The following is a 57,250-nucleotide window of genomic DNA, read 5'->3' as shown; positions in this document are numbered from 1 at the left end:
GAAGGCCTGGGCTGCAAGGCGATCCGCGTCAAGCGCGTCGAGGACATCCAGCCGGCCATTGCGCAGGCCCGCGCGTGGATCGCGGAATTTTCCGTGCCGGTCGTGATCGAGTTCATCCTCGAACGCATCACGAACATCTCCATGGGCAACGAGATCAATGCGATCAACGAGTTCGAGGAGTTGGCCGCGCACGGAGCCGACGCCCCCACCGCCATGACCCTGCTGGATTGAATGATTTGACTGAACGAAAGACACTGGAGCCGCATATGCCGAAATTCGCCGCCAACCTGTCGATGCTCTTCACCGAGATCGATTTCCTCGACCGCTTCCAGGCCGCCGCCCAGGCCGGTTTCAAGGGCGTGGAATACCTGTTCCCCTACGCCTACGACAAGCGCGAGCTGGCCGCCCGCCTGCGGGACAACGGCCTGGTCCAGGTGCTGCACAACCTGCCTGCGGGCGACTGGGGCGGCGGCGAGCGCGGCATCGCCTGTCACCCGGGGCGCGGCAAGGCATTCCAGGAGGGCGTGGACCACGCCATCGAATACGCCACGGCGCTGGGCTGCCCCCAGGTCAACTGCCTGGCAGGCAAGGTTCCCGAGGGCGTGAGCGCCGAGCAGGCGCGCCAGACCTTCGTCGAGAACCTGCGCTACGCCGCGCCGCGCCTGGCCGACGCCGGCATCCGCCTGCTGATCGAACCCATCAACACCTATGACATCCCAGGATTTTTCCTCAACCGCACCGACCAGGCCCTGGCGATCCTCGACGAGGTGGGGTCGCCCAACCTGAAGGTGCAGTACGACATCTACCACGCCCAGCGCATGGAAGGCGAGCTGGCGTCCACCATCAGCCGCAACCTTGCGCGCATCGGCCACATCCAGTTGGCCGACAACCCCGGACGCAACGAGCCAGGCACCGGCGAGATCCACTACCCCTGGCTGTTGCGCCACATCGACCGCGCGGGCTATGAAGGCTGGATCGGCTGCGAATACAAACCCGCCGGCGCCACCCGGGACGGCCTGGGCTGGATCCAGGCCATGGGCGCCTGAAGACCGGGCCCCGATCACGCGACCCTCACCCTCGCAACTCTCACAGGAGCATTTCACATGGCCAAGATCGGCTTCATCGGACTGGGCATCATGGGCACCCCCATGGCCGCCAACCTCATCGGGGGCGGTCATGCCCTCACCGTCCACACCCGCCGCAAGGCGCCGCAAGGCCTGCTGGACGCGGGCGCCCGCGTCGCGGCGAGCGCCGCCGAGGTGGCCAAGGCCTCGGACATCATCATCGTGATGGTGCCCGATACGCCCGACGTCGAGGCCGTGCTGTTTCACGAGCACGGCGTCGCGGCCGGCCTGTCCAAAGGCAAGATCGTCGTCGACATGAGCTCGATCTCGCCGATGGCCACCAAGGAGTTCGCCGCCCGCATCAATGCGCTGGGCTGCGAATACCTGGACGCGCCGGTCTCGGGCGGCGAGGTGGGCGCCAAGGCCGCCAGCCTGACCATCATGGTCGGCGGCAGCCAGGCGGCCTTCGACACCGTCAAGCCGCTGTTCGATCTGATGGGCAAGAACGTGACCCTGGTCGGCGGCAACGGCGACGGCCAGACCACCAAGGTCGCCAACCAGATCATCGTGGCCCTCACGATCGAGGCCGTGGGCGAGGCCCTGCTGCTGGCATCCAAGGCGGGCGCGGATCCGGCCAAGGTCCGCCAGGCGCTGATGGGCGGCTTCGCCAGCTCGCGCATCCTCGAGGTCCATGGCGAGCGCATGATCAAGCGCAGTTTTGACCCGGGCTTCCGTATCGAGCTGCACCAAAAGGATCTGAACCTGGCGCTCTCGACCGCGCGCCAGCTCGGCCTGTCGCTGCCCAGCACCGCCGTCGCCCAGGAGCTGTTCAACGCCTGCGCGGCCCATGACGGCGCCGCCTGGGATCACTCGGGTATGGTCCGCGCGCTGGAAATCATGGCGAACTTCGAGATTGGACAGTAAGCTGTCCCCGGCGGGCATGCCCGCCAGGTATCCTCGAAACGGCCAGACGCACACCATGACCTCGACGCCCCGCGACCTCCTGACCCGCATGTTCACCGCCGCCGTGCAGGCGGCCCAGCCCGAGCACTGCATCGCTCGTTTCCTGCCCGCGCCACCCAAGGGCCGCACACTCGTCATCGGCGCCGGCAAGGCTTCGGCCGCCATGGCGCAAGCCCTCGAGCGCCACTGGCCCGGTCCCCTCGAGGGGCTGGTGGTCACGCGCTACGGCTACGCGGTGCCCTGCGAGCACATCGAGATCATCGAAGCGGCCCATCCGGTGCCCGACGAGGCGGGTTCGATCGCCGCGCTCCGGCTCCTCGAGCGGGTTGCCGGCCTATCGGCCGACGATCTGGTGATCTGCCTGATCTCGGGCGGCGGCTCGTCGTTATTGCCCATGCCCGCCGAGGGCGTCACCCTGCGGGACAAGCAGGACATCAACCGGGCGCTGCTGAAATCCGGCGCCACGATCTCCGAGATGAACTGCGTGCGTCGGCACCTCTCGGCCATCAAGGGCGGTCGCCTGGCCGCGGCCTGTGCCCCCGCGCGGGTGGTCAACCTGCTGATCTCGGACGTGCCCGGCGACCAGGCGGCCGACATCGCCTCGGGGCCGACCGTCGCCGATCCCAGCACCTGCGCCGACGCCCTGGACATCGTCCGGCGCTACGGCATCACCCTGCCCCCCGCCGCGCGGACCCTGCTGGAATCGGGCGCCGGGGAAACCATCAAGCCCGGCGATCCCCGCCTGGCCAAGGTCGACACACATTTCATCGCTACCCCACAGATGGCCCTCGAGGCCGCCGCCGCGGTCGCCCGCGACGCCGGTGTGGCCCCGGTGCTGCTGGGCGACCGCATCGAAGGCGAGGCACGCGACGTGGGCAAGGTCCTGGGCGGCATCGCCCTCCAGGTCCGCGATCACGACCAGCCGGTGCCCGCGCCCTGCGTCCTGCTGTCGGGCGGCGAAACCACGGTCACCGTGCGTGGCCAGGGGCGCGGCGGCCGCAATGTCGAATTCCTGCTGTCCCTGGCCATCACCCTGGATGGCGCCCGGGACGTCCATGCGTTGGCGGGCGACACCGACGGTGTCGACGGCGTCGAGGAAATCGCCGGTGCCCTGATTGAACCCGACTCCCTGGCGCGCGCCTGGGCGCTGGGCATGCCGCCGCGCGCCCACTTGGACGACAACGACGGACATGGATTCTTCGAGCAGCTCGGCGACTCGCTGGTCACCGGGCCCACCCTGACGAACGTGAACGATTTCCGGGCCATCCTGGTCCTTTGACAAGCGCACTGTCGCCCACAGGAGACTTTCCGATGAAGACGCTTCGAGTCCCGCCCATTAGAGACGCACGGCACACGACCAGCAGGGCGCGGGCATGAGCGGGCCGCGCCGCGCCCGCATCCTGGCGACACTCGGCCCGGCCAGTTCCTCGCCCGAGCGGATCCGCGCCCTGGCCCAGGCCGGCGCCGACGTCTTCCGCCTGAACTTCAGCCACGGCAGCCATGAGGATCACGCCGCCCGCCACCGGGCGATCCGCGAGCTCGAGCAGGCGCTCGGCCGCCCGATCGGCATCCTCATGGACCTGCAAGGGCCAAAGCTGCGCATCGGCCGCATCGACGGCGGCAAGACCACCCTGCAGGCCGGCCAGCCCTTTCGCCTGGACTTGAACCCGGAGCAGGGCGGCCCCGATCGCGCCAACCTGCCGCACCCCGAAATCTTCGCCGCCCTGGAAACGGGCACCGACTTGCTGCTGGACGACGGCAAGCTGCGCCTGCGCGTCGAGCGCCACGGCCCGGACTTCGCCGAAACCACCGTGCTGGTGGGCGGCCCGCTCTCGGATCGCAAGGGCGTCAACGTGCCCGGCGTCATTTTGCCGATCTCACCCCTGACGCCCAAAGACCGCGACGACCTGGCCTTCGGCCTGTCGCTGGGCGTGGACTGGGTCGCCCTGTCGTTCGTGCAGCGACCCGAGGACATCGCCGAGGCGCGCGCCCTCATCGGCGATCAGGCCTGGATCATGGCCAAGCTCGAAAAACCCGCGGCCATCGAGCACCTGGACGCCATCATCGAGCAGGCCGATGGCCTCATGGTCGCGCGCGGGGATCTCGGCGTGGAGCTGCCCGCCCAGCGGGTCCCGATTCTGCAGCAGCGCATCGTGCGGCACGCGCGCGCCGCCGGCAAGCCCGTGGTGGTCGCCACCCAGATGCTGGAATCCATGACCAGCGCGCCGGTGCCCACCCGCGCCGAGGCCTCGGACGTCGCCACCGCGATCTACAGCGGGGCCGACGCGGTGATGCTGTCCGCCGAATCGGCATCGGGGCAATATCCGGTCGAGGCTGTCACCATCATGGAGCACATCATCCACGAGGTCGAGCAGGACCCGTCCTGGCGCGCCGGCCTGGACGCCAGCCACAGTCCCGCCCGGCCCAACACGCCCGACGCCATCTGCCGCGCCCTGCGGCAGGTGGCCGAGCTGCTGGCCCCGGCCGCGACCGTCGCCTACACGACCTCGGGTTTCAGCGCGCTGCGCGCCAGCCGTGAACGTCCATCCACGCCGATTCTGGCCCTGACTCCGGCCGTGGGCACCGCCCGCCGTCTCGCCTTGGCCTGGGGTGTGCACCCCATGCACTTTCCGGAGCAGCTCGCCGAACCCAGCGAAATGATCGCCCGCGCGACGGCGGCCGTGCGGCAATCCGGACTCGCGGCGGCCAAGGACACGATCATCGTGATCGCCGGTCTGCCGTTCGGGCACAGCGGCAGCACGAACCTGCTGCACATCGCGCAGGTGCCGGACGCTTGATTCTCCGGACATTCCATGGGGGCGGATGGCCATATTGAATTTTGAATTCAAAATACTTCACTAAATGATCCCGTTCAGGTAACATAGTGGTAGTCGGCCAAGGCTTTTTATTTATGTATGCAAAATATCACAGAAACACCTGAGACCTCATCACCCGGCCAGTTGCCCAGGGTGGCGCGCTTGCGGCTGCACGACACCGTCGTGGAGCACCTGCGCAACTACATCGTCGAAGGGGTCCTGCCTCCGGGCACCAAACTCAACGAACGCGAGCTGTGCGACACCTTGGGCATTTCCCGCACGCCGCTGCGCGAGGCGCTCAAGGTGCTGGCCGCCGAAGGGCTCGTGGACATCACGCCCAACCGGGGCGCCTCCGTGTTCCGCATGTCCGAGGCCGAGATCCGCGAGATGTTCGAACTCATGGGCGGCCTGGAGGCGTTTTCGGGCCTGCTGGCCTGCGAACGCATCACCCCGGCCGAACTCGCCGAGCTCAAGGCCCTGCACTACACCATGCTGGCCTGCCACGCGCAGAAAGACCTGCCGGGCTATTACGCCAAAAACCACGAGATCCACGACAGGATCAACCTGGCGGCGCGCAACACCGCGCTGCGCCAAATCTACGTCGCGACCAACCGCCGCCTCCAGGCCTTGCGCTTTCGCTCCAACCTTCAGCAGGCCAAATGGGACAAGGCGGTAGAGGAACACAGCGGCATGATCAAGGCCCTGGAGGCGCGCGACGGCGAAGGCCTGGCCTCGATCCTGCGCGAGCATCTGTTGAAAAAACGCGATGCCGTCCTGCGGATGTTGGCCGCCGAAGACCGCCTATAATCTTATATAAGACCTTGTACAATCCTTCAAGGCCCTAAATGCTTTAACTCTCTAGGATTATCATGACTGACCGCATCACCTGCCACGGGCTCCAGGTTGCAGCCGTGCTGCACCGTTTCGTCGAACAAGAGGCCATCCCCGGCACCGGCCTGCAAGCCGATGCCTTCTGGAAGGGGTTCGCCGGGATCATCAATGATTTGACGCCCAGGAATCACGCCTTGCTCGCCGAGCGCGGCCGCCTGCAAGCCGCACTCGACGACTGGTATGGACAGCATCCGGGCGCCATCGCCGATCCGGCCGCCTACCGCGCTTTCCTCAAGGATATCGGCTACCTCAAGGACGCGCCCGCAAAGGTCACCGTCACCACCGCGAACGTCGATACGGAAATCACCGAGCAGGCGGGCCCCCAGTTGGTCGTGCCCGTCATGAACGCCCGCTACGCCCTGAACGCCGCCAACGCGCGCTGGGGCAGCCTCTACGACGCCCTGTACGGCACCGACGCCATCTCGGATGACGGCGGCGCGGCCCGTTCGGGCAGCTACAACCCGGTGCGCGGTGCCAAGGTCATCGCCTTTGCGCGGCAGTTCCTGGACGACAGCATCCCCCTCGCCCAAGGCTCGCACCGCAACGCCACCAACTACACCGTGGCCGAGGGTGCCCTGCGCGTGACCCTGGCCGATGGCCGGACCACCGGCCTGGCCGACACCCGGGCGCTGCTCGGATACCGCGGCGATGCGGCCCGGCCCGAGGCGCTGGTGCTGTCTCACAACGGCCTGCGCTTCGAGGTGCTGTTCGACGCCACCCACCCCATCGGCAAGACCGATGCCGCCCACATCAAGGATGTCATTGTCGAGGCGGCCCTGACGACCATCATGGACTGCGAGGACTCGGTGGCGGCTGTCGATGCCGAGGACAAGGTTCTGGCCTACTACAACTGGCTGGGCCTGATGAAGGGCACGCTCACCGAGGACCTGACCAAGGACGGCAAGACCTTCACTCGCCGCCTCAACGACGATCGGCAGTACACCGCCCTGGACGGCAGCGCCGCAACCCTGCACGGTCGCTCGCTGATGTTCGTGCGCAATGTCGGCCACCTGATGACCAACCCCGCCATCCTCGATGCGCAGGGCCAGGAAATCCCCGAGGGCATCCTCGACGCCGTCATGACCTCGCTCGCCGCGATCCATGACCTCAAGGCGCGCAAGAACTCCCGCAGCGGCTCGATCTACGTGGTCAAGCCCAAAATGCACGGCCCCGACGAGGTGGCCTTCGCCAGCGAGATCTTCGCCCGCACCGAGGCCCTGCTGGGCCTGGAGCCCAACACGATCAAGATGGGCATCATGGACGAAGAGCGCCGCACCAGCATCAACCTCAAGGCCTGCATCGCCGCGGCCACCGAGCGCGTCGTGTTCATCAACACGGGCTTCCTGGACCGCACCGGCGACGAAATCCATACCTCCATGCGCGCCGGCGCCATGGTGCGCAAGGGCGACATGAAGACCCGCGAATGGATCGATGCCTACGAGCGGAACAACGTCCAGACCGGCCTCGAATGCGGCCTGCGTGGCCATGCCCAGATCGGCAAGGGCATGTGGGCCATGCCCGATCTGATGGCCGCGATGCTCGAACAAAAGATCGCGCACGTCCAGGCCGGCGGCAACACGGCCTGGGTGCCTTCGCCCACCGCCGCCGCTCTGCACGCGCTGCATTACCACCAGGTCGACGTGGTCGAGGTCCAAAAATCCCTGGAAAGCCGCCACGAGGACTTTCTCGACCGCATCCTGACGGTGCCCGTGGCCCTCCAGCCGGACTGGACGCCCGAGCAAATCCAGCAAGAACTCGACAACAACGCCCAAGGCATCCTGGGCTATGTCGTGCGCTGGATCGACCAGGGCGTGGGTTGCTCCAAAGTGCCCGACATCCATGATGTCGGCCTGATGGAGGACCGCGCCACCTTGCGAATCTCGAGCCAGCACATCGCCAACTGGCTGCTGCACGGGATCGCCACGCGCGAGCAAGTCGAGCAGACCATGCGCCGCATGGCCACGGTGGTCGACAAACAAAACGCCGGCGACCCGCTCTACGAGCCCATGGGCGGTCATTTCGACACCTCGTGCGCCTTCAAGGCGGCCTGCGATCTGGTCTTCAAGGGACTGGAGCAGCCCAACGGCTACACCGAGCCCCTGCTGCACCACTGGCGCCAAACCAAAAAGGCCGAACAGGCCGCCAAGGCTTAAGGCCCACCCCCGTCCCGGCGATGCCGGGACGGGACTCCGCATGCGGCCCACCATCCACAGCCTGTATAGCTATCCGGTCAAGTCTTGCGCCGGGATTCCCCACACGCGACTTCGCATTTCAGAGGCGGGCCCGGCCTACGATCGCCACTGGGTCGTCGTCGACGACCAGGGGATCTTCATCACTCAACGCCAATACCCGCGCATGGTCCTGATCCAGCCGGAGCCGCAGGCGGACGGCCTGTCCCTGCGCGCCCCCGGTCAGGCGGACTGTTTGGTGCCGGCATCCGCGGCCGATGCCCCGGCCGTACCCGTGGTCATCTGGGGCGCGGCCACATGGGGCGTGGACCAGGGCGAGGACGCCGCCCGGTGGCTTGGTGGTTTTCTAGGCGTGCCTTGCCGTCTGCTCCACCTGCATCCCCAGGCGCGACGGCCGGCCAGTCCACCGCATGTGGCGCACTGGATTCAGTCCCACCAGGACTGGCCGCAGCGCTTCTCGCCGGCCGGCGGGCACCAGTTCGCCTTTGCCGACGGCTTCCCCTTCCTGGTCGCCAATCGGCACTCGCTCGATGAATTGAATGGGCAATTGGCGGCCCAGGGCGCCTCGCCCGTGGACATGATCCGCTTTCGTCCGAATATCGTGCTGCAGGGACTGGAGCCCTACGACGAGGATCATCTGGCGGGATTTCAGGTCGGCGACATCGGATTCGCCTTCGTCAAGGCCTGCGCTCGCTGTCCCATCCCCAATGTCGATCCCCGGACCGGGCAAACTGCGCCCGAGCCGGGCCGCACGCTGGCGCGGCACCGCGAGTTCGAACAGGGCGTGCTGTTCGGCATGAATGCCATTGCCGCCCTGCCCGACGGCGAGGCCTGCTTGCAGGTCGGCGATGCCGTCGAGCCGATGTTCGATTTCTAGGCTGGGCGCCGACCCAGCCCCCGATCAGGCGGCGACTACGGTTTGGCGCTGTTCGCCAAGCCCCTCGATGCCCAGCGCCATGGTGTCGCCCACATTCAAGTACAGCGGCGGCTTCATGCCCATGCCCACGCCCGGCGGCGTGCCGGTGGTGATGATGTCACCGGGATTGAGCGTCATCATCCCGGACACATAGGCAATGAGCTTGGGCACATCGAAGATCATCGTCGCGGTGGAGCCGGTCTGGCGGCGCTGGCCATTGACCTCCAGCCACATCGCAAGATTGCGCGGGTCCTGCACCTCGTCGGCACTCACCAGCCAGGGCCCCAGAGGGCCAAACGTGTCATGGCTCTTGCCCTTGGTCCATTGACCAAGCCGCTCGATCTGGAAATGGCGCTCGGACACATCGTTGCACACGGCATACCCGGCGACATGCCCGAGGGCGTCCTGCTCGCTGACATACTTCGCGCGCGTCCCGATGATCACCGCCAGCTCGACCTCCCAGTCAAGCTTGGTGGAACCCCGCGGCTTTTCAACCGCATCGTAGGCACCGCACAGGCTGCTCGTCGCCTTCAGGAACACAATGGGCTCGCCCGGAATCTGCATCCCCGATTCCTTGGCGTGATCCGCATAGTTCAAGCCAATGGCGATGAACTTCGGAGCCCCCCCGACCGGCGCGCCCAGGCGCGGCGTGCCCGCCACGAGCGGCAGCGACTGGACATCCAATTGCCGAACCTTGGCAAGGCTCGCGGGGCTGAACGCCTCGCCCGCCCAATCCGCAAGGTGCGCGGACAAATCCCGAATGCCGTCCTGGGCATCCAGAATCCCGGGCCTTTCCTGCCCCGCTTCGCCGTATCTAACCAGTTTCATGAATCAACACCTCCTCTAGAAGCCGAGAGCCCGGCCCTCCAGAACGGAGCGCCGGGCCTCTGTCACACCTCGGTGGCTTATTGGCTGCCGCCGATGTAGCCGCTGCAGTTGATCTCCACACGCATGGGCGGGTAGACCTTGGGCGATCCAACCCGCGCAACCTCGATCAAGGTCGAGCACGGGAAATCACCCTTGAAAAACTCACGGCGCGCCCGCCACACCTCGGTGTTCTCATCGAGGTTGTTGACAAAGATCTGGATGGTCATGATGTCATCCATCACCCCACCGGCCGCTTCCACCAATTGACGGATGGACTCGAACACCGCTTTGGTTTGCTCGTACATGCTGTCGCCCTCGGCGACCATGCCGGCGATATAGAAATGCCCGTTGCTGTGCACCTTGATGTTCGACCAGGTGTTCAGGGGGGGGGTGGGCAGATCGCTGGGATTGAAGACTTTATAAGCCATTCGATTCTCCTTGTTGGTTGATTTATGAACCTTCGTAGACCCGAACTCGGATGTCGGTAAGCCGGGCCCCCCCAATCGGGTTCAAATCCATGGGGCACGCGGAAACCGCTCCGACGATATCGGTCAGGGCTTTCAGTAGAATGAAATCACCCGCCGCGGTCTTGCATGGCTCTTGGACGAGCGTGCCGTCCTGTTCAATGTGCGTGCTCTGAAATATATTGAACGGATCCGGAAACGTCTCGCGGCCGATCCCATACGGTGCCAGCACCTCTTCGAAGTTCGCCACACAACTGCGGTGCTCGGCGACGCCATAATCCACCAGATATCGTTGCTCGTCGCAAGCCGCAATCAGTATGTCATGCGACGGCGACCGATCCTCCACGATCTCGAACATCGGCTTGCGCATGCTGGAGCGCAGGGTATCCCCGACTTTGAGAGTCAGGGATTTCAAGGAAATGCGGGTATGCGTCGGAGAGAGTTTTTCGGAATGATCCTTCTGATTGAAGGCGATGAAATCCGCCACCTGCCCGCCCTCGGCGTCGATGATCTGCAGCAACTGGCCCTTTTTGACCTCGAAAGCCTTGGCATGGCCGCCAGGAACCAATACCTCTGAAACCAATACCTTGTCATCTGTCATGAAATTACCCATTATTCAAAAGCCAAGCGCCGAATTATCTACCGATGGTGTTGGGCAGCCAAAGGATGATATCCGGGTAAACAACGCAGAGCGTGATCACTGCGACTTGTATCCCTATATATGGCAGAACCGATATATAGATGTCCCCCATGGTGATGCCCTTTGGCGCGATTCCCTTGAAATAAAAGGTCGCCAGCGCAAACGGAGGCGTCAGATACGAGAGCTGCAGCACGACGATGATGAGCGTGGCAAACCAGATCGGATCGAATCCGAGCGTCGCGGCAATGGGGGTGTACAGCGGCACCACCACCAGCACGGTCGGGATCCAATCGAGGAACATCCCCAGGATGACCACGATCAGGAGCATCACGAACAGCACGCCCCATTTGCCAAACGGCAGGCCCAGCATCAGGCGCTCGACGACCTCGCCACCGCCAAAGGACATGAAGGTCGACACGAACAAGGTGGCGCAGGCCGTCATGGTCAGGATCATCGCCGTGATCCGCAAGGTGGACTCGGAGGCCTCTCCGACCATGGCGAGGGTGAATCGCTTGTAGAAAACAGCAAGCAGCATCGCCGCAAACGCCCCGACCGCCGCCGCCTCGGTGGGCGAGGCCACGCCAAAGAAGATGGAACCCAGCACCGCCAGTATGATCACGACTGGGGGAAAGAAGGACGTCCCCATGATCTTGAACTTTTCTTTTGCGGGAATCGCAGCCTGCTCCTCGCGGGACATGGGCGGGCCGAGCTTCGGATTCAGGGTGCAGCGGATGAGCACGTACAGGATGTAGCCGGCGGACAAGATCAGGCCGGGGCCTGTTGCGGCCATGAACAGATCGCCCACGGGAATCCCCGCCACCGGGCCATAGATCACGATCATGATGCTCGGCGGAATCAAGACCCCGAGGCAGCCGGCCGCGCAGATCAGGCCCGACACCATCCGCTTGTCATAGCCGCGCTTCAGCATGGCCGGCAAGGACAGGGAACCCATCGTAACGACCGAGGCCCCGACCACGCCGGTGCAGGCGGCAAAGATCGTCGCCAGGACTGTGGTCGCCACCGCCAGCCCGCCGGGCAGTCGGCCGGCGAGGATATAGATCGCGCCGTATAACTTTTCACTGACCCCTGATCGCTCCATGACGTTCCCCATCAGCACGAACAGGGGAATCGCAAGAAGCACGTAGTTCTTCATGACCGCCATGAAGTTCAGCGTGAATGAGCCGAGAAAATTCATGCCGAACAGGCTCAAGCCGAATGCCAGACCGATGGCACCCAGGACAAAGGCGATTTGATAACCGACCAGAATCCCAAGCAGCAAAAATCCAAACATCAGGGCGGTGTTCAACTCTGGGGAGAATGCCGCCATGATCAGCGCTCCTTGGAAAATATGATCCGCACCGCCCTCAGGAATACCGCGATCCCTTGAAGGAGAAGCAACATGATGCTGATCAGCAGCACCGTTTTGAACGGATAGATCGGCGGCCGCCAGAAACTTTCGAGCGATTTCTCGGAAACCGCCCAGGAGTCATACACGTAGGGCACCAGATGGTACAGCAGCAAACCGAAGCACGGCAGGAACAGGCAAAGCGTCAACACCGCATCGACCATCGCCTGCGTGCGTGGGGAATACTTCTGATAAAAAATATCCACTCGCACATGATCGTTCTTGAGCAGCGTATACCCCATTCCTAGCGCAAAGAATGAACCGCCAAGCATATAGCTGATGTCGTAGGCCCATATCGTCGGACTATTGAACACATAACGCATGATGACCTCGAACGTCAGAACGAGCGTCAGCAGCGCGACGAACCATTTGCATATCTCGCCGGCCCAAAGATTCAGCCGATCCACGAGTGTTAGAAAATTATTCAAGCGTCGTCTCCTTTGCGAGGGAGCCTTGTTTTTCAGGAGTTTCCGACAAATCCATGCCAGGTTCGCCTCACGGGACATCAGGAAAGGGGATCGCCCATGCCACCGGCCACATCCCCTTCCCTGACGCTACCACTGAATGGATTAGATTTTCGGCGGCAACATGTACTCGGCCCAGCCGTTGTACTCTTTTATGACCTCTTGCTGCGAGTTGAACACCCTCGCGAAGAACGGGTCGCTCTTTGCCTTTTCCGCATAGTATTCATCCGCCAGTGCCTTCAGCGACGCGATAAATTCCGGAGAAAGCTTGACGAACTCGGTGCCGTATTCCTTGAACTTGGCAATGGCCTTGTTGTCCTCGACGATGCAATGGCCCCAGCTCTCGAACGTGGTGGCCTTCGCGGCCTCCTGAACGATGCTCTTGAGCTCGGGCGTGAGGCTGTCCCAGGCTTTCTTGTTGATGATCAGCTCTGAAACCGAGGCCGGCTGGTGCACCCCGGGCACGTGGACATACTTACACACCTGGTGGAAGCCCATGACGTAGTCCGCGGACGGATTCGCGAACTCGGCGGCATCCAGGATCTTGCGGTCCAGCGCGCCGTAGATTTCGCCACCCGGCAAGGTCACGACCCGGGCGCCGATCTTGGTGACGATATCACCCCAGTAGCCAACCGTCCGAATCTTGAGTCCGTCGAAATCCTTGAGTTCGCGGATGGGCTTGTGGGACCACAGGAAATCCTCGGCGGTGTTCAGCCCGCAGGGGCCCACCCAACCGAAGTTGTACTTGGAGTACATCTCTTTCCAGAGGCTCAGGCCGTCCTTTTGGTAGTACCAGATGGAGTACTGGAGCGGATCCATGCCCAGGGGAATCGCGGCGAACATCGGCGCGGACGGCTCCTTGCCGAGCCAGTAGGAGGCAAGGCTGTGTGAGGCGTCGATCACCCCTTGATTCACCGCATCGAACACGTCGAGACCGCCGACGATGGAGCCGGCCGTGAGGCTCTGAATGGTCAGCCTGCCGCCACTGAGCTCGGTGACCTTTTGTGCGAAAGTGTCCGCATGGTACTGCGACTCCACCCCTTTCGGCCAACTCGATTGCAAGCGCCAGGTGATCTTTTCCTGGGCCTTGACCACGGCGGGGACTCCGGCCATCGCGGCCACCGGGGCCACGCCAGCCAAGAATTTACGTCTATTCATGATGTCTCTCCAATTTGAGGCAACTAACGGAAGGAATCGGTGTATTTACCCATGAATGGCAATAGCACCGGCTGCGAATGGCACTGCGTCAATGACTCTTGTTATTCGAGGCCGGACGCCGATCCGCGCTAAAACACGGATCGGCGCCATGGACCGGCCTCTGGATTTCAGCCTGCCTAGACGCCGGGAACTCATCTGACACCCAAGGCATCGCCGAACTCGGCTTCTTTAGGGCACGTGGACAATCGCCTCGACCTCGAGCTGGAAGTCCTCCTTCACGAGCCTGTCGATGACCAGCATGGTGTTGGGCGGAAAGTTGGGCCCCTTGAAGATCTGTGGGAAAAGCTCGGCGCGCAGCTTCATGAACTTTTCGATATCCTGCGAGTGCACGAGATACGTCGTGAACTTGATGACATTGTTGAAATCCCCGCCCAAGCCCTTGAGCACGTCGCCCAGGTTGCTGAAGATCTGCTTGAACTGAGCCTCGAAATCGTTCTTGCCCACCACGCCGCCATCGGCACCGACGGACAACTGGCCCGCGACGAACATCAACTTTCCATCGGCCGTCCCCACGTGCGAGTACAGGCCCTGCGCGGGACATGCGCCCTCGGGGTTCAGGTACTTTACTTGGCTGCTCATATGCTCTCCAGTCTATCGAGTGAGGTTGCGCGACGAGGTCGCGCGCTAATAAAGAAAAAGTGCCCTCCGGACACATCGCCCAGGCCCGCGTCGCGGCCTGACAGGTGCCTATCATTTTTGTATAAAATACATAATTTCCACAAAGTATAAGTAATTTCTGGGCCTAATAAATAGGTAATAACCCCAGCACCTTCTCTCCTATCATATCACAATGTGAAATTATCAAGCCCTCCGAACAATCGATTCGGTAGTTTACAGTATATTTTATCTGCAGCTATTACATCGTAATTTTCCATTAAAATCTTTTATCTACATTGAAAATACGTTATTTTCTTGATAATAATGATTTTTCGGCGCTCTTTTCCCATTTCAACCATGACCTGCGGTATCTCGATCCATCAGGGCACGCACGTCGGTGCCGGTACACTTCGGCTGGACTTGGTATTTTTTATAAAATTTGAGGTATCATGGTTTTTATACAATTAAGAGCGCTTGAAATCCAGAGCATCCGAGATCGCCACGCAGCGTCCTCCACACCCCGGAATGAATTCCATGACCCAATCCGAGCCCTCATCGAACACGACCCTGCCTAGTCTGGTCTACCAAAAGCTCCGCGAGGCCATCCTCAACGGCTCATTCAAGCCCGGCCAGATGCTTCGCCAGGACGAGGTCGCCGCGAAACTCGGGGTCAGTCGCAGCCCGCTGCGAGAAGCGCTGCCCCGGCTCGAGGCCGACGGTATCGTCGTGTCCTATCCGCATCGCGGATATGCGGTCGCCAGCCTCGACCCCAAGCAGATCATCGAGGTCTTCGACCTGCGGCGGCTGCTCGAAACCGAGCTCGCACGCCGCTCGATCGCCAAGCGCACCGAGGCCGACATCGCCGCCATCTATGGGATCGTTCACGAAATGACAGCCCTGGCCGAGCGCACCGATGACGAGGGCCTGTCCCGGTGGTTCAGCCTCAACATGCGCTTTCACAGCACCCTGCTCACCCCCTCCGACTGTCCGCACCACCTGGACGCGCTCTCTCACACCAGCAATCTGGTCGAGGCTTATATCCGAACCGAGAGCCGGCTGACCGGCGGCCACATGCAGGCACAAGAAGAGCACATCGAACTGGCCAGGGTGTTCGTCATGGGCGACGTGGAAAAATTCGTCACCCTCACCCGGCAGCACTCCGAGCATACGCTCGAGCGCCTTCTTTCACGCCTTCCCCCAACCGATTCCTCCGCCCTGAATAAGGAAGCACAGTGAAGCTAGCAACTCTCTCGCATAATGGAGCCTCCCTGGTCGCCGCCATCGACGAAACCAGCCAGACGTTCCGACCCCTGCTGATCGGCGACACGCCCGTCACCGACATGGTTTGGCTGATCGAAAACTTCGATGCGTCCACCCCTTCTTTCGCATACGGCGAGCCGGCCGCGCTGGCGGGAGCCACCTTCCTCGCACCGATTCCGCGCCCGCGGCGCAACATCATGTGCGTCGGGAAAAACTATTTCGATCACGCGCACGAATTCACCCGCAGCGGCTTCGACAGCAGCGCGTCGTCCATCGCGGACAGCGTCCCCAAGGCGCCCATCATCTTCACCAAGATGCCCGAGTCCGTGACGGCGACCAACCGGGACGTGGCCTATCCGAGCCCCGAATGCACGCAACTGGACTACGAGGCGGAACTCGGCGTCGTCATCGGCAAGCCGGGGCTCGGCATCAAAAAACAGGATGCCATGGGCCACGTCTTTGGCTACACCATCATCAATGACCTGACCGCGCGCGACCTGCAGGCCACGCACAAGCAATGGTTCCTGGGCAAGTCCTTCAACACCTCATGCCCCATGGGGCCATGGCTGGCCACCTCGGACGAGGTCGACGGAGCGAATCTCGACATCAAGTGCTGGGTCAACGACGAGTTGCGCCAGAACGCCAACACCCGGGACTTGATTTTCGACATCCCGACCTTGATCGAGACCTTGTCCCGCGGAATAGAACTGCTCCCCGGCGATGTCATCGCCACCGGCACGCCCGTGGGGGTCGGCATCGGCTTCGACCCACCCCGCTTCCTGCAGTCGGGCGACCGCATCGACATCACGATTTCGGGTCTGGGCAAGCTATCCAACCGCGTCGGATAGCGAGCCGCCGCCACTCAGCCGCGCGTCTGCGCGAGCAGTCCATCCAGCCATGCCAGCGCCGTGTCGATCTCGTCGGCGCTGACATTCAAGGCGGGCATGAAGCGCAGCAGGTTGCCGCGCGGCGCGTTCAACAGCAACCCCTCGGGGGACCGGTTGCGCGCCGCCTCGACCAGGGCCGGACCATCATCCCGGTCCAGCACCAGCGCCCGCAGCAGGCCCTCGCCACGCTCGCCACCCAGGCCCCATTTGGCCGACAGCGCCAGCAAACCCTCGGACAGATGGCGCCCGCGCGCAACGACGGACGCCATGAAGCCCGGCGCGGTCAAGGTATCAAAGATCGCGACGCCGACCGCCGTCATCAGGGGGTTTCCGTTGTACGTACCGCCCTGGTCGCCATGCTCGAAACAACTGACGGCCTCGCGGGCGCATAGCGCCGAAAGTGGCACGCCACCGCCGATTCCCTTGCCCAGCGTCATGATGTCGGGCTCGATCCCGGCGCTCTGGTGCGCGAACAGGACCCCGGTGCGGCCCATGCCGGTCTGCACCTCGTCGACGATGAGCAGCATGTCGCGCTCGCGCGTCAAGGCGCGCAGGGCCTGCAGGAATTCGGTCGTCGCCGGAATCACCCCGGCCTCGCCTTGTACCGGCTCGAGCATCACGGCGACCGTCTGGTCGTCGATCAGCGCGCGCACCGAATCGAGATCGTTGAGGGTCGCCTTGGGAAAGCCATCGACCTGCGGCGCGAACTTGCGATCCCAACCCGGTTTTCCCGAGGCCGACATCGTGGCCAGCGTGCGGCCATGGAATCCGTGATCGAAGGTGATGATCTTGTAGGCGCCCTTGCGATGCAGTTGACCCCATTTGCGCGCGAGCTTGATCGCGCCCTCGTTGGCCTCGGCCCCGCTATTGGCGAAGAACACCCGGTCAAAGCAGGACGCGCCCACGATGCGAGTGGCCAGGTCGATCGAGGGCTGGTTATAGAATGCCGGCGAGGGATTCATCAGCAGGCCCGACTGGCGCGTCAGGGCGGCAACGATGGCCGGATCGTTGTGGCCCAGCGCGTTCACCGCCCAGCCCTGGATGAAATCCAGATAACGCTTGCCGTTGTGATCCTCGAGCCAGGAGCCCTGCCCTCGGACAAAAATCAGCTCGGGGCGTGAAGTGATCTCCATCAGGGCATCGAGCCCGGCGCGGTCTAGAGTCGTCATTGCATCCCAGATAAAAAAAGGCCGGCGCGCAATCCGCCAGTCAAACGCTTATTCTAAGGCCGTTCGGCGTGGGCTTCAAAACCTTGTGCGAACGCATCGAACAGATAATCGAGCAAAGCGCGCACCGTGCGCGGAGCCCTGGCCGAATACGGGCGCAAGGCAAAGATGTTGCGCCCGAACGCGCCCACCGGTCGCCATTGCGGCAGGATTTCCACGAGCTCGCCGAGCTGCACCGCGCGCTGCGCCGAAAAATCGGGCAGCAAGGCGACGCCGACCCCCGCGCAGGCCATGTCGCGCAGCACCTCGCTATTGTTCGCCACGAAGCCGGCCCTCACCGGCAGGGTCACGCGCGCGCCGGGTGCCCGCGACCCCACGCGCTCGAAAGCCCAGGTCGCCATGCCCTGCTGCCTCGGATAGTGCAGGTGCCGGTGGCCCTCGAGCTGTGTGGGATGGGTCGGCGTGCCGCGCTCGGCCAGATAGCCCGGGCTGGCCACCAGCAGCGTGCGCGTGGGGCACAAGGCCCGCGCCACGTAGATGTCCGGCGGCGCCTCCACGTGACGCAGCGCCAGGTCGAAGCCCTCGGAGGCCAGCGACACCAGGGCGTCGTTCATGTCGAGCTCGAGACGGATCTGGGGATAGCGGCGCATGAACTCCGGCAGGCGCGCCACCAGTTGCTGGCGCGAGAACGCAACCGGCGCGGTGACGCGCAGCAGCCCGCTGGGCACCTCGGCCATATCCTGTACGTCGGCGAAGCTGTGCGCGATGCACGCGTACGCATCGCGCGTCTGGTCCACCAGCCGTTGTCCGGCCTCGGTCAGGCGCAAGGACCGCGTCGTGCGTTGGATCAGGGCCACGCCCGCGGCGCGCTCGAGCTCGACCATACGCTGGCTCATCGCCGCCTTGCTGACCGACAGGCGCCGCGCCGCCGAGGTGTAGCTGCCTTGCTGAGCCAACACGGTCAGCCAGTGTATATGCGGCCAGAGCCGATCGATATTTTTAGCATCCATGAGGCAATTGTTCACTAAATTGAACAATCATTCCAGTCCCCATGCCTATGCAAGCCCTCGTCGCGCCCCCTACACTGAATCATCGCCGGAACTCCCGGCGCCCCTTTCATGCCAGGAGACACCTCATGCAACCCTACACAGACACCGCCGACGTCGGCCATTTCATCCAGGGCCGTCGCGTCCCGGGTGAGGGTACCCGCACGCAAGCCATCTACAACCCCGCCACCGGCGAGGTCACGCGCCAGCTTCGTCTGGCCAGCCTAGAGGACGTCGAGGCCGCCGTGCGCTCGGCCGCCGCCGCCTTTCCCGCGTGGTCCTCGACCCCGTCGCCGCGGCGCGCGCGCGTCATGTTCAAGTTCCTCGAACTGATCAATGCCCACCGCGAAGAGCTCGCCGCCATCATCACCGCCGAGCACGGCAAGGTGTTCAGCGACGCGATGGGCGAGCTGGCCCGCGGCATCGACATCATCGAGTATGCCTGCGGCGTCCCGCAACTGCTCAAGGGCGACTACACCGAACAGGTCGCCACCGGACTCGACAACTGGACCGTGCGCCAGCCCCTGGGCGTGGTCGCCGGGGTCACCCCCTTCAACTTTCCGGCCATGGTGCCCTGCTGGATGTTCCCGCTGGCCATCGCCACCGGCAACTGCTTCATCCTCAAGCCTAGCGAGCGTGACCCCTCGGTCAGCCTGCGCATCGCCGAGCTGCTGAGCGAAGCCGGCCTGCCCGATGGAGTGTTCAACGTGGTCCAGGGCGACAAGCAGGCCGTCGACGCCCTCCTGACGCACCCCGAGGTCCAAGCGATCAGCTTCGTCGGCTCGACTCCGATCGCCCGCTCGATCTACGAACAGGGTGCGCGTCACGGCAAGCGCGTCCAGGCCCTGGGCGGCGCCAAGAACCACATGGTCGTCATGCCCGACGCCGATCTCGAACAGGCGGTCGACGCCCTCATCGGCTCGGCCTACGGCGCGGCGGGCGAGCGCTGCATGGCGGTGTCCGTGGCCGTGCTGGTGGGCGACGCCGCCGACCGCATCATGCCGATGCTGGCCGAGCGCACCCGTACGCTCAAGGTTTCGCACGGCATGGACGAAGCGGCCGAAATGGGCCCCGTCATCACCAAGGACGCCCTGGAGCGCATCCGCGGCTATCTCGACATCGGCACCGCCGAAGGCGCGCAGCTCGTCCTCGACGGCCGCGACCTCACGGTGCCGGGCCACGAGGACGGTTTCTTCATCGGCGGCTGCCTATTCGACCACGTGACGCCTTCGATGCGCATCTACCAGGAAGAGATCTTCGGTCCCGTACTGTCGTGCGTGCGGGCGCCGGACATCGACTCTGCCATCCGCATCATCAATGAGCACAGCTTCGGCAACGGCGTCGCCTGCTTCACCCGCGACGGCCACGCCGCGCGAGAGTTCTCGCGCCGCATCCAGGTGGGCATGGTCGGCATCAACGTGCCCATCCCGGTGCCGATGGCCTGGCACGGCTTTGGCGGCTGGAAAAACAGCCTGTTCGGCGACATGCACATCTATGGTGAAGAAGGCGTGCGCTTCTACACCCGCCAGAAGTCCGTCATGCAGCGTTGGCCCGACAGCGAACCCAAGGGTCCGGAATTCGCATTCCCGACGCACGACTGAGCACGCACCAGGCTCAGTACAGCTCGAGCTGCACCGGGCGATGCTCCGCATCGCCCCGGTCGGGCTCGAGCTTGCTGACGCGCACCCCCAACAGGCGCAGACGCCGATCCAGCGCGACGCGCTTGAGGCATTGGCCCGCCGCCCGGTGGATCGCATCGGCGTCGTTCACCGCCTCGGGCAGCGTCAGGTCGCGCGTCACAATCCTGAAATCCTCGAACCGCAGCTTGATGCCCACCGTGGCGCCGCGCACGTGCTTGCGCCGCAGATCCTCGGCCAGGCGCTCGCACAGCTCGCGGAAGATTCCAGACAGCAGCGAACGGTCGCGGCGCACGTGCAGATCGCGCTCGAACGTGGTCTCGCGGCTGAGCGACTTGGGCTCGGACACCGTGACGACGGGCCGCTCGTCGATGCCGTGGGCGGCATCCACGAGCCAGCGTGCATACGTCAGGCCGAAGTTTGCCTGCAGCAGGTCGGGCGGCGCGGCGGCGAGCTGCGCGATGGTCTCGATCCCGAGTGACTGGAGGCGGCGCGTCGCCTTGGGCCCGATACCGTTGACCCGCGAGACTGGCAAGGGCCAGATGCGGCGCTCCAGATCACCGGGCCCGATCACTGTGATCCCGTCGGGCTTGTCCAGTTCCGAGGCGATTTTCGACAGCAGCTTGTTGGGCGAGATGCCGATCGAGCAATTCAGGCCGGTCGCCTCGCGCACCGCGGCCTTGATGCGGCGCGCCAGCGCGTCGGACGGCGCGTCCAAGCCGCTGAGATCGATGTAGATCTCGTCGATGCCGCGGTCCTCGATACAGGGCGCGATCGCGGCCACCGCCGCCTTGAACAGCCGCGAATAGTATCGATAGGCGGGGAAGTCCACCGGCAGCATGACCGCGTCGGGCGCCAATTGGGCGGCCTTCATCATCCCCATTGCCGAATGCACGCCCAATGCACGCGCCTCGTACGTCGCCGTGGTGATCACGCCGCGGCCCACGTAGTCGCGCAGGAATGCATAGCGCCCATCGACCGGCGCGTCGCCCCGACCGCCGATCACCACCGGCCTGCCGCGCAGATCCGGATAGCGCAGCAGTTCCACCGAGGCATAGAACGCGTCCATGTCCAGGTGTGCGATACGGCGTTGGGCGGGAGTTTGCATGGATGCGCAATTTCTCGAGCGGTACTGCTATACTAGCCCGCACAAAAGATATATTTAATTTATATCTATAACCCTGCCCGACTTGTGGGCTTTCCAGACCCCCCGAGGAACTCATGCAAAGCGAAGCCATCACCCGCACCCGACAGGACACCGAGATCATCCGCATCGAAGGCCTCCAAGGCCCGGCCTGCGCCGACAAACTGGACGCCGCGCTATCCGCCCTCAAGGGAGTGACCAGCGTTTCAGTGTCGCTGGACACCGAAAAGGCCACCGTCGCCTTCGACCCGGAACAGGTCTCGAAACAGCGCCTGCGGGTCGCCGTCGAGGACGCCGGCTACCACGCCCTCAAACCGGTGCACGGCGAGGACGGCAACTGCTGCGGCGGCTGCGGCGGCTAAAGCCCGCGTGCGCTCAAGCCGGGGCGTGCCCCTCGCGCAGCTCCGAGCCCGCGCGGGGCGCGCCACGGAACGAATAGTGCATGAACACCAGCGACACGCACACCGAGCCATACAAGAGCATGAAGGCGCTGGAATAGATGCCGGTGAGATCCAGCAGGGCGCCGAACATGATCGGCAGCACAAAACCGCCCAGGCCGCCGGCCAGGCCCACCATCCCGGACACCGCGCCGATGTTTTCGGCGTAATCATCGCTGATGAACTTGAACACCGAAGCCTTGCCGATGGCCATGGCGACGCCCACGACGAACAGCAGCGCGGTGAACGCCCACGCGTTCAGCCCGATGGACAGCGTCACCTCGCCGTGCTGGGTCTGGATCGCCATGCGGGTCTGCGGGTAGGACAGGATAAAGAAACACACCCAGCACACCCACATCACCCACCAGGTCACCGTATAGGCGCCGAACCGATCCGAAAACCATCCCCCCAAGGCCCGCAGCAGCCCGCCAGGCAAGGAAAAAATCGTCGCCAGCAGCGCCGCGAGCTTCAGGTCGAAGCCATATTCGGCGACATAGTATTTGGTGGCCCATAGCGCCAAGGCGACATAACCGCCGAACACCACCGAGTAGTACTGACAATAACGCCACACCCGTGGATCCCTCAGCACCCTGAGCTGCTGCGAGAACGGCACGCCCGAGGGGACGCGGTGCGCCGGATCGCTGTGGCTAAACATCCAGAACAACACCGCCGTGCCCAACATCAAGGCCGCATAGGCTTGGGGCAGCATGGCCCAGCCAAAGGCGCCGATGATCGCCGGCCCGACGAACATGGTGACCGCCGAGCCCGAGTTCCCCGCCCCGAACACCCCCATGGCAAAACCCCGGCGCGCGGGCGCGAACCAGCGCGCCACATATGGCGTGCCGACCGAGAACGTGCCGCCGGCCAGGCCGACGAACAGCGCCAGCACCAGAAACTGCGTATAGGTCGTCGCATGCGCCATCAGGTACAGCGGCGGCACGCACACCAGCATGACCGCCAGAAAGACGACGCGCCCGCCCAGCCGGTCGGTCAGGAAGCCCAGCGGCACGCGCACCAGCGAGCCCGTCAGGACGGGCGTGGCGATCAACAGGCCGAACTGGGTCTCGTTCAGGTCCAGCTCGGCCTTCAGCGGAATCCCCAGGACCGAGAACATCGTCCAGACGGCGAAGCAGACCGTGAACGCCAGCGTGCTGGAAAACAGGACCCGCAAGGCCCGGCCATTGCCCGGTGCCGACGGCACGGATGAATGCTGCGCCATAAGATCGCCTCCGTTTCTGGGTTGGCCGCAAGGGCGTACTCCAGGATATTAACCATCCCTACAAGAGGGTTTCATGATCTATATCTAATCCCCGCACATCAGCCTTTCACGCCGCCAATGGTCCGAGCCGGACAAGACATTGTCGGAAAAGCGACAGCCTCGTGGAATATCGTGTGATCAGCCCAAGGCCGGGCTTGATTATCGGTTAAGGTGTATCCACAAAGGTTCTTCTCAGCAGCAACATGCCCCCCACGCCTTCCCCACAGACCACGCTCGGCCGATCACCCTTTGCCGGCATCGCCTTGGTTGTGCTGTCGTCCTGGTCGCTATCCACGCTGGATGCCTCAGGCAAATGGATCATGGCCGTCGGCCTACCGCTGACTTTTCTTTGCTGGGTGAGGTTCTTCGTCCACATAGTGCTGGTGCTGGCGCTGATCCGCCCCCGCAGCCTGAGCAAACTGCTGCAGACGCAACGGCCCTATGCGCAAGTGCTGCGGGGCATCGTGATGTTCAGCTCCACCTTCACGTTTTTTTCCGCCCTGAGCTACCTGCCGCAAGCCGAGGCGACCTCGATCAATTTCCTGGCGCCCCTCATCATGCTCGCCTGCGCCCCGTGGCTCCTCGGCGAGCCTCCGCGGCTGTCGCGCTGGCTCGCGGCGCTGGGCGGGTTCATGGGCATACTGGTCATTATCCGGCCCGGCAGCGGCCTGGATCCCATCGGCGTGGCGCTGGGCCTATGCACGGCCCTGCTGTTCGCGACCCAATATCTGTGCACCCGCCGAGTCGCCATCGACAATCCCATGACCACCATGGTCTGGAGCGGCGGTGTGGGGGCGACCTGCATGACCTTGGCACTGCCCTTCACCCTGCCGAACGCTTGGCCGGTGCTGCGGGAATTCGGCGTCCTGGAGTGGTCGGTGCTGCTGAGCACCGGTGTCTGGGGCGCGCTGGGCCACCTCATGCAGATCCAGGCCTATCGCCTGGCCCCGGCCTCGATGCTCGCCCCGTTCATCTACCTGCAAATCGTTGCCGCCGCGGCCCTGGGCTGGATGGTTTGGGGTGATTTCCCCGACGCCCTCACTTGGCTGGGGATCGCCGTGGTCTGCGGCAGCGGCATCGCGATCGGCGCCGTCGAGTGGCGCCGGCGGCCGGCGCCGGTCCCTAAGGCCAAGGTGAGCTGAGGCCCGCTGCCGCCGCGACGGCGGCGCGGACACGGGCATTCAGGCGTCGCCCCAGACCTCGCGGGCGGTCTCGACCACCAGCCGCAGCTTGGCGCGCTGGTCCTCGACAGCCACGTTGTTGCCGTGCACCGTGCTCGAGAACCCGCATTGCGGCGAGAGGGCCAACTGCTCGAGAGGCGCGTATTTGGCCGCCTCGTCGATACGGCGCTTGAGCTCGTCCTTGGATTCGAGGGCGCCGAACTTGGTGGTGACCAGGCCCAGCACCACGATCTTGTTGGCCGGCAAAAAGCGCAGAGGCCGGAAATCCCCGCTGCGATCGTCGTCGTACTCCATGAAATACGCATCCAGGTGCATTTCCGACAGCAGCGCCTCAGCCACCGGCTCGTAGTTGCCCTCGGCCGCATACGTGCTCTTGAAATTGCCGCGACACAGGTGCATGGCCAGCACCATGCCCTCGGGCTTGCGCGCCACCACGCGGTTGATGAACTTGGCATAGCGGTGCGGCAGTTCGTTCGGATCGTCGCCGCGCGCCTTGGCCGCCTCGCGCATGCGTCCATCGCACAGATACGCCAAGTTGGTATCGTCCATCTGCACATAGCGGCAGCCAGCGTCGAACAGGCTGCGCAGCTCCTGGCCATATGCGTCGGCCACGTCCTCGTAGAAATCAGGCTCGAGCTCGGGATAGGCCACGGCGTCGATGCCGGCGCGTCCGCCCCGGAAATGCAGCATGGTGGGTGAGGGAATAGTGACCTTGGGCGTATGACCCGCCGAGACCTGGCTCGCCAGGTATTCGAAATCGGCGCGCTGGATGTCGCGCGCGTGGCGCACCTTGCCAGTCACGCGGATCGTCGGCGGAGCGAGATGTTCTTTGCCGTCCGCCCCCGTCACCACGCCGGGGGCATCGGTTGCCACGCCGTCGAGCTGCTCCAGGAAATCGAGATGGAAATAGGTGCGTCGGAACTCGCCGTCCGTCACGGATTTCAGGCCGATGTCCTCTTGGAAGCGGACGACTTCGGCAATGGCGCGGTCCTCGACCGCACGCAGGGCGGCGGCATCGATCTCACCCTTGGCGCGGCGCTCCCGCGCCTCCAGCAGATAGACGGGCCGCAAAAAGCTGCCGACGTGGTCGGCGCGAAACGGCGGAATGGTGCGTGTGGACATTCAGGTCTCCTTATGAGGGCATTCAGTCTACTGAAGAACGATCCCCGAATTCTCCGTCAAGCGCCGGCCGCTGACAAGGACGGCGTGGCGAATCCATGACCGCCGCCGGAAATGGCCCGGCCGGGCAAGCCGCGAGGGCGGCCGCCCGGCCAGGGATCCCGCTGGGTCACACCACCGTCAAGGTCACATCGATGTTGCCGCGCGTCGCATTCGAGTAGGGGCAGACGACGTGCGCCTTTTGCACCAGGCCCTCGAGGGTCTTGCGGTCGACGCCGGGCGCCGAGATCTTGAGCTCCACCCGGATGCCGAAGCCCGTCGGGATTGGCCCGATGCCCACGGCGCCATCAATGCTGGTGTCGGTCGGCAGAGTGACCTTTTCCTGCCCGGCGACGAGCTTCAGCGCCCCCAGAAAGCACGCGGAATAGCCAACCGCGAACAACTGCTCGGGATTCGTGCCGGCGCCGCCGGCGCCGCCCAGCTCCTTGGGCGTGGAAAGCGTGACGGTCAGGCGGCCGTCCGAGGATTTCGCGCTGCCTTCGCGGCCTCCGGTGGCCTTGGCATGCGCGGTGTAGAGGACATTTTCAACTGTCATGGGGTTCTCCTTGTGGTGCGGGTTGAGGACACTGCCCGCACCACACCACGGCAATGTCCCAGGCCGAGCGCCTCGCCACCGGTCGCGGCGGCGGGGCAATCACTCCGGCCGCATCAAATTCAAGCGCAGGGCCTCGAGCCCGGCCTTCAAGCCTTGCAGGTGCTCGGGCGCGCATCCTGTCGCGCAGATCACACCCTGGGGCACGGCCAGCGCCCGGGCGCGCAATGCGCGCCCGGCCTCGGTCAGGCGCAGCAGGACGCGGCGCTCGTCCTCGGGGCAACGCTCGCGCGCCACCAACCCCGATGCCTGCAAACGCTTGAGCAGCGGCGTCAAGGTGGCCGAATCCAGGTATAGGCGCTCGCCAAGCTGGGAAACCGACAGGCCATCTGCCTCCCAGAGCACCAGCATCACCAGATACTGCGGATACGTCAGGCCCAGATCGGACAGGAAGCGGCGATACACCTTGCCCATCGCCAAATGAGTGGAATAAAGGGCAAAACAGAGCTGGGCGTCCAGGGCGAGGAGCGCATCGGATGCCGTGCGGAGGTCTTGGGTCTGCGAGCTCATGGCCTGCATTGTAAATTGCACACTATTAAATAGTAAACTATTTATTTGGGCCCTGCGGAGCCCACCTGGCAACCCGTGCCGTGAGCCCCGGTCGGTGTTCAGTCCGCGAAAATCGTCTCGAAATCCGGTGCAGCCTGGAGCTCGCCGTCCAGGTCGAGCGTGTGCTCGATGTGCAGGAGATGGTTGAGCATGTGCTGGCTGGCGCCCTCCGCGTCGCCGGCCTCGATCAGGTCGACGAGGTCCGTGTGCTCGCTCTGTGGGCAGGCGGGCGCGGTCGGCTTGTCGTACAGCGTGATGATCAGGCAGGTCAGGGAGGTCAACTCGCGGATCACGCGCTTGAGGATACCGCTGGACACCATATCGACCAGATGGATGTGGAACTCGCCCGACAGCCGGATGATGCTGCGCAGGTCATCCCTCTGGCGGGCGGCCTGTTCCTGGGCAATATGGGCGCGCAGCACCGTAATGTCCCCAGGAGTCGCCTGGCGGCACAGTTTGGCCACCAGCGACGGCTCGAGCAGACGGCGGGTCTCGAACATTTCGCGCGCCTCGTCGACCGACGGCCGGGCAACGTAGGCCCCGCGGTTCGGGATCAGCGTGACCACCCGCTCGTGGGCGAGGCGCGCCAGTACTTGCCGGATCTTGGTCCGGCTGACACCGGTGACCTCGGCCAGCCGTTCCTCGGCCAGCTTGGCACCCGGCAGTAGCCGCCGCTCGAGGATGCCGGTCTGGATGCGCTGGTAGATCGCCTCGCTATCCATTCCGGGTTTCGCCGCCTTCTGCCGAGGGGCCTTTTTCACACTATGTGGGAGCATATTGATGATCGCGATGAGTCTCGAATTGGCGGGATGGTGTGCCGTGCCACCCAAATTGTACGGCTATTTCGAGGGTTTTGCTCAATAGTTGTACACAATCAATCCATTTTCTATAAGACAACCATCCTAGCCACCTCCCCCTTCCAGCCGTTCATCGGGTTCCCGGGAGGTCCCGCCCGATCCTGGCCTCCCACGACAGCGCCCGCAAGCGGCGGCGCGCCCTTCCCCCATGTCACCAGGCTTTGACAAGGATAAAACAAGGCAGTATTCTACTTGTATGCAAAACAATATGTGATTGGAGACAATAAGGCTGAAACTACCTCTGGCTAGCCAGAATCCAGCCTATCTGCCAATCGTTGTCCGAGCCCGTCACACGCCACAGGAGACCGATATGTCTGAAGGCAAGAAATTACGCTTGGTGGATTTGAGCCTGCCCATTCGCAACGCCTCCTTCGATACGCAAGAGCAGCATATCGAATACACCGACCATATCGAAATGGGCCGACTGCGCGCCAAGGCCTACGGGATCCAGCCCGACGACCTGCCCCTGCCCGGGGTGCATGCCGCCATGGAGCGCGTCACGCTCTCGACACACGCCGGCACCCACATGGACGCGCCGATCCACTACGGCCCCACCTCCGAGGGCAAGCCGGCCAAGACCATCGACCAGATTCCCCTGGAATGGTGCTACGGCGACGGCGTCGTGCTGGATTTCTCGTGGATGGAGGCGGGCCGGGTCATCGGGGTGGACGACCTGAAGGACGCACTGAAAAAGATCGACTACCAGCTCAAGCCCGGCGACATCGTCCTGATCCGCACCGACCGGTGGCTCGATTTCGACAAGGTGGACTGGGTGATGCGCCACCCGGGCATGGGCCGCGAATCGACGCTGTGGCTCATCGAGCAGGGCATCCGCATGATGGGCACGGACGGCTGGGGCTGGGACATCCCCATCCCGACCATGGCCGAGGCCCTCAAGAACGGCGACAAGGCCGCGTTCTTCCCCGGGCACTACGCCGGACGCGACAAGGAATATTGCCACGTCGAGAAAATGGCCCGCTTGAACGAGCTGCCCGCGCATGGCTTCAAGATCGGGGTTTTTCCAATCCTGATCGAGCGCGCCTCGGGCGGCTGGTGCCGTCCCGTGGCCTTCGTCGAGGAATGAGGCACGCACCGGACAAGGGCATGCCCATCGACGACATCACCCTCGACGGGGACGGGCTCTGCCGCATCGACGCCACGGCCCTGGCCGCGGCCATTCGCGAGCGGCGGATCCGCTCGCGCGACCTGGTCGACGCCTGCCTGACCCGGATCGAGCACCGCGACGAGCGGCTGCAGGCCTTCATCACTGTCTGCGACGAGCAGGCCCGGGCGCAGGCGGACGCCGCCGACCGGGCCCTGGCGCGCGGCGACACCCTCGGCCCCCTGCATGGCATCCCGGTGGCCGTCAAGGACAATACCGCGACCGCCGGAATTCGCACGACCTACGGTTCGCGTATCCGCGCGGACCACGTGCCCGAGGCGGACGATCTGGCCGTCGCCCGTCTCAAGCAGGCCGGCGCCATCATCCTGGGTAAAACCAACACGCCCGAGTTCGCCTGCGGCGCGGTCTGCACCAACGCGCTGCGCGGCCCGACGGCCAACCCCTGGAACCTGGACTACTCCAGCGGCGGCTCCAGCGGCGGCTCGGCCGCGGCCGTCGCCGACGGCATGGTCCCGCTCGCCCAAGGCACCGACCTCGGCGGCTCCGTCCGCACGCCCGCAAGTTTTTGCGGCATCGTGGGCTTGAGGCCCACACCAGGCCGCATCCCGGGCGTCCCCAAGGCCCTTCCGTGGAACGGGCTCAGCACCCACGGCCTCCTGACGCGCACGGTGCGCGATGCGGCCCTCATGTTCGATGCCCTGTCCGGCCCCGACCCCCGTGACCCACTCTCCGCCGGCGGGCCGGCGGACGGCGAGGCGCCGGTCCGCGGCCTGCGAATCGCCTACTGCGCGGACATGGGTTTCGCGACTATCCATTCCGAAGTGCGCCGGGTCTTCGACGACGCCATCGAGCGCATGCGTGCCCTGGGGCTGGCCCTGTCCGCCGGCGCACCCGACACCAGCGATGCGCAGAGGGCCTTCGAGACCGTGCGGGCGGCCAACCTGCATTTCTCATTCGCCGACCTGTGCCGCGAACATCGCGCGCTGTGCACGCCGTCCTTCGCATGGAACGTGGAGCGCGGCGCGAGCATCAGCGCGCACGAACTGCTGCGCGCCGAGGCCGCGCGTGGCAGGGTCTACCAGTCCTTTGTGCGATTCTTCGAGGACCACGACGTGCTCGCCGCGGTCAGCGCCTCGGTGCCGCCCTTTTTGAACTCGCAAGAGGACGTGCTCGAGATCGAGGGCACCCCGATGGCCAACATCATCGACTACCTGCGGGTCACCTACCTGATCTCACTGGTCGGCTTCCCCTCGATATCGATTCCCTGCGGCTTCACCCGGGACGGCCTGCCGATCGGTCTGCAATTGATCGCCCGGCCCCGTCACGAAGGCATGCTGCTGGCGCTGGCCGCCGAGCTCGAGCAACACGGCTTCGCCTACCAGGTCCCCGCCACCAGCGCGGGCCTCTGAGGCCACGACCAGGGCGCACGCCGACGCCGGGCTCGTCCCCAGGCTGGCGCCCGCGCGCTCAGGACACCTTCTGAAAGAGGCTGCCCCACCCCTTGACCGCACGCACATCGAAGCCGGCCATCAGCAGCGACTTCCAGACGACCGTGGACACCGAGTCATACAGCGGAATTCCGGTTTCCTCCTCGATGCGCGCCGCGAGCTGCGCGCCCTTCAGGTTCGTGCACATGACCGTCATGGCGTCAGGACGCTGCGCCGCCACCTCGCCGGCCATCTCGAGGATCTGCGCCTCGGTGACCTCGGCGAACGAATAATTGACGTGCAGGCCCAGGTGACGCTCGGCCGGGATCCGGATCCCGGCACGCCCGTAGTTCTCGATAATCTTGTCCTGGACGGACTTCAGGTAGGGGCTGATCAGGCCCAGGGTCTCGACGCCGGTCTTGTGCAGGATCTCGTTCAAGGCCAGCACCGACGTGGTCGCGGGAATGCCGGTGGCCTCGGTGATGCGCCGGCAGAGCTTTTCGTCGGCATCGAAGCCCAGCCAGCTCGCCGCCGTGCCGCTCCAGCCGATCACATCGACCCGCGCATCGGCCAGCAGCTTGGCGGCCTCGAGAACCTTGGTATCGTCGAACTGCCCGAGGGCGCGATCCTCGAGCGAGATCTCGGTGACCGTGAAGCGCGAGAAATGCGCCGACACCCCGGGCAGTTCGCTGACGATGGCGCTGGTCAGCGGCTCGAGCGAGGTATTGGACGAGGGCGTCAACATGCCCAGCAAAATGCGTTTACTCATGACGAATGACCTTTAAACAATGGCGTTGCGCGCTCACGCGCGCAACGTTTCGCCCCGGGGCGGTCCTATGAAATCTTGCTCGGCAACCACAAAGCGATGCCGGGGAAATAGATAATCAGCGCAGTCAGCACCAGCATGACCAGCACAAACGGCATGGCGCCACGGATGACGTCAATGACCGAGCCCCCGCCGCGGATGCCCTGCACGACATACAGGTTCATCCCCACGGGCGGCGTGATCAGGGACAGCTCCATCATAATGACGAGAAAGATCCCGAACCAGACCGGGTCATAGCCCAGGGACACGACCAGCGGCACGATCACCGGCACCGTCGCGATCATCATCGACAGGGTCTCGAGGAAACAACCCAGGATCAGGTAGAAGATCACCAGGATCCAGATGGTCTCCAGCGGCGAGGTGCCCAGTTCGGCCACATAGGCCGACACGGTCTGGGGCACGCCCAGCATCCCGATCACATAGTTCAGGAAAAAGGCCGCGACAATGATCAGCAGCACCATGGCGGTGGTGCGCATGGTCGCGAGGAACGCTTCGTGCAGCATCTGGATGGTCAGCTTGCGGTACCAGGCCGCGACCAGCATCGACATCACCACGCCCAGCGCCGCCGCCTCGGTCGGCGTGGCCCAGCCCAGGTAGATGCCGCCCATGACGACAAAGAACACGAGCCCGGGGGGAATAAAGCCCGCCAGGTTGCGCAGCTTCTCGCGCATCGGCTGCGGCGGCTCCTTGTCGCCGGCCAGCGAAGGCTTGATCACGCACATCACCAAGATCAGCAGCATGAACAGTCCCGCCAACAGCAGACCGGGCACGATCCCGGCGATGAACAGCTTGCCGATCGAGGTATTGGTGATGGCGCCGTAGACGATCATGTTGATGCTGGGCGGAATCAGGATGCCCAGAGTGCCGCCGGCGGCCACGGAGCCCAGCACCAGTCGCTCGTCGTAGTGGCGCGCCTTCATGGCCGGCAACGCAACCGTGCCCATGGTGGCCGCGGTCGCGACCGACGACCCCGAGATGGCGGCAAAGATCGAGCACGCCCCGATGTTGGAGTGCAGCAGCCCCCCCGGCAAGGGGGCCAGCCAATCGGACAAGGCCCGGTACATCCGGTCGGTCACACCGGCGCGCACCAAGATTTCCCCGAGCAGGATGAACAAGGGAATACACGTCAAAATGAAGTCGTTGAGCACGCCCCACATCGTGTTGCCGAAAGACAGGAGCGTGGGCAGGCCCAGGTAAGCCAGGGCGCCCAAGGCGGCGGTCAGAAACAGGGACGCGGCGATGCTGATGCCCGTGAGCATCAATGCGAGCATCAATAGAAAGCCGATGACGGCGCTGCTGAATTCGATCATCGCGTTTCTCCGGAAAGGGACGCGGGCGGCGCCGGCTGATGGTCGTCAAGGCCCTCGACGTCCATCCGCTCGCGTTCGATCTCCTCTGCGAGGGTCTGGGGGCCGTAGAGTTGCAGCGAGCGGCGCGACTGGCCACGCAGGACCAGCCACAGCGCATGGATCAGCAACATCAACGAGACCACCCCGAAGAGCGCCAGCCCCGCCACCCAGATGGATTGCGGTATCCACTGCGGCGTGTGCAGCGGCGTACTGGCGACGCTGCCGAACTCGATGCTCTCCATCAGCGTGCCCCAGCCGCGCCAGGCGATGAAGCCCGCGAACAGGAACAAACCGCCCATGGCCATCAGATTGGCGGCCACGCGCACCGGCGTGGGCATCCACTGATAAAAGACATCGATCCGAGTGTGCGCATGCTGCAGCAAGGCGTAAGTGAAGCCGAAGGCCGCCATGGCGGCCACGATGTAGCCGCCGATCTCATCTGCGCCGACCGACGAGGTGTTGAACAGCTTGCGCATGATCACGTCATACGTGATCAGCACCGACAGAAAGAGCAGCGCGTACCCCGAAAGGATCGCCGCCCCGCGCGCCACGGGCGCGCACGCCCGGGCGACAGGATTATGTCTGACCATGGGAACTCTCCTGCATGGACGTCACTTGGCGGTGATCTCGTAGCCCATGGCCTTGCCGACCGTCGCATTCCAGCGCGCGGCACAGTCCGGGATGACAGCATTGCAGCTCTTGCCCCACTCGGGCAGCACCTTATCGCTGACGACGGCCTTGAGGCGCGCTTGCTCGGCCGCGGAAATCGTGCCCAGCGTCATTGTGTACTTCGTGTGCTCCTTGCACGAGTCCTTGCCGGTATTGCAGGCGGTGGCGTCATCGTCGATATTGGCGGCGAGGGCCCACATATCGTCTTCCATCTTATTGAACGCGGCCGTCAGTTTTTCCTGCTGTTCGGGGGAAAACTGCTTCCAGGTGTCCAGGTTGATGAAATGGCCCTGCATCGCGCTGGACACCGCCATCGGCAGCAGATAATTGGTCACCTCGGGCCACTTGCCGCCATTGCCCGCCGAGGACGCCGTCACGCCGCAGTCCACCACACCGCGCTGCAAGGCGAGATAGACTTCGCCGTACTGCAGGGTGACCGGCGAGCCGCCCAAACCCTCGATCATGGTTGCCATCGAGGTCGTGAAGGTGCGCACCTTGGTGCCCTTGAAATCGTCCATGCTGGCGATTTCCTTTTTGCAGAACATGATCTGCGGGCCAAAGGGCCAGAGGGTCATGACCTTGGAGTTGAACTTGGACTGGACCTCGCGATCGAACGCCTCTCGCATCGCGGCCACCACCTTGCGCTGGTCGACGAGGTTCGTGGCGACGCCGGCGATATCGATCCCCTCGAGGAATGGATCATCGCGCGCCACCAGCCCGATCTGCACCGAAGCCACGTCAAAGGCGCCCGATTTCAGCAGGCGCAGCGCGTCGGCCGCCTTGACGTTGACCAGATCCATGGGGCTGTAGCCCACTTTCGACGAGATCCCGGTTTCCTTGGCCAACCCCGTAAAGAAGGGCTGCTCGACCAGTTCGACCTGTTTCTTGTTGCCTGTGAAGTTGCCCAGCACCTTGAGGGTCTCGGGATCGGCCCATGCGGCCGTGGACGTGACGCAAACGAAGGCGAGCGCCGTAGCCTGGAATAGCCGTTTCATGTTTGTCTCCTTTACCTAATTGGCTCATGGATGAGTTGTGACTTTGGCATCACCGGTGGCCCGAGGGCCGGCAAGCGACGCGCCGCCATCTTTTGGTGACTAAAGCATATCTAAGTTGTGTACAATAAGTCAAAGAATTTTCGTGAAAAAACAGCATAAATTTCTTTATTCCCTATTTTTCACCTTTTCAGATCACATGGAAAGATCATTAATAAATAGTATATCTATCTGATAGATATACATAAAATACTAAATTTACTAAAATTCCCGCCGCACGGAAAGTTGTCTTGATTAGTGTAAACACTTATGTAGACAATAAATCCAAGGCAATATCATGATCGGGTTGAATGCCGGGGCCGGTGGGCCCTCCGCCTACCTCCACGGCCCGCGGCCGGCACATGCCTCCAGGAGTATCCATGGCCTCCACTTTCGATTTGCTCATCACGAACGCCGACGTCGTCACCGCCTCCGACCGCTTCGTGTCCGATATCGGCATACGCGACGGCAAGATCGCCGCGCTCGGCCACAACCTCGGCGAGGCCGCCCAGACCGTGGATGCGAGCGGCCTGCTGACGCTGCCCGGCGGCGTCGACGGACACTGCCACCTGGACCAGCCCATGGAGTTCGGACTGCGCATGGCCGACGATTTCGCCAGCGGGTCGCGCTCGGCGGCCTGCGGCGGCACCACGACAATCATCCCTTTTGCCGCCCAGATGAAGGGCCAATCGCTGCGGGCGGCCGTCGAGGACTATCACCGCCGCGCCGCGGGCAAATCCTGCGTGGACTACGCCTTCCACATGATCGTCTCGGACCCGACCCCGCAGGTCCTGAACGAAGAGCTGCCCGCGCTGATCCGCGAGGGCTACACCTCATTCAAGGTCTACATGACCTATGACGACCTGAAGCTCAACGACCGGCAGATCCTCGAGGTGCTCGACGTTGCGCGCCGCGCCGGTGCCCTGGTCATGGTGCACGCCGAAAACTCGGACTGCATCTCATGGCTGACCGACCGCCTGGTCGGCGACGGCAAGGTTGCGCCCAAATACCATGCCGTATCCCGCCCGCAGGCGGTCGAGCGCGAGGCCACGCACCGCGCGATCACCTTCTCGGAACTGGTCGACGTGCCCATCCTGATCGTGCACGTCTCGGGCAGCGAGGCCATCGAGCAGATCCGCTGGGCCCACGGACGCGGCCAGCGCATCTACGCTGAAACCTGCCCCCAATACCTGTACCTCACCGCCGAGGATCTGGGGCACGACGGCTACGAGGGCGCCAAGTGCGTGTGCAGTCCACCGCCGCGCGACGCGCAGAACCAGGATGCCGTCTGGCGCGCGCTCGCCCACAACGTGTTTTCCGTCTTCTCGTCGGACCATGCGCCGTTCTCCTACGACGATCCGCAAGGCAAGAAGCTCAACGGCAAGGAGCAAAAGTTCCAGTACATCCCCAATGGCATTCCCGGCCTCGAAACGCGCCTGCCGCTGCTGTTCTCGGGCGGCGTGGCGACGGGGCGCATCAGCCTGCACCAGTTTGTCGCCCTGACCGCCACCCAGCCCGCCAAACTCTACGGGCTCTATCCGCGCAAAGGCTCGATCATGATCGGCGCCGACGCCGACATCGCCCTGTGGGATCCCGGCCTCGAGGTCCAGATCCGCAACGAGCGCCTGCACCACAATGTCGACTACACACCCTACGAGGGCCGCACGGTCACCGGCTGGCCGGTCATGACCTTTTCACGCGGCCGGCTCCTCAGCAAAGCCTTCGAATTCACGGGCCAGGCGGGCATGGGGGAATTCATGCCCTGCGGTACACCCATCATCTGAGGGGGCCGTCGAGGGTCGCGGCGATCTGGCGGCACAGCACCGCTGTGATGTCTTTGCTCGAGTTCGGGTTCAGGAACAACGTCCTCATGGCGCCTCCACGGCCGGCGGATACTGCGCACGCCAGAATTCCGCGATATCCCGCCTGCGGCAGAACCAGACCTCGGGCAGCGCCACCGCCTCGAGCAGGAACTCGCGCAGGGCCTCGGCGCGCGCGGGCCTCCCTGCCAGGCGCAAATGCAGGCCGATCGACATCATCTTGGCCCCACGCACAGTCTCGCGGCGCAGGCCATCGAGCGCCCGCCGTAGATGGCTCGTGAAATCGTCCGGCGTATTAAAACCGGGCGCCGACGCAAAACGCATGTCGTTGCAATCAAAGCTGTAGGGCACCACCAGGTGCGGCATCCCATTGACCCTCACCCAGTAGGGCAAATCGTCGTTGTAGGCATCCGAGTCGTACATCAGACCGTTGCTCTGCACCAAACGGCGCGTGTTCAACCCAATTCGTCCCGTGTACCAGCCCACCGGCCGCTCACCACACAGGGCCTCGATCACATCCAGGGACTCGACGATGTGTGCGTTCTCGGTCTCGGGATCGATCAACTCATAATCGATCCAGCGCTTGCCGTGGGACACCACCTCATGGCCGGCCGCCACGATCGCACGCGCCGCCTCCGGATTCTTTTCCAGGGCGCTGGAGATCGCGAAATACGTCGCCGGGATCCCGCACTCCTCGAGAATGTCCAGAATGCGCCAATGCCCCACCCGGCTGCCGTATTCGTAGTGCGACTCCATCACCAGGTTGCGCCGCCCGGGACGCGGCGGCGTACCCGGCATATCGCTGTTCAGAGTCTCGGAACACGCATCCCCTTCGAGGATGCAGCTCTCGCCGCCTTCCTCATAATTGACCACCACGCTGACCGCCAGGCGGCGGCCGCCCGGCCAAGTGAACACTGGAGGCCGGCGCCCGTACCCCACATAATCCCGCTGCGGTTCGATCACGATTCCCCTGATTGATAAAAGCAATTGCTGAAAGTGTGCGAAACAAATGTAATTATGTGCACACTAACGGGATGTGTCCAGAGTCATGGACCCCAACATCACTTCCCAATACAAAAACTGGAAAAAATCTCTCCCAGCAGATCATCGCTCGTGAACTGCCCCGTGATGCCGCACAGTGCCTCGTGCGCCAGGCGCAATTCCTCGGCAAACAGGTCCAGGACCTGGTCACTTTGCGCCGCGTGCCCGGCCGCCGTCCGCAGATGGCCGCGCGCAGCCTCCAGGGCATGCACGTGGCGCTCGCGCGCGAGCCAGGGGGACTCGGAACCCGGGGTCCAGCCCGCAATCGTCAACAGGCGCGCCCGCAGGGCGTCCAAGCCCTCGCCGGTGTGTGCCGACACCAACACTGTGCCTGCGAGTGCCGCGCGCGCCGCCTCGGCCAGCAGATCCGCCTTGTTGCACACCGCCAGGACCGGTGCGCCCGGCGGCAGGCGGCGGGCAATGTCGGCGTCCAGCGGATCGCCGGGGCTGCGCGCATCCTGCAGGTGCAGGATGACGTCGGCGCGGGCGATCTCGGCCCAGCTGCGCTCGATGCCGATGCGCTCCACCGTATCGTCGGTGTCGCGCAGGCCGGCGGTGTCGACGATGTGCAGGGGCACGCCCTCGATGTGGATCTGCTGCACGACCTTGTCGCGGGTGGTGCCGGCGATCGGCGTGACGATCGCCACCTCGTCACCCGCCAAGGCGTTGAGCAGGCTGGACTTGCCGACGTTGGGCTGGCCGGCCAGGACCACGTGCAGGCCCTCGCGCAGGACCAGGCCCTGGCGCGCCGTGCGCAGCACGCCGTCCAGCGCATCGGCCACCTCGCCCAGGCGCTGCGCCGCCTGGTATTTCTCGAGGAAATCGATCTCCTCCTCGGGAAAGTCCAGCGTGGCCTCGACCAGCATGCGCAGCTTGACGATACGTGCGGACAGGGCGCCAATCTCAGCGGAAAAAACGCCCGACAACGAGGCCATGGCGCTGCGCGCGGCCGCCGCCGAGCTGGCCTCGATGAGGTCGGCAACGGCCTCGGCCTGGGCGAGGTCCAGGCGATCGTTCAGGAAGGCGCGCTGGGTAAACTCGCCCGGCCGGGCGAGGCGCAGGCCGATGGGGGCACCACGCTCGAGGCAGTCCTCGAGCACGCGGCGCAACACAGCCGGCCCGCCGTGGCCCTGCAGCTCGAGCACATCCTCACCGGTGTAAGAATGAGGGCCCGGAAAATACAGGGCGATGCCCTCGTCCATGGGCTCGCCCGAGAGATTGCGAAACGGCAGGTAATAGGCATGGCGCGGCCGCAGCGCCCGGCCGAACAGCGCCTGGGCGTAGGCCGCCAGATCGGACCCCGAGAGGCGCAGGACCCCGATGCCGCCGCGCCCGGGAGCGGTGGCGATGGCGATGATGGGATCCGAGGAATGAGCGGCCATGGCTGCGTGCGAACGGCATCGGGCGCCCGCCGCGCCTTGCGGCAGGCCCGCGTCAGCCCCTCAGACCTGCAGGCAGAGGTACTTGATCTCGAGGTACTCGTCGATGCCGTAATGCGAGCCCTCGCGACCCAGGCCGGACTGCTTGATGCCGCCAAAGGGCGCCACCTCGTTCGAGATCATCCCGGTGTTCAAGCCAACCATGCCGTATTCCAGCGCCTCGCCCACGCGCCAGGCGCGGCCGATGTCGCGGGTGTAGAGGTAGGCGGCCAGGCCGTACTCGGTGTCGTTAGCCTGCGCAACGGCCTGGGCCTCGGTCTCGAAGCGGAACACCGGCGCCACCGGGGCGAAGATTTCCTCGCGCGCCACCCGCATGTCGAGATTGAGGTCGCGCAGGACGGTGGGCTGAAAGAACGTCCCGCCCAGCGCATGCGCCTCGCCACCGACCACGACGCGGGCGCCATGCGAACGGGCATCCTCGATCAGCTCGAGGGCGTGGTCGAGCGCATCGCGGTTGATCAGCGGCCCCTGCTGCACGCCGTCCTCGGTGCCATCGCCGACCTTGAGGTCGGCGACTCTGGCGCGCAGTTTCTCGACGAAGGCGTCGTAGACGCCCGCCTGCACCAGCAGGCGATTGGCGCAGACGCAGGTTTGGCCGCTGTTGCGGTACTTCGAGGCCATGGCGCCTTCGACCGCGGCATCCAGGTCGGCATCATCGAACACGATGAACGGCGCATTGCCGCCGAGCTCCAGCGACAGGCGCTTGATCGTCGGCGCCGACTGCGCCATCAGCAGGCGGCCCACCTCGGTCGAACCGGTGAAGGACAGCTTGCGTACATCGGGGCTCGCGGTCAGCACACCGCCGATTTCGCGGGCATCGCCCGTGACCACTTGAAAGACCCCCGCCGGGATGCCCGCGCGCTCGGCCAGCACCGCCAGCGCCAGCGCCGTCAACGGCGTATCCTCGGCCGGCTTGACGATCATGGCGCAACCCGCGGCCAGCGCGGGCGCAGCCTTGCGGGTGATCATGGCCGCCGGGAAGTTCCAGGGCGTGATGGCCGCGCAGACGCCGACCGGCTGTTTGATGGTGATCAGGCGCTTGTCCGCCGTCGGCGACGGAATGACGTCGCCATAGGTGCGCTTGCCCTCTTCGGCGAACCACTCGATGAAGGAGGCCGCGTACTTGGCCTCGCCGCGCGACTCGGCGAGGGGCTTGCCCTGCTCGAGCGTCATCAGGCGGGCGATGTCCTCGGCATTCTGCAGAATCAGGTCGTTCCAGGCGCGCAGCAGGCGGCCGCGATCCGCGGCGCTGCGGGCGGCCCAGGCGGCCTGGGCGCGCACCGCGCCCGCAATGGCGGCCCGCACCTCGCCGGCATCGAGGCTCGCGACCTCGGCCAGGCGGCCGCCCGTGGCGGGATTGAACACCGGAAATGTCCGGCCCGAGGCGGCGGCGCGCCAACCATCGGCGACATAAGATTCGGTGCGCAGCAAACCGGGGTCCCGCAGGCCCGCCGTCTCTTGATCGTTCGACATATTGGATACCATCCCTTGAGTTGAATAATCGATCCTATCGAACGCGATGGTGGTACGTCAATCGACCGCCCCGGAAAGAAGGCGCCTCGCGGGCGCCTTCCGGGAAACGGGACCGGCGCCGGCGATCAGCTCGAGGCCGAGGCCGCCTTTTCGCGATCGAGCCGAGCCATGATGACGCGCTGCTGGATGATCGACACCGCGTTGTTCACGCACCAGTACAGGACCAGGCCCGCCGGGAAGAAGAACATCATCCCGCCGAACACCAGGGGCATGATCATCATGATCTTGGCCTGGGTGGGATCGGGCGGCGTGGGGTTGAGCTTGATCTGCAGGAACATGGTGGCCATCATGACCGCAGGCAGGATGAACCAGGGATCGCGCACCGAAAGATCATGGATCCACAGGATCCAGGGGGCACCGCGCATCTCGACGCTGGCCAGCAAGACCCAGTACAAGGCAATGAACACGGGAATCTGGACCACCATGGGCAGGCAGCCACCCAGTGGGTTTATTTTTTCCGTGCGGTACATCTCCATCATGGCGGCGTTGAGCTTGGCCTTGTCGTCGCCGAACTTCTCGCGCAGCGCCTGCATGCGAGGGGTGACGAGTTTCATCTTCGCCATCGAGCGGTAGCTGGCCGCCGAAAGGGGATAGAACACGAGCTTGATCAGGAGGGTCAGGGCCACGATGGTCCAGCCCCAGTTGCCCAGCATGCCGTGGATCCAGGTCATGAGGCTGAACAGAGGCTTGGCGATGATGGTCACCCAGCCGTAGTCCACCACCAGCCCCAGGCCCGGGGCGACGTCGCTCATGGCGTCCTGGTCCTGTGGACCGATCCACAGCTGGGCATCCACGCTGCGATGCTCGCCCGGCGCGATGGCGCCGACGGACTGGATGGTCCGGATGGCGTATAGATTGTCGGCCACACGCAGGGCCTGGTTGGTGCGCACGACGCCCTGGGACGGCACCCAGGCCGAGGCGAAGTAGTGCTGCACCATGCCGATCCAGCCGTTATCGCTCTGCTGGATATAGCTGGCCTTGCCCTTGCTGATGTCGTCGAAACTGATCTTCTGGAACTTATCCTGTTCGGAATACACCGCCGGGCCGGTGAAGGTGCTGTAGAAATGCGAGGTATTGGGGGGATCGTTGCCGTCGCGAGTCAGTTGCAGGTACACCGAGGGGTCGATCGGGGCGCCGCCAAGGTTGGTGATGTCATGGCGCACCTGGATGTCGTAGCTGCCCTGGTGCAGGATAAATTGCTTGACCACCTTGACATCGCCGGCCGTCGCCTCGAAAGACACCGTCAGGGTATCGCCCTGCATCGTCGGCTGGGGCGTCATCAGCGTGAACGGCGTCAGATGGGTGGGATAGCCCTGGCCCTGGGGCGCGCCCACCACCCCGGTCTGGGCCAAGTAGGTACGCCCGGGCTCGTTGTCCAGCAGCATCATGGGGCCACCCGAACCGTCCAGCGCCTTGTACTTGAGCAGTTCGACGCGCACGAGCTGGGCACCCAGGGTGTCGAAGGTCAGCTCGTAGACGTCGGTCCTGACGCGGACCTCCTGCCCGGCCGGCTCGGCGGCTTGCGCCGGCACCTTGGCCTCGCCGCCCTGGACGGCGCCCGCGCCGGGCTCGGCCACCGGAACGCCGGCGGGATGCGCATCCGGCGCCTTGGCCACGTCGGCCTGCGTCGCGGTCGGCGACGTCAGGCCGAACAGGGACGGATGGCCGTTGTGCACCTGCCAGTTGTTCCACAACAGCAGCAGTGAAAACGAGAAAATCATCCAGAGGATCGTGCGTCGTATGTCCATGGCGCCTGTTCTATGTATGGTGGGGCGATGCGAAAAGCCTATCAGTTTAACTTAGCTATCCTGACTAGCGGATGAGCGTGCAAAGCGCGGCCTCATGCGGGCGGCGTCCGGGGCCCGGGCACCGGATCATGGCCGCCCGGGCATCCCGGGTGGCAGCGGGCAATGCGCCGGACCCCCAGCCACAGGCCACGCCACACGCCGTGCGTCTCGATGGCCTCGATGGCGTAGGCCGAGCAGGTGGGCGTAAAGCGGCACTGCTGCCCCACCCAGGGGCTCAGGAAATAGCGGTAAAAGCGGATCGGCGCAATGAACAAGGCCCTGATCATGGCGCAATCCTGCGCAGCAGCGCGTCGGCTTCGGCGCGCGCCCGGCGCTTGAGCACGGTCAGGCTGGCGGGCTCGGGCCGGGCGACCAGGCGGAATACCAGGTCTCCGGGCGGCAACTCGGCGCGCCGCAGCCGGAACGCCTCGCGCACGACGCGCTTGATCGCATTGCGGGTCACGGCCAGCGGTGCCTGGCGCTTGGGGACGACCATGCCAAGGCGGGCGGGGCCAGTTTGCGCTTCGCGCGGCCGCGTGACAACGAACATCGCCCCTCTGGCCACGCGCGGGCCTTTCAGGGCCAGAGCGTACTCTGAGGGGCGATGCAGCCGGGCCGCTGGCGGAAAAGCGGATGGCATGGCGATCGGGCCGTCCAGCGGGCGGCCGCGCGGCAAAGCCTGCGCGATCAGATGGCGAGGCGTTTGCGGCCCTTGGCGCGACGCGCATTCAAAACGGCGCGACCACCACGGGTCTTCATGCGCACGCGAAACCCATGGGTGCGCTTGCGGCGGGTAACGGAAGGCTGGTAGGTGCGTTTCATGGCAAATCCAAAAGAGCTTGCGGCGTTAAATCTTGAAAAGCCCACTATTTCAGCAAATTTTTGCAAGCAAGTCAAATGCTTGCGATCCGGACCCAGGTCGCGCGAGGGGGCGCTGTGGATAACTCTTGGCGGTAAAGGGTAGAATCGAGGTTTAGCGAAATGACCCCTATGAACGAATTTTGGCAGGCCTGCCTCCAGCAGCTTGAGCAGGAGCTTCCCCCACAACAGATCAGCGCCTGGATCCGCCCCCTGGTTCCTCTCGAGTTCGACGAGGACTTGGCCGTGTTGCGCATCGCCGCCCCCAACCGCTTCAAACTCGACTGGGTGCGCAAGAACTTTTCCACCCGTATCGAGGCCCTCGCCAGCGACTGGTTCTCGCAGGCCGTCCAGGTCTGCTTCGAGCTGCCGGCGGGCCCGGCCCGAGGCGCCGCACCGGCGCGCGCCGCCGCCCCAGCCCCGGTGCCCGAGGATAATCCGGCGCCTGCGGCCCCCGTGCCGGCCCAATCCGCCACCGACGACGCCGTCCAGGACCGCTCGCGCCTGAACGTGGACCTGACTTTTGAAAATTTCGTCATCGGCAAGGCCAACCAGCTCGCCCGCGCCGCGGCCATGCAGGTGGCCGAAAACCCCGGCGTCTCGTACAACCCGCTGTTCCTGTACGGCGGCGTGGGCCTGGGCAAGACCCACCTCATCCACGCCATCGGCAACGCCCTGATCGCCAAGGGCGCCCGCGCCCGCGTGCGCTACGTCCATGCCGACCAGTACGTCTCCGACGTGGTCAAGGCCTACCAACGCCGCGCCTTCGACGATTTCAAGCGCTATTACCATTCCCTGGACCTGCTGCTGATCGACGACATCCAATTCTTTGCCGGCAAGAACCGCACCCAGGAGGAATTCTTTTACGCCTTCGAGGCCATGGTCGCGCAACGCAAACAGATCATCATCACCTCGGACACCTACCCAAAAGAGCTCGCCAACATCGACAGCCGCCTGATTTCGCGCTTCGATTCCGGACTGACCGTGGCCATCGAGCCGCCCGAGCTCGAAATGCGGGTGGCCATCCTGCTGCGCAAGGCCCAGGCCGAGGGGATCACCATGCCCGAGGAGGTCGCGTTCTTCATCGCCAAGCATCTGCGCAGCAATGTGCGCGAGCTTGAGGGCGCGCTGCGCAAGGTCTCGGCCTTCGCCCGCTTCCACGGCCGCGAGGTGCTCACCGTCGAGGTCTGCAAAGAAGCCCTCAAGGATCTGTTATCGGTATCCAATAGCCAGATCACCGTCGAAAACATCCAAAAGACCGTGGCCGATTTTTATAAAATCAAGGTCGCCGACATGTATTCGAAACGGCGCCCTGCCAATATTGCTGTTCCGCGCCAAATCGCGATGTACCTGGCCAAGGAGCTCACCCAGAAAAGCCTGCCCGAAATCGGCGACCTCTTCGGAGGCCGCGACCACACCACGGTGCTGCACGCCGTGCGCAAAATCACCGACCTGCGCGGCAAGCAGACCGAACTGAATCACGCACTGCACGTTTTGGAACAAACCCTCAAAGGATAAGAACATGCAACTCATACAAGCGACTCGTGACGCCGTGCTCAAGCCCTTGACGATGGTTGTGGGGATCGTCGAACGCCGCAACACCTTGCCGATCCTGGCCAATGTATTGATGCGCAAGGATGGTGAGCGCATGGCGTTCGTCGCCAACGACCTCGAGGTCCAGATCACCACCCACGCCTCGTTCGGCGTGGGCACCGAGACCGCCGCAACGACGGTGGGGGCACGCAAGCTGCTCGACATCCTGCGCGCCCTGCCCGAATCCGGCGATGTCAGGCTCGCCCTGGACGACGGCAAACTTTCCGTCCAGGCCGGGCGCAGCCGCTTTGCCCTGCAGACGCTGGCTGCCACCGATTACCCCACCGTCGCCCTGGCCGACCAGTGGGACGCCTCGTTCTCGATGCCGCAAAAAACCCTGCGCCACCTGTTCAACATGGTGCACTTCGCCATGGCCCAGCAGGACATCCGCTATTACCTGAACGGCCTGCTGTTCGTGCTCGAGCCCGGCCACGTGCGCACCGTCGCCACCGATGGCCACCGCCTCGCGCACAGCGGTGCGCAGGTCGAGGGCATCGACGCGCGCCACGACGTCATCATCCCCCGCAAGACCGTCCACGAAATGCAGCGCCTGCTCTCGGACGACGACGATGCCATGGTGCGCATCGACGTCGCCGCGACCCAGATCCGCTTCAGCTTCGACGACATCGAAGTCATCTCGAAACTGGTCGAGGGCAAGTTCCCCGATTTCACCCGCGTCATCCCCACCGGCTATACGCGTCACTTCAGCATCTCCCGCGAAGCCCTGCAGGCCAGCCTGCAGCGCGCGGCCATCCTCACCACCGACAAACTCAAGGGCGTGCGCCTGCAGCTCTCGGACCACCTGCTGCGGATTTCGTCCTCGAACGCCGAACAGGAGGAAGCCCGCGAAGAGATCGAGGTCGACTATGCCAACGAACCCCTGGACGTCGCCTTCAACGTCGGATACCTGCTGGACGTGCTCGGCAACGTCAAGGCCAGCGCCGTGCGCTGGTCGGTCCAGCCCGACGTCAACGCATCCGTCCTGATGACACTGCCGGACGACGACGAGTTCAAGTACGTCGTCATGCCGATGCGTATCTGAACGCGCCCAGCCCACCGACGGATTCAATCATAGGTTTCAAATGTCAGAACAGACCTCCCAGAACGCCTACGGCGCCGATTCGATCAAGATGCTCAAAGGCCTCGAGGCCGTGCGCAAGCGCCCGGGGATGTACATCGGCGACACCTCCGATGGCACCGGCCTGCACCACATGGTGTTCGAGGTCGTGGACAACGCCATCGACGAGGCCCTGGCCGGCTATTGCGACGACATCGTGGTCGCCATCCATGCGGACAACAGCATTTCGGTCACCGACAACGGCCGGGGCATCCCCACAGCCATCCACAAGGACGACGAGCATCACCGCAGCGCGGCCGAGATCGTCATGACCGAGCTGCACGCCGGCGGCAAGTTCGATCAGAACTCCTACAAAGTCTCGGGCGGCCTGCACGGCGTGGGCGTCTCCTGCGTCAACGCCCTGTCCGAATGGCTGCGCCTGACCATCTGGCGCAACGGCAAGGAACACCAGATCGAATTCCGGCGTGGCGCGCGCACCGCGCCGCTGGCGGTGATCGGCGAGTCCGAGCGCACCGGCACCCGCGTCCAATACCTGGCCGACGGCGAGATCTTTTCCAACATCGACTACACCTACGAGATCCTCGCCCGCCGCCTGCGCGAATTGTCCTTCCTGAACAACGGGGTCAAGATCCGCCTGGTGGACGAGCGCACGGGCCAAGAGGAAAACCTGGCCTTCCTTGGCGGCGTCAAGGGCTTCGTCCAGTACATCAACCGCAGCAAAACCGTCCTGCACGACAACATCTTTGCCGTCAGCACGGAATCCGATGCGGGCGGCACGCGGGTCGGCGTCGAGGTCGCCATGCAGTGGAACGACGGCTACGCCGAAACCGTGCTGTGTTTCACCAACAACATCCCGCAGCGCGACGGCGGCAGCCACCTCACGGGTCTGCGCGCCGCCATGACCCGCATCCTCAACAAATACATCACCGACAACGAGCTGGCCAAGAAAGCCAAGGTCGACACCTCCGGCGACGACATGCGCGAAGGCCTGGCCTGCGTCCTGTCGGTCAAGGTGCCCGAGCCCAAGTTCAGTAGCCAGACCAAGGACAAACTCGTATCCAGCGAGGTCCGCCCCGCCGTCGAAGAGGCCGTCAGCCGCACGCTCGAGACCTGGCTGCTGGAAAACCCCACCGACGCCCGCGCCCTGTGCGCCAAGATCGTCGAGGCGGCAAGGGCGCGCGAGGCGGCGCGCAAGGCGCGCGAGATGACCCGCCGCAAGAGCGTCCTCGAGGGCGCCGGCCTGCCCGGCAAGCTCGCCGACTGCCAGGAAAAGGACCCCGCGCTGTGCGAACTCTACATCGTCGAGGGGGACTCGGCCGGCGGCTCCGCCAAACAAGGCCGCGACCGCAAATTCCAGGCCATCCTGCCGCTGCGCGGCAAGGTCCTGAACGTGGAAAAAGCGCGCTTCGACCGCCTGCTCTCGAGCGAACAGATCACCACCCTGATCACCGCCCTGGGCACCAGCATCGGGCCGGACTTCAACATCGACAAGCTGCGCTACCACCGCATCATCATCATGACCGACGCCGACGTGGACGGCGCCCACATCCGCACCCTGCTGCTGACGCTCTTCTACCGCCAGATGCCCGCCCTGATCGAGCGCGGCTACGTCTACATCGCCCAGCCCCCCCTCTACAAGGTCAAAGTCGGCCGCGACGAGCGCTATCTCAAGGACGATGCCGAAGAGGCGGAATTCATGCTGCAGGTGGCCCTCAAGGACACCTCGCTGGTGCCGCGCGCCGAGGCCTCGCCCATCGAGGGCGAGGCCCTGAACGCCCTCGCCCACCAGTACGTGCTGGCCGACACCGTCATCGCCCGCCTGTCGCGCGTGCTTGACGTCGAGGCGCTATCGGCCATGGCCGAGGGCGTGAACATCAGCCTCGTCGACGAGGCCGCGGCGCGCGACTCGGCGCACCGCCTCGGCCAAGCCCTGCATGATCCCGCCGACCCCGAGGCCGTGCGCGTCGAGGCCCAGTTCAACGAGCTCGACGAATCCTGGCGCCTCGCCGTGCAGCGCATGCATTACGGCAACGTGCGCGTCAGCATCTTTGACCGCGCCTTCGTGCGCGGCGGCGACTACGCCACCCTCGCACGCACCGCCAAGACCTTCCTGGGCCTGATCGGCAAGGGCGCCCTCATCCGCAGGGGCACCGGCGACAAGCTCAAGGAAAAGCCCATCGCCGACTTCCGCGAGGCCATGCAGTGGCTGCGCGCCGAGGCCGAACGAGGCATCGGCAAGCAACGCTACAAGGGCCTGGGCGAAATGAACCCCGGGCAGCTCTGGGAAACCACCATGGACCCGGCGGTGCGCCGCCTGCTGCGCGTCCAGATCGAGGACGCCATCGCCGCCGACGAGGTCTTCGTCACCCTGATGGGCGACAACGTCGAGCCGCGCCGCGCCTTCATCGAGGCGCATGCCTTGCAGGCGGGGAATATTGACGTTTGATCTCTGTCGGTTTTCGGAAAAGATGGCCAAGTTTTACGGGAAAAGTTGGCCATCTGTAGTGACTGGGAAAATGACCGCCTAATTGGCGGTCGTTTTTTGACTGGACACGGTTCTCATCTGAGCAAACGCTCATCAAAGACGGCTATCGATTGCCTAGAGAAGTGGGAAGTTGACACGAGCGCACCAGTTATGGCCCAAGTCTATAAGAATACTGCCACAACCGACGTACAAAAAATCCCAGGGCGGTTCAATTGCTACTTGGTCATACCAAGCTCGAAAGCGCGGTGCGATACCTTGGTACCGAAGTCGATGACGCGCTGGAAATAGCAGAGCAGACAGAGGTGTGATATTTACTTACAATCAACCAGGGCGGCAGCCGAGATGGTCGCTGTCCGGCCAGAAGCAGCCCTTCGTGCGCTGTTTTACACAGCGGAAATTGAGCTATCTGGCGGGGCTCGCGCCACGACGCTGTCAGCAATATCTCAGTTGTTATGCGGTCCTTCGTCTCATAAATTCCTTGCCGGTCAATTCATTACGCGCGCATAATCAGCGTCATCGAAACGGTGGGACCTTCAATTCTTCCGCTTCTAATCACGCAGACTAATTATGGAGGGTAAACATGACCACAAAAAAACGCGTCTTTATCAGCTTCGACTACGACAACGACGAGGGGGCCAAGATCATGCTCGCCGGACAAGCGAAACTGGAAGACAGCCCTTTTGATTTTAAGGACGCCTCTGTCAAAGAGCACATGACGGGCGACTGGAAGGAGAAAGTGAAGCGCCGCATGGACAACATCGATGTAGTAGTCGTTCTCTGTGGCGAACATACCCACACGGCTGCAGGTGTGTCTGCAGAGTTGAATATTGCAAAAGAAAAAGACAAGGACTATTTTCTGTTAGCCGCATACTCGGATAAGACCTGCACAAAACCCAATAGTGCCTCGTCCTCTGACAAGCTTTACAAATGGACGTGGGATAATCTCAAGACTCTAATCGGCGGTGGGCGCTAGGAGAAAACCATGCGCAAAGCACTTGTTGTTGGAATCAACTACTACCAACGAGTCGGATGCCTTTACGGATGTGTTGATGACGCACATTCAGTAAAAGCAGTGCTCGATCGAAACAGCGATGGAACAGTCAATTTCGGCACGAAGCTATTAACTGGGACTGGGTCGTCTGACATGGTCACTCGTGCAACTCTGCGCGATAGCATCAAAGAGCTTTTTGCGGGTGAGTCAGAAATCGCTCTCTTTTATCTCGCCGGCCATGGGTATATTGAAAGCACTGGTGGCTATCTAATTGCGAGCGATACGATATCTGGGGACGAGGGACTGCCTTTAAACGAGGTATTAACCTTCGCCAATCAATCAGGCGCGAGAAATAGAATTATCGTTCTTGATAGCTGTCACTCGGGAATAGCAGCCACTTCCAGTGTTGCGAGCGCATTCGCCGAAATCAAGGAAGGCACAACAATCCTCACTGCATCCACGGCAGAACAATATGCCACCGAGGAAAATGGCGCTGGCGTATTTACTACACTATTCGTTGATGCGCTGGGCGGCGCAGCGGGGAACCTAGTGGGCGAAGTGACTCCCGGAAGCATTTATGCCCATATTGATCAGTCGCTCGGCCCTTGGGATCAGCGCCCTGTCTTTAAAACCAACGTCAAAAGCTTCGTCTCACTCAGACGCGTTCAGCCGCCTATTTCGTTGGCGGAACTTCAACGAATCACTGAGTTTTTCCCAAGTCCAGCCCATCAGTTTCCACTAGATCCGTCATTCGAGCCGGAACGGCAAGGAACTGATTCAACGATTTCAGCCCCAGACCCGGTAAACACTGCGAAGTTTGCAGTGCTTCAGAAATACAACCGCGTTGGCCTAGTTGTCCCCGTAGATGCTCCCCATATGTGGCATGCAGCTATGGGGAGCAAGGCATGCCGTCTTACCGTCCTAGGGGAACATTACCGCAGACTTGTTGAGCGCGGTCGTATCTAAGACAATACAGAAGCTTCAACGGATATGCCCGACAGTTCGCCCTACGCGAACGTGCCAAAGTGGCGCTTCGCTCTTTTTTACATGCCGGTTGTCGCTTTACGTCTGCTCTTTCGTGTCGCCGACTCCCCCTTGGGATCGATTTCAGGCACCACTGACAGACTCTAGGCGGCCAGAAGCCGTCACTCGGTCACTAGCATTTTGTTTCTCCCATACTGCCGTTAGACGGCGCAAAAAATGCCTCGACTCGCCATCGCACGAAAAACACTAATATCACTCTTCGCCAAATCTGGAAATGTCTGCGCATTCCCGGGATGCACTCACGAGCTCGTGACAGCGAGGAATCTTTTTGTTGGTCAGATTTGCCATATTGAAGCAGCGAACCCAGGCGGCCAAAGATACAACTCCAACTCAACAGACGAAGAACGCAGATCTGCAGCAAACCTGATATTGTTATGCTATCAGCACCATAAGGAAACAGACGATATTGCGGCATTCGACGCAAACGCACTTCGCTCGATGAAACAGCGGCACGAGAGCGATTATGGGCAGAAGCCCTTCAAGGTCAATGAAGCCTTTCTCCACAGACTAGAAGCCGAGATGCAGGCCTATTGGAGCGGCCTAAAAGATGCCAACGAAAGACTTCACGTCGCCCCGGAATTCGCTGTAAAGCTGAGTATCGGAACGAGCGCTGTGGATCAATTCGCGGAAGCTAAGAAGGCCGTGAGTCGGCTCTCCGAAATACTGAGTGGCTTTGCTGAGGCAGATTCACTGCTAAACGAAGAAATAAAATCACACCTCCTCGCTCTTGGCTATGACCTCACCGCATACGATAACGTGCCTTACTACAGGAACCCATTCTTTAACCGGAACTGGGAGATGCACGCTCTGGCAGCGAACAACACACTCACTGACTTAGTTGTTGTTCTCAAACAGGCGGAGGTCAGATTCCTGGAGGAGTACGTGAAAACTCATTCAAACGAAGCCGAGGCAATTGTACGCCTTGAAACCGCAAAAGAAGAGTTGCATGAGATGGCGGTTTCAGCAGGTTATGCCGATTGATCCGTCTAACACTTCCATCGAGAGGACTCTGTCCAGTAAGTTGGTCATCTCCTCTCCTCTCATGTCAAACGTTAGTGACTGTCTGTTCTGGGTCGGATAGCGACCATCCACCATCCGTAGGTGCACACTCAATCTTCCTTTATCCGAAAGGGGATTGTCATGAAATTCGAGAATGTCACCGTCGGCCATCGCGTGCCATGGAACAAGGGCAAACTCATTGGGCAGAAGCCGCCGCTGAAGCTCCGAGAAATTTGGGCGATCCGAACGAGACTTCAGATGGCGTCGAACGTCCGGGAACTTGCGATGTTCAATCTCGCAATCGATAGCAAGCTTCGAGCGTGCGATCTCACGCGATTGCAGGTGCAGGATGTCCGCCACGGAAGCCATGTGGCCGCGAGAGCCACCGTCATGCAGCAAAAGACCCAGCGGCCGGTTCAATTCGAGATCACGGAACAGACTCGTGAGAGCCTTGACGCCTGGATCGACGCGCGAGGGCTGAAGGCCGCGGATTTTCTGTTTCCGAGCCGGTTGCATACGTCGCCGCATCTGTCGACACGGCAGTACGCCCGGATGGTACATCGCTGGGTCGCATCGATTGGTCTCGACGATACCGCATATGGTACCCACACTATGCGCCGCACAAAAGCTTCGCTGATCTACCGTCGGACGAAGAATCTTCGCGCGGTACAGTTGCTGCTCGGACATACGAAGCTGGAAAGCACGGTTCGCTATCTCGGCATCGAGGTCGACGATGCCCTTGAGATGGCAGAGCAAACCGAGGTCTAATGTACCTTGGCCGGCGAGCGGTCGCTTGCCGGCCAGAATACGTCATTCAACGGTCGGATCGCTGAGACATTCGGGAGGCGGTTGTTGCCTTGTAACCGGTCACTCGGTGGCATTGGCAAAGTTTTCCGCTCTTGCATAAAGTCGTAGGGCTGCGAGGCACTACAACACTTCAAACATAACATCCAGTACAAAATAAAAACGGAACGGATTATGGCCTTAAATATTTCGAACGCGTCACTTGATTGGGCATTGCTAAACGCAGAGAACTACGGCGATACCGATATCTTCCCTGCTGTGTTTGAATTCGCTGCAATTCGACATGATTGGGATGCAGTTAAAGCAACGATAATAAACACAGACCTTCTTGCGTGGACGATCCGAACCAGTCGTACGACATTCGCGCCAAAGCATCAGTATGGATTCCGCCTTTCTACGCAGCTCGACCCCTTTGACTTCCTGGTTTTTACCGCACTTGTGCATGAGATCGGCGCCCAGTTGGAAGCGAGCCGCATTCCTACGAACGACGGAAACGTCCATTCATATCGTTTCAAGCCGGGTACTGACGGTCGGATGTTTGACGATGCGTTTTCATATAGAAGTTTTCAGCAGGCGTCGCAAGATTGCTGTAACGCATCTCAGCCTTCGCATGTTCTCATTGCTGATATCGCTGACTTCTTTCCACGGCTGTACTTACATCGTGTCGATAATGCTCTCGAATCAGCCTTGGGCACGGGCCACATGCACGCCATCGCCCTGCAGAAGCTGATCAACCATTGGGCGGGATCGTATTCGTACGGACTTCCGGTCGGTTCTGCTGCATCACGGTTGGTCGCAGAGATCACTATTTCGGATATCGACCAATTATTGCTGTCAGAGGGCGCGAACTACGTTCGGTACTCTGACGATTTTCGGGTGTTCTGCAGTTCCGAGGCGGAAGCGTACAAGTTTCTGACCCATCTCGCGCGGTGGCTGTTTGATAACCACGGTCTTACCCTCCAGCAGCACAAGACTCGCATTGTATCGACAGAGATTTTTCGGCAGCAGTACCTCAGAGAGAATGAAAACCGCGAATTGGACACTTTGTCTGAGCGCTTCCACGAACTTCTGTCAGAACTAGGCATCGATGATGCTTACGGCGAGATCGACTACAACTCGCTTGACGAGGCGCACAAAGAGGCCGTCGATCAACTGAATCTGGAAGGGATCCTTGAAGAGCAAATTGCGGAGACGGAGCCCGATCTTTCTCTCCTTAAATTTGCTCTCAGAAGACTTAGGCAACTGAAAGATGCAGATGCGGTACCTATCATTCTGGATAATTTCAGCAAATTCGTTCCGGTTGTTCGCGAGACGATCGAATACCTGCTCGGGCTCGATGACATACCAGCTGGCAGCAAAGCAGAAATTGGAAGCAGGCTTATTGCGATATATCGTGACCCAACGGCAACTGCATCGCACTTGGAATACGCCCGTATGTACACGTTAATGCCGTTTGGAAAGAATCCAGGCTGGAATTCCGAAAAACAATACATCCCACTACTCAATGACGCCATCGACGACCTTTCTGCCCGCGAGATCCTGCTGGCCATGGGAAGAAGCAAGCAAGATTTTTGGTTCCGAAGTAAGAAACAGAGCTATCAGCAGATGAGTCCCTGGTTACGACGCGCATTTCTTTACGGTGCATCCTGCCTTCCTGCGGACGAGTACAAGCACTGGGCGCGAGGCATTGACGCACAGATTGACGACCTGGAGAAAGCAGTAGTGAAGTGGGCTCGGCGGTTCCCGATCGGGACCTGATCGAACCCAGACCTGGTCTAGTAGGGCTGTCCCCATCGGGCGGCAGTCGGCCAAGAGCTGTCGTCTGGTGCGTGACCGCGAACGGCTGATCGAGGCTGAAAGCGGCCCCCTGGAAGCCAGGGAGCGCCGGGGCGCATCCCTCAGACCGTGATGCCTCCATATGGAGCAAATCATCAATGCGCGCGGCGGATCAACGCGTTAGCGTCCCCGCCCAAGCTTGAGCAATAGGGTTCCTTTTCTCGCATGGGCGTCCCGATAAGCAGGTCCATCTCGCTGGGATGTCGGCTATCCTTCTTGCGCCGTATCGACCAGCCACCCCAACTCTTCGCTGTCCGAGACGGCATCGCCCTGCGCGTCGGTGCTATTCGCATCCACCGCGATTCGCCGAACCGCAGCAACAGCCGGCAAAGACTCGCGCACAAGTCTTCCTGCAAGTTCTTCGGACCGTGTCGGCCAGGTGTTGACATGCAGCGTCATGGGCAGATCGGGAATCGGCGTAGGGTCCCAGAGCACTCTCCGATGCACAAGGCGATCGTCGACGAACCATCGTATCTCGTCAGGGGCCCACTCAATTGCGTAGGTGTGGAACGCCTTAGAGGCGTCGAACCCAAGCTCGATGGCAAAAGGTGTCCCCCGGTAACCGTAGTCAAACTTTGCGGCATCGCAGCCTGGGTTGAAGAAGACATTGGCCAGCATCTGGTCTGGACGGTTACCGGTGATCTCCACATCGATCTCCTGGCGCGGAAGATTTCTGTGGAGGAAGAAGCCCGAGACCAGGCCAGGAACGTTGGTCGCTCGCAGAGTTGCCTCAAAGCGTCCATACAGGAACCGGCCTCGGCTGGAAACAGCACCTGCGCTCAGCTCACGAACACCAAGCGACGCACTTGCGACCACCAGTTCTAAACCACCAGAAGGCAGAACTCGCACGCTGCCAGGCCTAAAGAGTGCAAGGTTCCCGGGGAACGTATCGTCGCGCGACAGCCAACGAGACGCGTCTAGTTCGCTCAAATGGTCGTCAAACCGGGCGCGAGATGCCTCCGACCACGGCCCAGGCTCGCATAGCTCCACGTCGATACCGTGCCAGTGGCGCGATGGCGGGGCAACCCACGGCGAAACATCGTGCTCCAGCCGCTTGCCTCTAGCCAGTCTTTCACCTGCGGGCGGAGGAGGGCGAAGACGACGAACGCCTCGCTCCGCAGCGCAAGGATAGCTAGCACTGGGTGGCGGCAAGCGCAAGTACTCGCACAGTTCTACCCAGCCCTCGGGAAAGGCACACTGGTGCAAGACGCTCTCAGGGGACAGCGGTAAGTTCTTCGGGATCTCGCCGACGAAGATGAACTTCGCCCCGGGATACCTTTCCTTGAGCTGCGCGATGTGGGGCTCAAGCGCCGCGACATTGACGTAGGCATCGAAAACGCGTCCACGCTGACCTCGAAGCAAGCGACTTCTCTCCACAGGCGGAAGGTCGTCCAAGTCGCTGCAGCAGCGATAGCCCAGCATAGACAAGGCCATAGCCAGGGAGGATAGGCCAGTGTTCCGAGAGCCAAAGGCAAACACCGGTGTTTCCGTGGGACGCTGATGGAACGTCCCAGGCGTTGTATCGGAAAGAATCCCGATCTGGCTCAAGACGGGGAGAATTGAGTAGGAGTTCGTGGACAGCAGATCGACGCGCTGAGGGATGACAGAGCGGCGCAGCGCGCGAACGTCCGTCACTGGGAACTGCTGGTTGATCCAAAGGTCGACTGGTCCGCGGCACGGCAGGCGCGCAAGAAGCCGCTGAGCGCCGCGCTTGGACAGCACATAGCCCGAGAGATACCAAAGCCCGCGCTCCGGTCGAAAGACGCTGCGCGAGAGCGCAACCTTGGGAGCACCGTGCTTCACCTCTTTGAACGACAGGTAGAGCACGTCAAAGTCAGGATCGGTCCCGTCGCTCTCCCGCATCTCCTGCCACGCCGTGTCGACAAGGCGGCCAAAGCTCTGTTCGAACCAAACGTCATCCTCCAGCACCAGCGTGTATGGCGCCTTAGAACTGGCTATCTTCTTCCAGATGTCAATGTGCGATTGAGCCACCGCAATTTCTGCATTGCTCATTCGGATCTCGCGAGTCAGATCGAACGTGTCCGGTAGAACCTGTGGGTACGGGTCGACGGACAATTGATCCGCAAGCGTGTAGTAGGGCTCTATATCGACACCAGCAAGCGTTGCGGCCGGTAGGGCCCGCGCGTCGCAGGCTGCGTGCCGGATAAGTCGCTTTGACAGTGGCTGCCCCGTGCAATCCACGATGCGGTCCAGCTCTCGGGAAACAGCCACCAAGCGCTGCGGCTGCCGATCTAGATTGATCACATAGATGTCGCTGATCCTGCCCGGGTAGGCTCCGCCCACGGGGCCGAACGCGTAGGCCTTTTGTTTCGGCAACAGCACGCGCAAGCGCAAGAACATGGTGTGCAATAGGTGGCGGATGCCCCTCAGCGGCTCGAAGAGGTTCATGGTGCCCCCTCCCCATCAAAGTCAAACCGCTTCCCATTTGATATTCGCCAGTTTCTCCCGTCGGCACGATAGCTCAGCGGCCACTTGGATATGCCGATCGAGTCCCAGGTCCGAAGTACGGTCAGCCGGTGCTCATCAAGGCATTGCGCGCACATTTCGAAGATGATGCGCGACAGGTTGCCCGGGCCGGTAGTTGATTGAATCTCCAGCAGCTCACCCTCGGCTGCGAAGTTCAAGCGCAGGGTTGCACGCTCAAGTGCTCGACTGATGATGGGGTGGGTATTCCGGTTGATCGTGACCAGCGATTCCGGCATCGTGACCACCCAGTCCGGCATCGTGACCAGTGATTCCGATGGTCGTGACCACCTGGGCATGGCGGGGTGGTCAACAACGCAGTCTGGATTGTACTTTGAGCCCATTTTCCGCTCCCCAACCCGGTAGTCGGGGAGGTCAGGAACGAGCGTCAGTCATCGTCCTGGGGGGCTGCAGCCTGGCGCTTGGTTGCGCGCATGGATTCCCCTTTCAGAACGATACGGTGCGCCTGCGCCAGCAAGCGATCCAGCATGGCGTCAGCCATGGCAGGGTCGCCGATCCAGGCGTGCCAGTGATCGACGGGCAACTGGCTGGTCACGAGTGTTGCGCGGCTGCCCGCGCGATCATCGAGCAGCTCCATCAGGGCCTCGCGGGTCAGCGCATCGAGCCCGACCAGCCCCCAATCGTCCAGGACCACGACCTCGGTTCTGGCCAGCTGCGCCAGCCATCGGGTGTAGGTGCCGGCGGCCTGCTGGGTGCGCAGTTCTTCGGACAGGCGCGGCACGCGCAGGTACCGGGCGCTGTGGCCCCGGCGGCAGGCGTATTGGGCCAGCGCACAGGCAAGCCACGTCTTGCCGCAACCTGTGGCGCCGGTCAGGATCACCGTCTGGCCGGTGGTGATCCAGTCGCCCAGCGCCAGGCCCATGAAGCGGGCGCGTTCGACCCCGCGCCCTGCACGGGTGTCGAAGTCTTCAATGGCCGCCTGGGGGTATCGCAGCCTGGCCTGCGTGAGTAGCCGCGCACAGCGCCGTGCGTGACGGCTGTCGCATTCGTGCTGCACGAGCAGCGCCAGGCGTTCCTCGAAGGCCATGTCGCAGGCCGCAGGCTGTTCGATCTGGCGTTGCAAGGCGGTGGCCATGCCTTGGAGTTTCAGGGCGTGCAACTGGGTGATGGTTTGTTGGATCAGCATATTCGGTTCCCTGCGTTCAGTGGTAGGAGCGCGCACCGCGCAGATGTTCGTGTTCGGGACTAGTCCAGGGCGCCTGGGCGGCATCCGTAAGCTGATCGCGGCCATTGGCGAGGATGTCGCGTACGGTCCGGTAGTGACAGGCTCGCAAGGACAGCGCCAGCGCGCAGGCCGTCTCCAGGCGATCCTTGCCATAGCGCTT

Annotated in this window: 53 protein-coding genes and 2 pseudogenes (1 of these 55 cut by a window edge); 25 read left to right on the top strand and 30 right to left on the bottom strand. The window is 63.0% G+C overall.

Features of this window, described 5'->3' with window-relative positions; all coding sequences use genetic code 11:
* From gcl to ABS761_RS03390, 8 genes are all read left to right on the top strand, one after another.
* Window positions 1-231, top strand: the 3' end of a protein-coding gene (gene gcl, locus ABS761_RS03425) for a glyoxylate carboligase (protein WP_350406678.1). The gene continues 1,551 nt to the left of window position 1, outside the view; the window shows 231 of its 1,782 coding nt (coding positions 1,552-1,782); its start codon lies off the left edge, out of view; the stop codon is at window positions 229-231.
* A 35-nt stretch (window positions 232-266) separates the two neighbouring features.
* The gene (gene hyi / locus ABS761_RS03420) at window positions 267-1,046 is read left to right on the top strand and encodes a hydroxypyruvate isomerase (RefSeq protein ID WP_350406677.1); all 780 of its coding nucleotides are present in this window, start codon (window positions 267-269) and stop codon (window positions 1,044-1,046) included.
* A gap of 57 nt (window positions 1,047-1,103) precedes the next feature.
* Complete coding sequence (locus tag ABS761_RS03415; protein ID WP_350406676.1) at window positions 1,104-1,988, top strand: 2-hydroxy-3-oxopropionate reductase; 885 nt, start codon at window positions 1,104-1,106, stop codon at window positions 1,986-1,988.
* Between the two features lie 55 nt (window positions 1,989-2,043).
* Complete coding sequence (locus tag ABS761_RS03410) at window positions 2,044-3,306, top strand: glycerate kinase type-2 family protein (protein ID WP_350406675.1); 1,263 nt, start codon at window positions 2,044-2,046, stop codon at window positions 3,304-3,306.
* A gap of 94 nt (window positions 3,307-3,400) precedes the next feature.
* Window positions 3,401-4,825 (top strand): pyruvate kinase, encoded by a 1,425-nt coding sequence (gene pyk, locus ABS761_RS03405; RefSeq protein ID WP_350406674.1) that lies wholly within the window; start codon window positions 3,401-3,403, stop codon window positions 4,823-4,825.
* 117 nt (window positions 4,826-4,942) lie between these two features.
* Window positions 4,943-5,650, top strand: coding sequence for a GntR family transcriptional regulator (locus ABS761_RS03400; RefSeq protein ID WP_350406673.1), 708 nt, complete (start codon window positions 4,943-4,945; stop codon window positions 5,648-5,650).
* A gap of 62 nt (window positions 5,651-5,712) precedes the next feature.
* The gene (locus ABS761_RS03395; RefSeq protein ID WP_350406672.1) at window positions 5,713-7,887 is read left to right on the top strand and encodes a malate synthase G; all 2,175 of its coding nucleotides are present in this window, start codon (window positions 5,713-5,715) and stop codon (window positions 7,885-7,887) included.
* A gap of 40 nt (window positions 7,888-7,927) precedes the next feature.
* The gene (locus tag ABS761_RS03390) at window positions 7,928-8,800 is read left to right on the top strand and encodes an MOSC domain-containing protein (protein ID WP_350406671.1); all 873 of its coding nucleotides are present in this window, start codon (window positions 7,928-7,930) and stop codon (window positions 8,798-8,800) included.
* A 24-nt stretch (window positions 8,801-8,824) separates the two neighbouring features.
* Here the strand turns inward: ABS761_RS03390 and ABS761_RS03385 are convergent, their stop codons facing one another.
* The 7 genes from ABS761_RS03385 to ABS761_RS03355 all read right to left on the bottom strand — a co-directional run bounded on the left by ABS761_RS03385 (window position 8,825) and on the right by ABS761_RS03355 (window position 14,476).
* The gene (locus tag ABS761_RS03385; protein ID WP_350406670.1) at window positions 8,825-9,667 is read right to left on the bottom strand and encodes a fumarylacetoacetate hydrolase family protein; all 843 of its coding nucleotides are present in this window, start codon (window positions 9,665-9,667) and stop codon (window positions 8,825-8,827) included.
* A 77-nt stretch (window positions 9,668-9,744) separates the two neighbouring features.
* Window positions 9,745-10,134, bottom strand: a complete 390-nt coding sequence (locus tag ABS761_RS03380; RefSeq protein WP_350406669.1) for a RidA family protein — start codon at window positions 10,132-10,134, stop codon at window positions 9,745-9,747.
* 22 nt (window positions 10,135-10,156) lie between these two features.
* Window positions 10,157-10,771: a DUF1989 domain-containing protein gene (locus ABS761_RS03375; protein ID WP_350406668.1), complete on the bottom strand. Its 615-nt coding sequence runs from the start codon at window positions 10,769-10,771 to the stop codon at window positions 10,157-10,159.
* Between the two features lie 34 nt (window positions 10,772-10,805).
* Entirely contained in the window at window positions 10,806-12,137 is a 1,332-nt protein-coding gene (locus ABS761_RS03370) for a TRAP transporter large permease (protein WP_350406667.1), read from the bottom strand.
* 2 nt (window positions 12,138-12,139) lie between these two features.
* Complete coding sequence (locus tag ABS761_RS03365; RefSeq protein ID WP_350406666.1) at window positions 12,140-12,643, bottom strand: TRAP transporter small permease subunit; 504 nt, start codon at window positions 12,641-12,643, stop codon at window positions 12,140-12,142.
* A 141-nt stretch (window positions 12,644-12,784) separates the two neighbouring features.
* On the bottom strand, window positions 12,785-13,837 hold the full coding sequence (locus ABS761_RS03360) for a TRAP transporter substrate-binding protein (protein ID WP_350406665.1): 1,053 nt from the start codon (window positions 13,835-13,837) through the stop codon (window positions 12,785-12,787).
* A 228-nt stretch (window positions 13,838-14,065) separates the two neighbouring features.
* Window positions 14,066-14,476, bottom strand: a complete 411-nt coding sequence (locus tag ABS761_RS03355) for a RidA family protein (RefSeq protein WP_350406664.1) — start codon at window positions 14,474-14,476, stop codon at window positions 14,066-14,068.
* 552 nt (window positions 14,477-15,028) lie between these two features.
* Here ABS761_RS03355 and ABS761_RS03350 point away from each other — a divergent pair.
* Together ABS761_RS03350 and ABS761_RS03345 are read left to right on the top strand one after the other, a co-directional pair.
* Window positions 15,029-15,730, top strand: coding sequence for a GntR family transcriptional regulator (locus ABS761_RS03350; RefSeq protein ID WP_350406663.1), 702 nt, complete (start codon window positions 15,029-15,031; stop codon window positions 15,728-15,730).
* Window positions 15,727-16,602, top strand: a complete 876-nt coding sequence (locus tag ABS761_RS03345; protein WP_350406662.1) for a fumarylacetoacetate hydrolase family protein — start codon at window positions 15,727-15,729, stop codon at window positions 16,600-16,602. Before ABS761_RS03350 ends, ABS761_RS03345 begins: the two co-directional genes overlap by 4 nt.
* A gap of 14 nt (window positions 16,603-16,616) precedes the next feature.
* On the opposite strand, the gene ABS761_RS03340 is transcribed toward ABS761_RS03345, so the two are convergent.
* Both ABS761_RS03340 and ABS761_RS03335 read right to left on the bottom strand, forming a co-directional pair.
* Window positions 16,617-17,810: an acetylornithine transaminase gene (locus ABS761_RS03340; RefSeq protein WP_350406661.1), complete on the bottom strand. Its 1,194-nt coding sequence runs from the start codon at window positions 17,808-17,810 to the stop codon at window positions 16,617-16,619.
* 53 nt (window positions 17,811-17,863) lie between these two features.
* Window positions 17,864-18,817: a LysR family transcriptional regulator gene (locus tag ABS761_RS03335; protein WP_350406660.1), complete on the bottom strand. Its 954-nt coding sequence runs from the start codon at window positions 18,815-18,817 to the stop codon at window positions 17,864-17,866.
* 125 nt (window positions 18,818-18,942) lie between these two features.
* Between ABS761_RS03335 and ABS761_RS03330 the strand changes: the two genes are divergently transcribed.
* Window positions 18,943-20,454, top strand: coding sequence for a CoA-acylating methylmalonate-semialdehyde dehydrogenase (locus ABS761_RS03330; RefSeq protein WP_350406659.1), 1,512 nt, complete (start codon window positions 18,943-18,945; stop codon window positions 20,452-20,454).
* A 13-nt stretch (window positions 20,455-20,467) separates the two neighbouring features.
* Here ABS761_RS03330 and dinB read toward each other — a convergent pair whose 3' ends face one another.
* On the bottom strand, window positions 20,468-21,598 hold the full coding sequence (dinB, locus tag ABS761_RS03325) for a DNA polymerase IV (RefSeq protein WP_350406657.1): 1,131 nt from the start codon (window positions 21,596-21,598) through the stop codon (window positions 20,468-20,470).
* 113 nt (window positions 21,599-21,711) lie between these two features.
* Between dinB and ABS761_RS03320 the strand changes: the two genes are divergently transcribed.
* Window positions 21,712-21,996: a heavy-metal-associated domain-containing protein gene (locus ABS761_RS03320; RefSeq protein ID WP_350406656.1), complete on the top strand. Its 285-nt coding sequence runs from the start codon at window positions 21,712-21,714 to the stop codon at window positions 21,994-21,996.
* 13 nt (window positions 21,997-22,009) lie between these two features.
* Here the strand turns inward: ABS761_RS03320 and ABS761_RS03315 are convergent, their stop codons facing one another.
* A complete protein-coding gene (locus tag ABS761_RS03315) occupies window positions 22,010-23,290 on the bottom strand; it encodes an MFS transporter (RefSeq protein WP_350406655.1) in 1,281 nt (426 codons plus the stop codon).
* Window positions 23,291-23,532: 242 nt separating this feature from the next.
* Between ABS761_RS03315 and ABS761_RS03310 the strand changes: the two genes are divergently transcribed.
* On the top strand, window positions 23,533-24,471 hold the full coding sequence (locus tag ABS761_RS03310; protein WP_350406654.1) for a DMT family transporter: 939 nt from the start codon (window positions 23,533-23,535) through the stop codon (window positions 24,469-24,471).
* 39 nt (window positions 24,472-24,510) lie between these two features.
* Here ABS761_RS03310 and ABS761_RS03305 read toward each other — a convergent pair whose 3' ends face one another.
* The 4 genes from ABS761_RS03305 to ABS761_RS03290 form a co-directional block, all read right to left on the bottom strand.
* Entirely contained in the window at window positions 24,511-25,632 is a 1,122-nt protein-coding gene (locus tag ABS761_RS03305; RefSeq protein ID WP_350406653.1) for a 5-methyltetrahydropteroyltriglutamate--homocysteine S-methyltransferase, read from the bottom strand.
* A gap of 166 nt (window positions 25,633-25,798) precedes the next feature.
* On the bottom strand, window positions 25,799-26,224 hold the full coding sequence (locus ABS761_RS03300; protein WP_350406652.1) for an organic hydroperoxide resistance protein: 426 nt from the start codon (window positions 26,222-26,224) through the stop codon (window positions 25,799-25,801).
* A 99-nt stretch (window positions 26,225-26,323) separates the two neighbouring features.
* The gene (locus ABS761_RS03295; protein ID WP_350406651.1) at window positions 26,324-26,791 is read right to left on the bottom strand and encodes a MarR family winged helix-turn-helix transcriptional regulator; all 468 of its coding nucleotides are present in this window, start codon (window positions 26,789-26,791) and stop codon (window positions 26,324-26,326) included.
* A 98-nt stretch (window positions 26,792-26,889) separates the two neighbouring features.
* The gene (locus ABS761_RS03290; protein WP_350406650.1) at window positions 26,890-27,552 is read right to left on the bottom strand and encodes a GntR family transcriptional regulator; all 663 of its coding nucleotides are present in this window, start codon (window positions 27,550-27,552) and stop codon (window positions 26,890-26,892) included.
* A gap of 445 nt (window positions 27,553-27,997) precedes the next feature.
* Between ABS761_RS03290 and ABS761_RS03285 the strand changes: the two genes are divergently transcribed.
* Window positions 27,998-28,771: a cyclase family protein gene (locus ABS761_RS03285; RefSeq protein WP_350406649.1), complete on the top strand. Its 774-nt coding sequence runs from the start codon at window positions 27,998-28,000 to the stop codon at window positions 28,769-28,771.
* A gap of 20 nt (window positions 28,772-28,791) precedes the next feature.
* Window positions 28,792-30,219, top strand: coding sequence for an amidase (locus ABS761_RS03280; RefSeq protein WP_350406648.1), 1,428 nt, complete (start codon window positions 28,792-28,794; stop codon window positions 30,217-30,219).
* A 58-nt stretch (window positions 30,220-30,277) separates the two neighbouring features.
* Here ABS761_RS03280 and ABS761_RS03275 read toward each other — a convergent pair whose 3' ends face one another.
* From ABS761_RS03275 to ABS761_RS03260, 4 genes are all read right to left on the bottom strand, one after another.
* The gene (locus tag ABS761_RS03275; protein ID WP_350406647.1) at window positions 30,278-31,006 is read right to left on the bottom strand and encodes a maleate cis-trans isomerase family protein; all 729 of its coding nucleotides are present in this window, start codon (window positions 31,004-31,006) and stop codon (window positions 30,278-30,280) included.
* Window positions 31,007-31,071: 65 nt separating this feature from the next.
* On the bottom strand, window positions 31,072-32,373 hold the full coding sequence (locus ABS761_RS03270; protein WP_350406646.1) for a TRAP transporter large permease: 1,302 nt from the start codon (window positions 32,371-32,373) through the stop codon (window positions 31,072-31,074).
* Entirely contained in the window at window positions 32,370-33,002 is a 633-nt protein-coding gene (locus ABS761_RS03265; protein ID WP_350406645.1) for a TRAP transporter small permease subunit, read from the bottom strand. The genes ABS761_RS03270 and ABS761_RS03265 overlap by 4 nt, the downstream gene beginning before the upstream one ends.
* Window positions 33,003-33,023: 21 nt before the next feature.
* Complete coding sequence (locus ABS761_RS03260) at window positions 33,024-34,076, bottom strand: TRAP transporter substrate-binding protein (protein WP_350406644.1); 1,053 nt, start codon at window positions 34,074-34,076, stop codon at window positions 33,024-33,026.
* Between the two features lie 416 nt (window positions 34,077-34,492).
* On the opposite strand from ABS761_RS03260, the gene hydA reads away from it, so the two are divergent.
* Window positions 34,493-35,896, top strand: a complete 1,404-nt coding sequence (hydA, locus tag ABS761_RS03255; RefSeq protein ID WP_350406643.1) for a dihydropyrimidinase — start codon at window positions 34,493-34,495, stop codon at window positions 35,894-35,896.
* An 84-nt stretch (window positions 35,897-35,980) separates the two neighbouring features.
* On the opposite strand, the gene ABS761_RS03250 is transcribed toward hydA, so the two are convergent.
* The 7 genes from ABS761_RS03250 to rpmH all read right to left on the bottom strand — a co-directional run bounded on the left by ABS761_RS03250 (window position 35,981) and on the right by rpmH (window position 42,554).
* Window positions 35,981-36,895, bottom strand: a complete 915-nt coding sequence (locus tag ABS761_RS03250) for an allantoinase PuuE (protein ID WP_350406642.1) — start codon at window positions 36,893-36,895, stop codon at window positions 35,981-35,983.
* 98 nt (window positions 36,896-36,993) lie between these two features.
* Window positions 36,994-38,355: a tRNA uridine-5-carboxymethylaminomethyl(34) synthesis GTPase MnmE gene (mnmE, locus tag ABS761_RS03245; RefSeq protein ID WP_350406641.1), complete on the bottom strand. Its 1,362-nt coding sequence runs from the start codon at window positions 38,353-38,355 to the stop codon at window positions 36,994-36,996.
* Window positions 38,356-38,415: 60 nt separating this feature from the next.
* On the bottom strand, window positions 38,416-39,885 hold the full coding sequence (locus ABS761_RS03240) for an NAD-dependent succinate-semialdehyde dehydrogenase (RefSeq protein ID WP_350406640.1): 1,470 nt from the start codon (window positions 39,883-39,885) through the stop codon (window positions 38,416-38,418).
* Between the two features lie 125 nt (window positions 39,886-40,010).
* On the bottom strand, window positions 40,011-41,693 hold the full coding sequence (gene yidC, locus ABS761_RS03235) for a membrane protein insertase YidC (protein WP_350406639.1): 1,683 nt from the start codon (window positions 41,691-41,693) through the stop codon (window positions 40,011-40,013).
* A 92-nt stretch (window positions 41,694-41,785) separates the two neighbouring features.
* Window positions 41,786-42,019, bottom strand: a complete 234-nt coding sequence (gene yidD / locus ABS761_RS03230) for a membrane protein insertion efficiency factor YidD (RefSeq protein WP_350406638.1) — start codon at window positions 42,017-42,019, stop codon at window positions 41,786-41,788.
* Window positions 42,016-42,372, bottom strand: a complete 357-nt coding sequence (locus ABS761_RS03225; RefSeq protein WP_350406637.1) for a ribonuclease P protein component — start codon at window positions 42,370-42,372, stop codon at window positions 42,016-42,018. The genes yidD and ABS761_RS03225 overlap by 4 nt, the downstream gene beginning before the upstream one ends.
* A 47-nt stretch (window positions 42,373-42,419) precedes the next feature.
* Window positions 42,420-42,554, bottom strand: a complete 135-nt coding sequence (rpmH, locus tag ABS761_RS03220; protein ID WP_003262958.1) for a 50S ribosomal protein L34 — start codon at window positions 42,552-42,554, stop codon at window positions 42,420-42,422.
* 168 nt (window positions 42,555-42,722) lie between these two features.
* On the opposite strand from rpmH, the gene dnaA reads away from it, so the two are divergent.
* The 9 genes and pseudogenes from dnaA (at window position 42,723) to ABS761_RS03175 (ending at window position 53,342) form a co-directional block, all read left to right on the top strand.
* The gene (dnaA, locus tag ABS761_RS03215; RefSeq protein ID WP_350406636.1) at window positions 42,723-44,108 is read left to right on the top strand and encodes a chromosomal replication initiator protein DnaA; all 1,386 of its coding nucleotides are present in this window, start codon (window positions 42,723-42,725) and stop codon (window positions 44,106-44,108) included.
* Between the two features lie 4 nt (window positions 44,109-44,112).
* Window positions 44,113-45,225 (top strand): DNA polymerase III subunit beta, encoded by a 1,113-nt coding sequence (gene dnaN, locus ABS761_RS03210; protein ID WP_350406635.1) that lies wholly within the window; start codon window positions 44,113-44,115, stop codon window positions 45,223-45,225.
* 40 nt (window positions 45,226-45,265) lie between these two features.
* Window positions 45,266-47,707 (top strand): DNA topoisomerase (ATP-hydrolyzing) subunit B, encoded by a 2,442-nt coding sequence (gene gyrB, locus ABS761_RS03205; protein ID WP_350406633.1) that lies wholly within the window; start codon window positions 45,266-45,268, stop codon window positions 47,705-47,707.
* A 221-nt stretch (window positions 47,708-47,928) separates the two neighbouring features.
* A pseudogene (locus ABS761_RS03200) lies at window positions 47,929-48,054 on the top strand (integrase); the annotation flags it as partial.
* A 272-nt stretch (window positions 48,055-48,326) separates the two neighbouring features.
* Complete coding sequence (locus ABS761_RS03195; RefSeq protein WP_093971666.1) at window positions 48,327-48,719, top strand: TIR domain-containing protein; 393 nt, start codon at window positions 48,327-48,329, stop codon at window positions 48,717-48,719.
* A gap of 9 nt (window positions 48,720-48,728) precedes the next feature.
* Window positions 48,729-49,703 carry a caspase family protein gene (locus ABS761_RS03190; RefSeq protein WP_350406632.1) on the top strand — a complete coding sequence of 325 codons (975 nt, stop codon included), beginning with the start codon at window positions 48,729-48,731 and terminating at the stop codon, window positions 49,701-49,703.
* A gap of 234 nt (window positions 49,704-49,937) precedes the next feature.
* Complete coding sequence (locus tag ABS761_RS03185; protein ID WP_350406631.1) at window positions 49,938-50,762, top strand: hypothetical protein; 825 nt, start codon at window positions 49,938-49,940, stop codon at window positions 50,760-50,762.
* Window positions 50,763-50,921: 159 nt separating this feature from the next.
* The gene (locus tag ABS761_RS03180) at window positions 50,922-51,548 is read left to right on the top strand and encodes a tyrosine-type recombinase/integrase (protein ID WP_350406629.1); all 627 of its coding nucleotides are present in this window, start codon (window positions 50,922-50,924) and stop codon (window positions 51,546-51,548) included.
* A 210-nt stretch (window positions 51,549-51,758) separates the two neighbouring features.
* On the top strand, window positions 51,759-53,342 hold the full coding sequence (locus ABS761_RS03175; RefSeq protein WP_350406628.1) for an RNA-directed DNA polymerase: 1,584 nt from the start codon (window positions 51,759-51,761) through the stop codon (window positions 53,340-53,342).
* Between the two features lie 285 nt (window positions 53,343-53,627).
* Here the strand turns inward: ABS761_RS03175 and ABS761_RS03170 are convergent, their stop codons facing one another.
* The 4 genes and pseudogenes from ABS761_RS03170 to ABS761_RS03155 all read right to left on the bottom strand — a co-directional run.
* Entirely contained in the window at window positions 53,628-55,829 is a 2,202-nt protein-coding gene (locus ABS761_RS03170; RefSeq protein ID WP_350406627.1) for a family 16 glycosylhydrolase, read from the bottom strand.
* Complete coding sequence (locus tag ABS761_RS03165) at window positions 55,826-56,248, bottom strand: hypothetical protein (RefSeq protein WP_350406626.1); 423 nt, start codon at window positions 56,246-56,248, stop codon at window positions 55,826-55,828. Before ABS761_RS03165 ends, ABS761_RS03170 begins: the two co-directional genes overlap by 4 nt.
* A 44-nt stretch (window positions 56,249-56,292) precedes the next feature.
* The gene (istB, locus tag ABS761_RS03160) at window positions 56,293-57,051 is read right to left on the bottom strand and encodes an IS21-like element helper ATPase IstB (RefSeq protein ID WP_350406625.1); all 759 of its coding nucleotides are present in this window, start codon (window positions 57,049-57,051) and stop codon (window positions 56,293-56,295) included.
* A 16-nt stretch (window positions 57,052-57,067) separates the two neighbouring features.
* A pseudogene (locus tag ABS761_RS03155) lies at window positions 57,068-57,250 on the bottom strand (IS21 family transposase); the annotation flags it as partial.

The organism is Castellaniella sp. GW247-6E4 (genome assembly GCF_040276065.1).
Classification (GTDB): Bacteria; Pseudomonadota; Gammaproteobacteria; order Burkholderiales; family Burkholderiaceae_B; genus Castellaniella.
Note: the sequence above shows the minus strand (reverse complement) of the source record. Positions and strands in the feature narration are given on the sequence as shown.

Coding starts and splice junctions, on each gene's coding strand:
- hyi (WP_350406677.1), top strand. CDS start 267: ATGCCGAAATTCGCCGCCAACCTGTCGATGCTCTTCACCGAGATCGAT.
- ABS761_RS03415 (WP_350406676.1), top strand. CDS start 1,104: ATGGCCAAGATCGGCTTCATCGGACTGGGCATCATGGGCACCCCCATG.
- ABS761_RS03410 (WP_350406675.1), top strand. CDS start 2,044: ATGACCTCGACGCCCCGCGACCTCCTGACCCGCATGTTCACCGCCGCC.
- pyk (WP_350406674.1), top strand. CDS start 3,401: ATGAGCGGGCCGCGCCGCGCCCGCATCCTGGCGACACTCGGCCCGGCC.
- ABS761_RS03400 (WP_350406673.1), top strand. CDS start 4,943: ATGCAAAATATCACAGAAACACCTGAGACCTCATCACCCGGCCAGTTG.
- ABS761_RS03395 (WP_350406672.1), top strand. CDS start 5,713: ATGACTGACCGCATCACCTGCCACGGGCTCCAGGTTGCAGCCGTGCTG.
- ABS761_RS03390 (WP_350406671.1), top strand. CDS start 7,928: ATGCGGCCCACCATCCACAGCCTGTATAGCTATCCGGTCAAGTCTTGC.
- ABS761_RS03385 (WP_350406670.1), bottom strand. CDS start 9,667: ATGAAACTGGTTAGATACGGCGAAGCGGGGCAGGAAAGGCCCGGGATT.
- ABS761_RS03380 (WP_350406669.1), bottom strand. CDS start 10,134: ATGGCTTATAAAGTCTTCAATCCCAGCGATCTGCCCACCCCCCCCCTG.
- ABS761_RS03375 (WP_350406668.1), bottom strand. CDS start 10,771: ATGACAGATGACAAGGTATTGGTTTCAGAGGTATTGGTTCCTGGCGGC.
- ABS761_RS03370 (WP_350406667.1), bottom strand. CDS start 12,137: ATGGCGGCATTCTCCCCAGAGTTGAACACCGCCCTGATGTTTGGATTT.
- ABS761_RS03360 (WP_350406665.1), bottom strand. CDS start 13,837: ATGAATAGACGTAAATTCTTGGCTGGCGTGGCCCCGGTGGCCGCGATG.
- ABS761_RS03355 (WP_350406664.1), bottom strand. CDS start 14,476: ATGAGCAGCCAAGTAAAGTACCTGAACCCCGAGGGCGCATGTCCCGCG.
- ABS761_RS03350 (WP_350406663.1), top strand. CDS start 15,029: ATGACCCAATCCGAGCCCTCATCGAACACGACCCTGCCTAGTCTGGTC.
- ABS761_RS03340 (WP_350406661.1), bottom strand. CDS start 17,810: ATGACGACTCTAGACCGCGCCGGGCTCGATGCCCTGATGGAGATCACT.
- ABS761_RS03335 (WP_350406660.1), bottom strand. CDS start 18,817: ATGGATGCTAAAAATATCGATCGGCTCTGGCCGCATATACACTGGCTG.
- ABS761_RS03330 (WP_350406659.1), top strand. CDS start 18,943: ATGCAACCCTACACAGACACCGCCGACGTCGGCCATTTCATCCAGGGC.
- dinB (WP_350406657.1), bottom strand. CDS start 21,598: ATGCAAACTCCCGCCCAACGCCGTATCGCACACCTGGACATGGACGCG.
- ABS761_RS03320 (WP_350406656.1), top strand. CDS start 21,712: ATGCAAAGCGAAGCCATCACCCGCACCCGACAGGACACCGAGATCATC.
- ABS761_RS03315 (WP_350406655.1), bottom strand. CDS start 23,290: ATGGCGCAGCATTCATCCGTGCCGTCGGCACCGGGCAATGGCCGGGCC.
- ABS761_RS03310 (WP_350406654.1), top strand. CDS start 23,533: ATGCCCCCCACGCCTTCCCCACAGACCACGCTCGGCCGATCACCCTTT.
- ABS761_RS03305 (WP_350406653.1), bottom strand. CDS start 25,632: ATGTCCACACGCACCATTCCGCCGTTTCGCGCCGACCACGTCGGCAGC.
- ABS761_RS03300 (WP_350406652.1), bottom strand. CDS start 26,224: ATGACAGTTGAAAATGTCCTCTACACCGCGCATGCCAAGGCCACCGGA.
- ABS761_RS03295 (WP_350406651.1), bottom strand. CDS start 26,791: ATGAGCTCGCAGACCCAAGACCTCCGCACGGCATCCGATGCGCTCCTC.
- ABS761_RS03290 (WP_350406650.1), bottom strand. CDS start 27,552: ATGGATAGCGAGGCGATCTACCAGCGCATCCAGACCGGCATCCTCGAG.
- ABS761_RS03285 (WP_350406649.1), top strand. CDS start 27,998: ATGTCTGAAGGCAAGAAATTACGCTTGGTGGATTTGAGCCTGCCCATT.
- ABS761_RS03280 (WP_350406648.1), top strand. CDS start 28,792: ATGCCCATCGACGACATCACCCTCGACGGGGACGGGCTCTGCCGCATC.
- ABS761_RS03275 (WP_350406647.1), bottom strand. CDS start 31,006: ATGAGTAAACGCATTTTGCTGGGCATGTTGACGCCCTCGTCCAATACC.
- ABS761_RS03270 (WP_350406646.1), bottom strand. CDS start 32,373: ATGATCGAATTCAGCAGCGCCGTCATCGGCTTTCTATTGATGCTCGCA.
- ABS761_RS03265 (WP_350406645.1), bottom strand. CDS start 33,002: ATGGTCAGACATAATCCTGTCGCCCGGGCGTGCGCGCCCGTGGCGCGC.
- ABS761_RS03260 (WP_350406644.1), bottom strand. CDS start 34,076: ATGAAACGGCTATTCCAGGCTACGGCGCTCGCCTTCGTTTGCGTCACG.
- hydA (WP_350406643.1), top strand. CDS start 34,493: ATGGCCTCCACTTTCGATTTGCTCATCACGAACGCCGACGTCGTCACC.
- mnmE (WP_350406641.1), bottom strand. CDS start 38,355: ATGGCCGCTCATTCCTCGGATCCCATCATCGCCATCGCCACCGCTCCC.
- ABS761_RS03240 (WP_350406640.1), bottom strand. CDS start 39,885: ATGTCGAACGATCAAGAGACGGCGGGCCTGCGGGACCCCGGTTTGCTG.
- yidC (WP_350406639.1), bottom strand. CDS start 41,693: ATGGACATACGACGCACGATCCTCTGGATGATTTTCTCGTTTTCACTG.
- yidD (WP_350406638.1), bottom strand. CDS start 42,019: ATGATCAGGGCCTTGTTCATTGCGCCGATCCGCTTTTACCGCTATTTC.
- ABS761_RS03225 (WP_350406637.1), bottom strand. CDS start 42,372: ATGCCATCCGCTTTTCCGCCAGCGGCCCGGCTGCATCGCCCCTCAGAG.
- rpmH (WP_003262958.1), bottom strand. CDS start 42,554: ATGAAACGCACCTACCAGCCTTCCGTTACCCGCCGCAAGCGCACCCAT.
- dnaA (WP_350406636.1), top strand. CDS start 42,723: ATGAACGAATTTTGGCAGGCCTGCCTCCAGCAGCTTGAGCAGGAGCTT.
- dnaN (WP_350406635.1), top strand. CDS start 44,113: ATGCAACTCATACAAGCGACTCGTGACGCCGTGCTCAAGCCCTTGACG.
- gyrB (WP_350406633.1), top strand. CDS start 45,266: ATGTCAGAACAGACCTCCCAGAACGCCTACGGCGCCGATTCGATCAAG.
- ABS761_RS03195 (WP_093971666.1), top strand. CDS start 48,327: ATGACCACAAAAAAACGCGTCTTTATCAGCTTCGACTACGACAACGAC.
- ABS761_RS03190 (WP_350406632.1), top strand. CDS start 48,729: ATGCGCAAAGCACTTGTTGTTGGAATCAACTACTACCAACGAGTCGGA.
- ABS761_RS03185 (WP_350406631.1), top strand. CDS start 49,938: ATGCCTCGACTCGCCATCGCACGAAAAACACTAATATCACTCTTCGCC.
- ABS761_RS03180 (WP_350406629.1), top strand. CDS start 50,922: ATGAAATTCGAGAATGTCACCGTCGGCCATCGCGTGCCATGGAACAAG.
- ABS761_RS03175 (WP_350406628.1), top strand. CDS start 51,759: ATGGCCTTAAATATTTCGAACGCGTCACTTGATTGGGCATTGCTAAAC.
- ABS761_RS03170 (WP_350406627.1), bottom strand. CDS start 55,829: ATGAACCTCTTCGAGCCGCTGAGGGGCATCCGCCACCTATTGCACACC.
- ABS761_RS03165 (WP_350406626.1), bottom strand. CDS start 56,248: ATGGGCTCAAAGTACAATCCAGACTGCGTTGTTGACCACCCCGCCATG.
- istB (WP_350406625.1), bottom strand. CDS start 57,051: ATGCTGATCCAACAAACCATCACCCAGTTGCACGCCCTGAAACTCCAA.